Origin of the sequence: Bifidobacterium merycicum DSM 6492 (genome assembly GCF_900129045.1) — a bacterium.
In the GTDB taxonomy this organism is placed as follows: Bacteria; Actinomycetota; Actinomycetes; order Actinomycetales; family Bifidobacteriaceae; genus Bifidobacterium; species Bifidobacterium merycicum.
The window spans coordinates 460,637-518,307 of the sequence record NZ_FQTX01000001.1; the positions used below are offsets into that span (position 1 = coordinate 460,637).

The 57,671-nt window shown below is 61.8% G+C and carries 51 protein-coding genes and 1 pseudogene (1 of these 52 cut by a window edge); 36 read left to right on the top strand and 16 right to left on the bottom strand.

Annotation, left to right across the window (positions count from 1 at the left end; genetic code table 11):
* Window positions 1–325, bottom strand: the 5' end (the start) of a protein-coding gene (locus BUB29_RS01780; protein WP_051915040.1) for a DUF3800 domain-containing protein. 473 nt of this gene lie to the left of the window's left edge; the window shows 325 of its 798 coding nt (coding positions 1–325); it begins with the start codon at window positions 323–325; the stop codon falls past the left edge of the window.
* A gap of 223 nt (window positions 326–548) precedes the next feature.
* On the opposite strand from BUB29_RS01780, the gene BUB29_RS01785 reads away from it, so the two are divergent.
* Window positions 549–863, top strand: coding sequence for a hypothetical protein (locus tag BUB29_RS01785; protein WP_033522923.1), 315 nt, complete (start codon window positions 549–551; stop codon window positions 861–863).
* 73 nt (window positions 864–936) lie between these two features.
* On the top strand, window positions 937–1,134 hold the full coding sequence (locus tag BUB29_RS01790; protein ID WP_033522922.1) for a hypothetical protein: 198 nt from the start codon (window positions 937–939) through the stop codon (window positions 1,132–1,134).
* Window positions 1,135–1,396: 262 nt separating this feature from the next.
* On the opposite strand, the gene BUB29_RS01795 is transcribed toward BUB29_RS01790, so the two are convergent.
* The 7 genes from BUB29_RS01795 to BUB29_RS01825 all read right to left on the bottom strand — a co-directional run bounded on the left by BUB29_RS01795 (window position 1,397) and on the right by BUB29_RS01825 (window position 9,316).
* Entirely contained in the window at window positions 1,397–1,684 is a 288-nt protein-coding gene (locus BUB29_RS01795) for a VOC family protein (RefSeq protein WP_033522921.1), read from the bottom strand.
* Window positions 1,685–2,033: 349 nt separating this feature from the next.
* Window positions 2,034–2,501, bottom strand: coding sequence for a macro domain-containing protein (locus BUB29_RS01800; RefSeq protein ID WP_033522920.1), 468 nt, complete (start codon window positions 2,499–2,501; stop codon window positions 2,034–2,036).
* A 129-nt stretch (window positions 2,502–2,630) separates the two neighbouring features.
* The gene (locus BUB29_RS10000) at window positions 2,631–4,478 is read right to left on the bottom strand and encodes a sigma factor-like helix-turn-helix DNA-binding protein (protein ID WP_143155120.1); all 1,848 of its coding nucleotides are present in this window, start codon (window positions 4,476–4,478) and stop codon (window positions 2,631–2,633) included.
* Between the two features lie 94 nt (window positions 4,479–4,572).
* Window positions 4,573–6,621, bottom strand: coding sequence for a UvrD-helicase domain-containing protein (locus BUB29_RS01810; protein ID WP_234945673.1), 2,049 nt, complete (start codon window positions 6,619–6,621; stop codon window positions 4,573–4,575).
* 330 nt (window positions 6,622–6,951) lie between these two features.
* Window positions 6,952–7,431, bottom strand: coding sequence for a D-aminoacyl-tRNA deacylase (locus BUB29_RS01815; RefSeq protein ID WP_033522917.1), 480 nt, complete (start codon window positions 7,429–7,431; stop codon window positions 6,952–6,954).
* A gap of 4 nt (window positions 7,432–7,435) precedes the next feature.
* Window positions 7,436–8,194: a potassium channel family protein gene (locus tag BUB29_RS01820; protein ID WP_051915043.1), complete on the bottom strand. Its 759-nt coding sequence runs from the start codon at window positions 8,192–8,194 to the stop codon at window positions 7,436–7,438.
* 189 nt (window positions 8,195–8,383) lie between these two features.
* The gene (locus BUB29_RS01825; protein ID WP_407640899.1) at window positions 8,384–9,316 is read right to left on the bottom strand and encodes a GmrSD restriction endonuclease domain-containing protein; all 933 of its coding nucleotides are present in this window, start codon (window positions 9,314–9,316) and stop codon (window positions 8,384–8,386) included.
* 204 nt (window positions 9,317–9,520) lie between these two features.
* On the opposite strand from BUB29_RS01825, the gene BUB29_RS01830 reads away from it, so the two are divergent.
* The 7 genes from BUB29_RS01830 (at window position 9,521) to BUB29_RS01855 (ending at window position 18,180) form a co-directional block, all read left to right on the top strand.
* A complete protein-coding gene (locus BUB29_RS01830) occupies window positions 9,521–10,282 on the top strand; it encodes a nucleoside triphosphate pyrophosphohydrolase (protein ID WP_033522916.1) in 762 nt (253 codons plus the stop codon).
* The gene (locus BUB29_RS01835) at window positions 10,275–11,717 is read left to right on the top strand and encodes a C1 family peptidase (protein ID WP_033522915.1); all 1,443 of its coding nucleotides are present in this window, start codon (window positions 10,275–10,277) and stop codon (window positions 11,715–11,717) included. The genes BUB29_RS01830 and BUB29_RS01835 overlap by 8 nt, the downstream gene beginning before the upstream one ends.
* Before the next feature lie 11 nt (window positions 11,718–11,728).
* Window positions 11,729–12,277 carry an HD domain-containing protein gene (locus BUB29_RS01840; protein ID WP_051915049.1) on the top strand — a complete coding sequence of 183 codons (549 nt, stop codon included), beginning with the start codon at window positions 11,729–11,731 and terminating at the stop codon, window positions 12,275–12,277.
* A 218-nt stretch (window positions 12,278–12,495) separates the two neighbouring features.
* Entirely contained in the window at window positions 12,496–14,175 is a 1,680-nt protein-coding gene (locus tag BUB29_RS01845) for a peptide ABC transporter substrate-binding protein (protein WP_143155121.1), read from the top strand.
* 193 nt (window positions 14,176–14,368) lie between these two features.
* The gene (locus BUB29_RS10005; RefSeq protein WP_234356149.1) at window positions 14,369–14,704 is read left to right on the top strand and encodes a hypothetical protein; all 336 of its coding nucleotides are present in this window, start codon (window positions 14,369–14,371) and stop codon (window positions 14,702–14,704) included.
* Window positions 14,662–16,641: an alpha-galactosidase gene (locus BUB29_RS01850; protein ID WP_234356150.1), complete on the top strand. Its 1,980-nt coding sequence runs from the start codon at window positions 14,662–14,664 to the stop codon at window positions 16,639–16,641. The genes BUB29_RS10005 and BUB29_RS01850 overlap by 43 nt, the downstream gene beginning before the upstream one ends.
* A gap of 216 nt (window positions 16,642–16,857) precedes the next feature.
* Entirely contained in the window at window positions 16,858–18,180 is a 1,323-nt protein-coding gene (locus BUB29_RS01855) for a chloride channel protein (RefSeq protein WP_033522914.1), read from the top strand.
* A gap of 86 nt (window positions 18,181–18,266) precedes the next feature.
* Here BUB29_RS01855 and BUB29_RS01860 read toward each other — a convergent pair whose 3' ends face one another.
* Entirely contained in the window at window positions 18,267–19,310 is a 1,044-nt protein-coding gene (locus BUB29_RS01860; RefSeq protein ID WP_033522912.1) for a hypothetical protein, read from the bottom strand.
* Window positions 19,311–19,586: 276 nt separating this feature from the next.
* On the opposite strand from BUB29_RS01860, the gene BUB29_RS01865 reads away from it, so the two are divergent.
* Window positions 19,587–19,991: a pyridoxamine 5'-phosphate oxidase family protein gene (locus tag BUB29_RS01865; protein WP_033522911.1), complete on the top strand. Its 405-nt coding sequence runs from the start codon at window positions 19,587–19,589 to the stop codon at window positions 19,989–19,991.
* Between the two features lie 95 nt (window positions 19,992–20,086).
* On the opposite strand, the gene BUB29_RS01870 is transcribed toward BUB29_RS01865, so the two are convergent.
* Window positions 20,087–21,289 carry a THUMP-like domain-containing protein gene (locus BUB29_RS01870; protein ID WP_033522910.1) on the bottom strand — a complete coding sequence of 401 codons (1,203 nt, stop codon included), beginning with the start codon at window positions 21,287–21,289 and terminating at the stop codon, window positions 20,087–20,089.
* Window positions 21,290–21,361: 72 nt separating this feature from the next.
* Here BUB29_RS01870 and BUB29_RS01875 point away from each other — a divergent pair, with 72 nt between their 5' ends.
* From BUB29_RS01875 to pyrE, 15 genes are all read left to right on the top strand, one after another.
* Window positions 21,362–22,588, top strand: a complete 1,227-nt coding sequence (locus BUB29_RS01875; RefSeq protein WP_073117553.1) for an Mbeg1-like protein — start codon at window positions 21,362–21,364, stop codon at window positions 22,586–22,588.
* A gap of 120 nt (window positions 22,589–22,708) precedes the next feature.
* Window positions 22,709–23,659 carry a magnesium transporter CorA family protein gene (locus BUB29_RS01880; protein ID WP_033522909.1) on the top strand — a complete coding sequence of 317 codons (951 nt, stop codon included), beginning with the start codon at window positions 22,709–22,711 and terminating at the stop codon, window positions 23,657–23,659.
* A gap of 27 nt (window positions 23,660–23,686) precedes the next feature.
* A complete protein-coding gene (locus BUB29_RS01885; RefSeq protein WP_159046720.1) occupies window positions 23,687–24,595 on the top strand; it encodes a transporter substrate-binding domain-containing protein in 909 nt (302 codons plus the stop codon).
* 3 nt (window positions 24,596–24,598) lie between these two features.
* Complete coding sequence (locus BUB29_RS01890; RefSeq protein ID WP_033522908.1) at window positions 24,599–25,633, top strand: tRNA (adenine-N1)-methyltransferase; 1,035 nt, start codon at window positions 24,599–24,601, stop codon at window positions 25,631–25,633.
* Between the two features lie 67 nt (window positions 25,634–25,700).
* Window positions 25,701–26,258 (top strand): SixA phosphatase family protein, encoded by a 558-nt coding sequence (locus BUB29_RS01895; protein WP_033522907.1) that lies wholly within the window; start codon window positions 25,701–25,703, stop codon window positions 26,256–26,258.
* A 460-nt stretch (window positions 26,259–26,718) separates the two neighbouring features.
* Window positions 26,719–29,025, top strand: coding sequence for a 5-methyltetrahydropteroyltriglutamate--homocysteine S-methyltransferase (gene metE / locus BUB29_RS01900; RefSeq protein WP_033522906.1), 2,307 nt, complete (start codon window positions 26,719–26,721; stop codon window positions 29,023–29,025).
* A 227-nt stretch (window positions 29,026–29,252) separates the two neighbouring features.
* Window positions 29,253–30,098: a methylenetetrahydrofolate reductase [NAD(P)H] gene (metF, locus tag BUB29_RS01905; protein WP_033522905.1), complete on the top strand. Its 846-nt coding sequence runs from the start codon at window positions 29,253–29,255 to the stop codon at window positions 30,096–30,098.
* A gap of 108 nt (window positions 30,099–30,206) precedes the next feature.
* Window positions 30,207–33,311, top strand: a complete 3,105-nt coding sequence (locus BUB29_RS01910) for a bifunctional [glutamine synthetase] adenylyltransferase/[glutamine synthetase]-adenylyl-L-tyrosine phosphorylase (protein ID WP_033522904.1) — start codon at window positions 30,207–30,209, stop codon at window positions 33,309–33,311.
* A gap of 253 nt (window positions 33,312–33,564) precedes the next feature.
* A complete protein-coding gene (gene pyrB / locus BUB29_RS01915; RefSeq protein WP_173552571.1) occupies window positions 33,565–34,527 on the top strand; it encodes an aspartate carbamoyltransferase in 963 nt (320 codons plus the stop codon).
* A complete protein-coding gene (locus BUB29_RS01920; protein WP_033522902.1) occupies window positions 34,527–34,946 on the top strand; it encodes an aspartate carbamoyltransferase regulatory subunit in 420 nt (139 codons plus the stop codon). Before pyrB ends, BUB29_RS01920 begins: the two co-directional genes overlap by 1 nt.
* Window positions 34,947–34,950: 4 nt before the next feature.
* Entirely contained in the window at window positions 34,951–36,375 is a 1,425-nt protein-coding gene (locus BUB29_RS01925; RefSeq protein WP_033522901.1) for a dihydroorotase, read from the top strand.
* 33 nt (window positions 36,376–36,408) lie between these two features.
* Window positions 36,409–37,356, top strand: coding sequence for an orotidine-5'-phosphate decarboxylase (gene pyrF / locus BUB29_RS01930; RefSeq protein WP_033522900.1), 948 nt, complete (start codon window positions 36,409–36,411; stop codon window positions 37,354–37,356).
* 18 nt (window positions 37,357–37,374) lie between these two features.
* Complete coding sequence (locus BUB29_RS01935; RefSeq protein WP_033522899.1) at window positions 37,375–38,199, top strand: dihydroorotate dehydrogenase electron transfer subunit; 825 nt, start codon at window positions 37,375–37,377, stop codon at window positions 38,197–38,199.
* Between the two features lies 1 nt (window position 38,200).
* A complete protein-coding gene (locus tag BUB29_RS01940) occupies window positions 38,201–39,160 on the top strand; it encodes a dihydroorotate dehydrogenase (protein ID WP_033522898.1) in 960 nt (319 codons plus the stop codon).
* 106 nt (window positions 39,161–39,266) lie between these two features.
* The gene (gene pyrE, locus BUB29_RS01945) at window positions 39,267–39,962 is read left to right on the top strand and encodes an orotate phosphoribosyltransferase (RefSeq protein ID WP_033522897.1); all 696 of its coding nucleotides are present in this window, start codon (window positions 39,267–39,269) and stop codon (window positions 39,960–39,962) included.
* A 134-nt stretch (window positions 39,963–40,096) separates the two neighbouring features.
* Here pyrE and BUB29_RS01950 read toward each other — a convergent pair whose 3' ends face one another.
* Entirely contained in the window at window positions 40,097–41,020 is a 924-nt protein-coding gene (locus BUB29_RS01950) for a LysR family transcriptional regulator (protein ID WP_033522896.1), read from the bottom strand.
* Between the two features lie 338 nt (window positions 41,021–41,358).
* Here BUB29_RS01950 and BUB29_RS01955 point away from each other — a divergent pair, with 338 nt between their 5' ends.
* Complete coding sequence (locus tag BUB29_RS01955) at window positions 41,359–41,667, top strand: hypothetical protein (RefSeq protein ID WP_033522895.1); 309 nt, start codon at window positions 41,359–41,361, stop codon at window positions 41,665–41,667.
* A gap of 42 nt (window positions 41,668–41,709) precedes the next feature.
* Window positions 41,710–41,970: a hypothetical protein gene (locus BUB29_RS09625; RefSeq protein WP_143155123.1), complete on the top strand. Its 261-nt coding sequence runs from the start codon at window positions 41,710–41,712 to the stop codon at window positions 41,968–41,970.
* On the opposite strand, the gene BUB29_RS10275 is transcribed toward BUB29_RS09625, so the two are convergent.
* Window positions 41,886–42,140: a hypothetical protein gene (locus tag BUB29_RS10275; RefSeq protein ID WP_033522894.1), complete on the bottom strand. Its 255-nt coding sequence runs from the start codon at window positions 42,138–42,140 to the stop codon at window positions 41,886–41,888. The genes BUB29_RS09625 and BUB29_RS10275 overlap by 85 nt on opposite strands.
* Window positions 42,141–42,290: 150 nt before the next feature.
* Here BUB29_RS10275 and BUB29_RS10240 point away from each other — a divergent pair, with 150 nt between their 5' ends.
* The 4 genes from BUB29_RS10240 (at window position 42,291) to BUB29_RS01980 (ending at window position 47,383) form a co-directional block, all read left to right on the top strand.
* Window positions 42,291–42,698 (top strand): autorepressor SdpR family transcription factor, encoded by a 408-nt coding sequence (locus tag BUB29_RS10240; RefSeq protein ID WP_081888412.1) that lies wholly within the window; start codon window positions 42,291–42,293, stop codon window positions 42,696–42,698.
* Window positions 42,682–43,452, top strand: coding sequence for an SdpI family protein (locus BUB29_RS01970; RefSeq protein ID WP_051915053.1), 771 nt, complete (start codon window positions 42,682–42,684; stop codon window positions 43,450–43,452). The genes BUB29_RS10240 and BUB29_RS01970 overlap by 17 nt, the downstream gene beginning before the upstream one ends.
* 143 nt (window positions 43,453–43,595) lie before the next feature.
* A complete protein-coding gene (locus BUB29_RS01975) occupies window positions 43,596–45,482 on the top strand; it encodes an ABC transporter ATP-binding protein (protein ID WP_033522893.1) in 1,887 nt (628 codons plus the stop codon).
* Window positions 45,482–47,383 (top strand): ABC transporter ATP-binding protein, encoded by a 1,902-nt coding sequence (locus tag BUB29_RS01980; RefSeq protein WP_033522892.1) that lies wholly within the window; start codon window positions 45,482–45,484, stop codon window positions 47,381–47,383. The genes BUB29_RS01975 and BUB29_RS01980 overlap by 1 nt, the downstream gene beginning before the upstream one ends.
* Window positions 47,384–47,501: 118 nt before the next feature.
* Here the strand turns inward: BUB29_RS01980 and BUB29_RS01985 are convergent, their stop codons facing one another.
* Window positions 47,502–48,137, bottom strand: coding sequence for an HAD family hydrolase (locus BUB29_RS01985; RefSeq protein ID WP_033522891.1), 636 nt, complete (start codon window positions 48,135–48,137; stop codon window positions 47,502–47,504).
* Between the two features lie 190 nt (window positions 48,138–48,327).
* Here BUB29_RS01985 and BUB29_RS01990 point away from each other — a divergent pair, with 190 nt between their 5' ends.
* Window positions 48,328–49,407 (top strand): MFS transporter, encoded by a 1,080-nt coding sequence (locus BUB29_RS01990; RefSeq protein WP_033522890.1) that lies wholly within the window; start codon window positions 48,328–48,330, stop codon window positions 49,405–49,407.
* 90 nt (window positions 49,408–49,497) lie between these two features.
* On the opposite strand, the gene BUB29_RS01995 is transcribed toward BUB29_RS01990, so the two are convergent.
* The 3 genes and pseudogenes from BUB29_RS01995 to BUB29_RS10245 all read right to left on the bottom strand — a co-directional run bounded on the left by BUB29_RS01995 (window position 49,498) and on the right by BUB29_RS10245 (window position 53,797).
* Window positions 49,498–50,562 (bottom strand): nuclease-related domain-containing protein, encoded by a 1,065-nt coding sequence (locus BUB29_RS01995; protein ID WP_033522889.1) that lies wholly within the window; start codon window positions 50,560–50,562, stop codon window positions 49,498–49,500.
* Window positions 50,563–50,724: 162 nt separating this feature from the next.
* Window positions 50,725–52,545, bottom strand: coding sequence for a bifunctional ADP-dependent NAD(P)H-hydrate dehydratase/NAD(P)H-hydrate epimerase (locus BUB29_RS02000; protein WP_033522888.1), 1,821 nt, complete (start codon window positions 52,543–52,545; stop codon window positions 50,725–50,727).
* A 129-nt stretch (window positions 52,546–52,674) separates the two neighbouring features.
* Window positions 52,675–53,797, bottom strand: a pseudogene (locus tag BUB29_RS10245) (5-methyltetrahydropteroyltriglutamate--homocysteine S-methyltransferase).
* A gap of 173 nt (window positions 53,798–53,970) precedes the next feature.
* Between BUB29_RS10245 and BUB29_RS02010 the strand changes: the two are divergent.
* The 4 genes from BUB29_RS02010 (at window position 53,971) to BUB29_RS02025 (ending at window position 57,084) form a co-directional block, all read left to right on the top strand.
* Window positions 53,971–54,405 (top strand): GtrA family protein, encoded by a 435-nt coding sequence (locus BUB29_RS02010; RefSeq protein WP_033522887.1) that lies wholly within the window; start codon window positions 53,971–53,973, stop codon window positions 54,403–54,405.
* Window positions 54,406–54,505: 100 nt separating this feature from the next.
* Complete coding sequence (locus tag BUB29_RS02015) at window positions 54,506–54,976, top strand: MerR family transcriptional regulator (RefSeq protein ID WP_073117557.1); 471 nt, start codon at window positions 54,506–54,508, stop codon at window positions 54,974–54,976.
* A 128-nt stretch (window positions 54,977–55,104) separates the two neighbouring features.
* Window positions 55,105–56,154, top strand: coding sequence for a zinc-dependent alcohol dehydrogenase family protein (locus tag BUB29_RS02020; RefSeq protein WP_033522885.1), 1,050 nt, complete (start codon window positions 55,105–55,107; stop codon window positions 56,152–56,154).
* Between the two features lie 171 nt (window positions 56,155–56,325).
* Window positions 56,326–57,084: a carboxymuconolactone decarboxylase family protein gene (locus tag BUB29_RS02025; RefSeq protein ID WP_033522884.1), complete on the top strand. Its 759-nt coding sequence runs from the start codon at window positions 56,326–56,328 to the stop codon at window positions 57,082–57,084.
* Window positions 57,085–57,671 lie beyond the last annotated feature (587 nt).

The window sequence follows — 57,671 nt, forward strand, 5'->3', positions numbered from 1 at the left end:
GTGAAGACACTACTGTGTATTCGGATTCGACCATGATTTGATTGAGTCTGTCGAAGAATTCGCTGCGGATGTCATCACGCATAAGAATATTGAAGTCACCTTCACGCTTGCGAATCTCGCGTTCGTGGAGGATGGGAATGTCGGAGCCAAAGAAATCGAACTTGAAACGTAGAATCTCCGGTACTACATGCGTGTAATAATGCGTTTTCTCGAAGATGCAGAATGATAATACGAATACAGGGTAATTGGCGTTGACTGATTTCAGACTTTGGTCGCCACTTTCGTCAACGAAGACAATGTAATCTCCGAAATTATGCTCGCCCATTCCCTGTTCTTTCAAGTTTGTACTTCGCATTTACGTAATGAGGTTATTCTACTCGTCGAGCCATCTATTTGATTACATACACCTTGGACGAACTGCGGTAAATCGGCAGTAATATCTCGCCGCGGCGCAGCTTCTGGAATGGGTTGTACGAATATGCCGCAACACGGGCTGATTTTGTCGACGTGTATGGCGATCCATCCGGCCGCAAGACAAACAGCGACACATGGACAAGTTTCGGCGTGGGTTCGGAAATCTGCCACCCAGATGGGACGCTGAATATCCGTGGCGGCTATATTACGTCGACCTGTACTTCACCGACACGTTCCAGTATGCGAAGCTCTACACCATGAGGGATTCCGTTGAACGGATACTGGCAAATCTGGGCGAGGTGATTTGGGACGAGCCGGAAGCTGACAAGAAAAACCGACACCTTTGGGTACGGCATGACGTGGATTTTGCCAGTGACATGACGGAAGCCTACCAATGGATGACGGACGGGCTGCTCGCCATGCGCAATGTGTATGAGCTGCTCGGCTGATGTTTTGGCCGTTTCGACTGCTGTGCGTTCAATGCTTCATACAATGAACGTAGTCATCCGAAAAGAGGCTGTCATGAAATACGGAATGAGGAAACCCAGCTGGAAGAAGAGCCTGTCCGCGCGTACGAAGGGCCGCGCCACCCGCGCAATCAAGCGGGCGTTGATTCCCGGCTATGGCAAGAAGGGCATGGGCTGGCTGCATCCCAAGCGCAAGCTGTACAACACCATCTATAAGAAGACCACGTTCAGCCTGTTCGACCTGTTCAAGTAACCAGGGCTAGGGGGGGGGAATCACATGTGTTCCAATCCAGACACGTACGAGTTCCGACTTTCATTAGACCTTCCTCAACAGAGCGCCGTTCCTACTGATACGTTTTCTGCCTTGCGGGAAGTCCATGAATATTCAGCGGAGAACGGCCCGCGTTTCCATACGGCTGCTGAGATGTTTGATTCTCTGGGAATATGACAGGTCCCGCCATGAGAACATTACGTATGGCGGGATCTGGTTTTGTCGCTGTTGAGCTGTCGGACACTCAGGCGAGCATAGCCTCGATGTTGTTGCCTTCCGGATCGTGTACGAAAGCGGCGTAATAGGTCGGGCCGTAGTTCGGGCGCGGGCCGGGTTCGCCGTTACCGGTGCCGCCATTGGCAAGGCCAGCATCATAGAATGCCTTCGCTGTGTCATTGTCGGCGGCCTGGAACGCCACATGAATCGGCGCGACGGCATCGCCTTCGGCTGCAGTGCTCACCCACACGGCGGAACCATCCTCGGCCACGAACGCCTGAACACCCGGGAAAGCCTGGCCCTTGCCGTAGCCCATTAAGGCTAATAGCCGCGGAAAGCAGTGAAAGCCGGGGTGAAGCGGTTCCCGAGCACGGTTCAACTGTGCGCAGCGTTGTCAATGATGGGCTTTCCTGCCGGTATGCGTGACCGACATCCGCGCAGAAAGGGAGAATATGCATGCAAACCATCACATCCAACGCGGACAGCTTCGGCAATGTGCTGATCAGCGTGGGGTTGCAGAACCGACGCCCGTTGCCTTGGTGGCGCGGCAAGCGGAGTATCCCAGGCTGCAGGCGGGTCGGTGCAGGCAGCCCCTGGCCGTCTGACAGAGAATGGCGCCGCTGGAAACATCGGTACGGCGGTGCATGCCGCGGCAGGCGCCATGCTTACGGCCATAATGCAAGCTTCACGTCCATGGTCGAATCGTTTTCCTTGAGCCAGTAGCGGATCTCATCCTCCGCCACATCAAGCGCCTCGGCTCGCGGGTAACCGTAGATGCCCGCCGAAATCAAAGGGAACGCCATGCTGGTGCAGCCGTGCACGGACGCAATCGCCAGACAGCTGCGATAGCAGGAACGCAGCAGCGCCTCCTCATTATGGTCTCCGCCACGCCAGAGCGGCCCCGCGGTATGGATCACATACCGTGCCGGCAGATCAAACCCCGGTGTGATCACAGCCTCGCCGGTTCGGATGGGGGAGAGCCTGTCGCACGCCTCCTGCATCCGGCTGGCCCCGGCCGCCCTGAAAATGGCGCCGCACACGCCACCTCCCATCAGCAGATCGGTATTCGCGGCGTTGACAATCGCATCCACCTGCATATCGGTGATATCGTGATGCACTACGGAAAACGGCATGGCCTTCTCCTTACCTCGTTGTCTTTTCGTGCGATTCATATGGCCCGTGTCCATACGGCTCGTGTTCTTGCGGTCCGCGCATAACCGGTCCATCGTATAGCGCACGCCGCTCATACGGCTCCGATTATGTTATGCCAGGCGCCGCAGCAATGCCGCGATATCGGCGTTGCCACGGTCGGCAAGCCGCGCGGCGAGCTCGGCGAACGTGACGCAATCATGTGCATCGATCGCATCCTGCAAGTAGCCCAATGCCCTCCGCGCGTCAGCGGTCTGAGGGCAGGCGGCCAATGCCAGCGCATCATGCAGCGCGTTGCCGTTCAACGGGCGAACCAGCTCCACGGTGAACGAGCCATCATCCATGAACTCCAGCAACGCCTCATCGCCAACCTGGATCATGCCATCGAGCACAAACCGGCGAATCGTTCCCAGACCTACACTCGTGCCCGTCCAATACACGCTTTGCACGCCGAGCGGCGAATCCAATTCCACGGTATCGCCGAACCGCATATGCAGAATATTGGCGATGGCAAGAGGGAGAATGCTGCCGCTGCCACGCGCATGCTCGGCATTCACCGTAATACGCAACGCCCAGCCGCCAGGAATGCGGAACATGCGCGCCACATCATACGGATTTGCATCCGGCACGTCATAACGCTCCTCGTCAGCGAGCGTGACCACGCCATGAGAGGAGAGGAACGGCAGCGTGGAAGCATACGTCACCACACTGTTCGGCGAAATCGAAAACTGCGAACTCAGCTCTTCCACCAACGCGTCCAACCGCACCGAACCGCCATTGCGCTCGATGCGCTCGCGGATCTCCTGACGAATCCCCGAATACTCCTCCAAGTCCCATTCACGCAGCGCCCATGTGCCGATGTCCACACGCATGATGCGCTCATCGATGGCAAGCCTGTTGGCCAATGATCTTGCGTTGCCCGCATTGATACGTTCCGCGATCTCCTCCGTGGTAAGCGGATGCTGCTCAACGCTCAGCACCGCGGCGGCACGATCGCCCTGAGTGCGCCCTAGAATCGCGTGATTCTTATACAGCATGACATCCGAATAGGCGAGCCAATCGGTGAAGTTCCGGGTCTCCCGCTCACGCTGTTCCGCATTCGCATGACTTGCGCTGGGGGCAAGATCGACCACGCCGTACTCGTCGGCAGCCTGCGGCAGATCCGTCTTCACCAGTTTGACCGCATCATCGATGGACGGTGTGGCCAGCCAGCCGTCCGAAACGCTGAACGTGGGCGAGCACAGGTTGCCGATAAGCGGCAGAATAGCCAAACCTTCGGGTTCGACGGTGCTTTCAAGCTCGGGAATGATCCGTGCCGCCGTGGCATAGCGCAGAATCGGTCCCTCGGCTTCGAACATGGCGGCAAGACGCTCGGATAGGTGGAATTCGCCGTCCAACAGCGTGGTGATCTCGTTGCGCAATGCTTTTTCGATCTGCCGAACGCGCTCGCGGGTGATGTTGAATTCCTTACCGATTTCATCGAGTGTGGAGGGCTGTTCGGCCATTAGGCGCTGGGTGGCTATTGCGTATTCGCGTTCGTCGAACGAGAACAGCAGCATGGTCAGCGATTCGGCGAGCGAAGGCGGCGCGGATTCGATGGGTGTAAATTCGTTGGCGGTATTGGCGGCGGCTGTGTCGCCTGCCGTGCCTGTCGTGCCGTCTGCACAGTTGAGCACGTCGTGGAATGTCAGCGTATTCAGTTGCGACATGGCTTGCACGATGCTGGGTGGGCGGTGCTCCGGGGCATGCAACTGAAACGGGTGCGTATCGCCGCTATTGTGCTCGGCCATCCATTGCGAGACGGCCAGTAGATCGTCGCAGAACGTGCGCGCCTGCTTGCGTTCGCCATGCTGTGGTGATGCGTGGCGCGGCGAATGTGCGTTGCCAGTCTGCGTGATGTCGTCGCTGGCATCGGTCGGCATCGGGTTGGGCTGTGTGCCGTGATTCGTTGTGCTTTCCAAGCGTCCCCCTTTTCCTCTGTGGCTCCACAGTACAAGCTATAGCGAACGTTTGCATCGGGGTGGCTGCGCAATGAACGATGCCGAGGGCGCAACGCTAGCGGATGTGCTTCACATAGGTGCAGAATGGGTACCCGGTGCACCCATAGAACGTGCTGTTCGGGTTGTTGCGCGTGTGACGTTCCGTCAACGCGCTGCCGCACATCGGGCATTGCGGGGGCAGCGAGACGCCACGGAAGATATTCGGGCAGATCTTGTCGTGCAACTCGTAGATGAACCTCGATGGCCTTGTCTGATCGACTACGAAGAACATCTTTTTCTTGCAGCGGGTCATGGCCACGTAGAACAGGCGGCGCTCCTCCGCGTGCGGATAGCGTTCCACCTCGGGCAGCAGCAGCCCCAGCAACGGCTCCTCGGGGATGGTGCTGGGGAAGCCCTTCAGCCCGCCGGAGCAGCATAGCAGGAACGCGAAGTCGCGTTGCAGCCCCTTGGACTTATGCGCGGTCATGAATTCGATGGCCATTTCCGGTTTCTCCAGGAAGGTGATGCTATTGCCGTCGCAGCGGAACAGCCCCTCCTGATCCTGCCCGGTGATGAGATTGAGATCGCTGCGGTATCGCCCCAACAGCAGCACGGACGCCTTTTTCGGCAGCTTGCGTAGCTGCTCCACGATCACGGTGAACCGTTCCTCCGGTGTTTTGCCGCCCAGAGCCTTGAGCGAATAGTCCTTCTTCTCGTTGGTGCTGTGCAGATGCTTGGCATACAGGCTGGGATCGGCCATCACGAAATCGCCGCTGGCTTCGATCAGACTGGTGCGGAAACGCCTGGTGGTGGTGATCTGGAACATGCGGGTCTCGCCCCATTGCTCCCACAGCTTGTCGAAATCAAGGATCAGCCCGATGTCGCTTCCCGCGAACCGGTAGATCGACTGCCAATCGTCGCCCACGCAGAACAGCGAGAAGTCCCGCTGTTCGCGTAACGCTCGGATTAGCGCATACCGCGGCCGCGACATGTCCTGGTATTCGTCGATCAGCACATAACGGTACTCGTGACGGTACTTGCCGGTTTTCACGCATTGGATGGCGTCGACGATCATCCCCGGGAAGTCGATGCCGTTATTGGCTCGGAAGCATTCGGCGTAGGCGCGGTACAGCGGTTCGATCAGATCGAGCATCTCCGCGTTGCGCCCTGTATGCTTGCCGCCGTAGCGCCGGTTCAGCGCACGCATGCCGTCGACGTTGATGTTGTTCGAACGCATCTGCTGGATGATGGTTTTGGCCGTGTCAACCAGATGCTGTGCATACTGGTTGAAGTCGTAGTCCTTGACCGGCAGACGGAAGTTCTCAAGTCGTGCGGCGGCCGCGTACTTCTCGCCGAGATGTTTCGGCATCAGCTTGAATGCGAGCAGACGGTAGGGGATGTTCGTGGCGAGCAGCTGGTCGAAGGCGGCTTTGATCGCCTTATTCGCCACATTCTCGTCGATGATCGGCCGGTTTGCGATGGTGGAGCTCCGGCAGATCTCAAGGCCGAGACTGTGGAAGGTGCAGGCGCGTATGGCCGCGCCGGTCTGCGCCTGAATGCGGGCGGACATCTCGTCAGCGGATTTGCGGGTGAACGAGAGCACGAGAATCTCATTGGGCTGCGCCTTGCCGGTGTGCAGCAGCCATGCGATATACCCTACGATGGTGGTGGTTTTGCCGGTTCCGGCACCGGCCAGAATCAGAGTGTTGTGTGCCGCGCCCACGATGGCGCTGATCTGTTCGTCGCTCAGCTCGTTCTTTTCGACGTTGCCGATCGTGCTTCTGGCGTTCGCGATGGTGGCGGCGTCCAAGAGCGGCTGAGGTTCAAGTCTTCGGGAGTTGCTTCGTTTGGTGGTTCCGTAATGGCGGCCGATAAGATCGAGCGAAGGCAATGGCGTATCGCCGCCATGCGACTGCCGTGCCGTGGCCTGGGTTTGCCTGCCGGCTGGCTTGCCGGGTTGTGCGGAGCGCTGTGGCTGCGGCTTGGTGGAGTTCTGGGAGCGCTGGCCTGGGGCCGTTGGACGGGCTTTGCCGGCTTGAACTGCTGGGGCGGGGGATTGTGCGGCGACTGGTCGTTCTGCGGCTTTGCCAAGCAGGGTCTGTTGTATCAGCTGCCAAATTCCCATGAGTGCGCCTTCCGTTTTGCGTGCGCAGGCAATTATACTTCGCGGGTTTGCGCGTATCTGCACCGGCGGCATAGCGTGCGGCATGGTGCTGGGTGCCCCTTGATTCCGGTACGATCTTGCGTGCCTCGTTGCATGTGGTCGCCGTCCCTCATCCCGGCGACTGCCATATGGTGTCGCGGAAGGATGCCGCAGCTAGAGCGTATTGAGACGTTATGTTCAACTGTGTCGAATTAGGGGGTATTGGGATTCGTACCTCAGGGGAGCGTCACGCGTCGCCATGAGCGGTGGCTCACGCCGTGGTTTGTGCCGTGACTTGCGCCGTGATTCGCCTCACTGAGCGCGTCGGTCGCTGGCAAGCGTCAGATGCATCGGCCCGTCGGCCACCATGCCGATCTGCATATGCGCCCCATAGCGGCCCTCATATACCGGAATGCCGCCCGAGCGTAGCGCCTCGTTCAGCCTGATCCACATGATGAGCGCATGGTCCGCGTCCGCGTCACGGCTCGTCAGCCGCGGTCGTCCGGTTGCCGGACGCTCAACACCGGTCAGGGGTTGGGGAATCGACATGATCTCGCCGTCTATATCCTGGATCGAAGCGGACAGCCGGCCGTTCGGTCCGTCGAAGCAGCGCATCGTAAGGATGCGGTGCGCCATACGGCCCGCCTCCCGTTCGTCGTCGCCCGGCTCGGCTTCGACGGTCAGCACAAGGCCCGGGCCCATGTATCGCTGTTCGAAGGTGGGGTCGATGCCGTTCAGTTCGTTGAGTACCGAGACCGCCGCCTCTCGAACCCGTTGCATGAGAACACGCATGCCGTCACCTCGTCGGGGCCGTTGTGCCGTCGGCATTCGTCTGCAGGCGTGCCGCATGGAGTTCGTCGCGCAGCTGCGAAACGGTTTCGGACAGTCGCATGACACTGTCCTGCAGCTGCTTGATCTCGTTGTCGCTTTCCTTGGCGCGCTTGGTCGTCTCGCTGTCAACACGGTCGACGATCCACGAGGCCAGCGTGGCCGTGACGACGCCGATCAGCGCGATGCCGGTGATCATCAGGCCGACCGCAATGCATTTGCCTTGCCAGGTCACGGGGGAGAGGTCGCCGTAGCCGACGGTGGTGACGGTGACGAACGACCACCACAGCGCCTTGCCGAAATCAGTGATCGTGGCGTTTGGTGCGAGCCGCTCCGCATCGAGTATCGCCAGCGAGCCGATATAGATGAGCAGTACCGCGCTGCCGCACGCGTACATGGTGATGCGCCCGCGTACCGCCATGCCGCTGGTCCGGTTGAGCACGTTGAGCACGGCGACCAGACGCAGCAGACGCAAGGGGCGGAACATCGGCAGCACGATTGACATGAGCATGATGAGATTGTTCTTGAGCCAGGCTTTCTTGTTGCGTGCCAGCGAGATGGAGACCACATAGTCGATGATGAACAGCACCCAGATGCCGTTGATGGTTTTCTCGCACAAGGGTATGTGCGTTCGCGCGATCACCTCCCACGAGTAGGCGAAGACGAAAACCAGCGCCAATGCCGTCATCGGCCATTCGGTGACGCGCTCCCATTTGCTCAGTGTCATAGATGCTTCTTTCTGTGCTGTAATCCGCAGCATACGGTACGTGCCCATGCCGTTACGGGTCCATGCGGCGTGCGGATGGCCTCGTACGGAAAGACCCCGCCGATATATAACGAGCCATACGGAAGCATTCGACGGGAGCATTCCATATGGCTCGAAGGCGCGGGGCCGGCAAGACGCCGGTTATGCCCGCTACTCGCAGGCGACGCCGTCCTTGTCTCGGTCAAGTGCCGCACGATAGCCCGGCTGGCCCTGGTAGATCGGCGCTGCGCCGGCTTCACGCGCCGCCGTGCAGTTCTGGTAATAGACATCGGAACCGGAGCTTTGCTGTTGTGCCTGTTGTTGTGCCTGTTGTTGTGCCTGCTGTTGCGCTTGGGCCGCTGCGGCTGCGGCATCCTCGGCGGCCTGCTGCTGTTGCGCCTGCTCCTCGCTGGTCTGCGTATCGTTCTGCTGCGACTGCTGCGCGCTGGTGGCCCTCACGCCCGCATAATCAGGAACGGTCTGTGCGGGGCAGGAAGCCAGCACGCGCTCCATCGCGGACTTCTCCGCCGCGGTGACCCACAGCGAATACTTGTGCTTCACGCCGATCTGCCTGGCCACATACTCGCAGCGGAACGCCTTGTTCGACGGCAGCCACGTCGCCGCATCGCCATCGGACTTCTGCTGATTGGCCCGCCCCTGCACGGCCAGCAGATTATACGGGTCGTTCGCCAGTTCGGTGCGCGTCGTCTTGCTGAGCTTCTGCGCGCCCTTCTGCCAAGCGTCGCTCAGGGCGACCACATGGTCGATCTGCACGGCGGTGGAGGTCTTCTGCCCCCTCTTGAACGTGATGGTCTTACCGGTATACGGGTCCTGCAGCGTGCCCGACTTGACCACGCAATCATGCGTGCCGAGCTTGTGCTTCACGCCGGACAGGTCACGGTTGAGAATGTCGTTGCGCGTATCGCAGCCGTTATGATCCACATCGGCCCACGCCTTGCCGAACTGCGTGCGCTTATACCCCGTCTTCGGCGCACGGCCCTTCACCTGCAGCGTATCCAGCACGACGGTGGCAGACTGGCCGGCGCCGGTGTTATCCGCGGGCTGCGCGGCCAAGGCCGGGTCGGCCGCCATGCCAGCGGCCATGCAGGCGGACAGCAATACGGCGCACATTGCGGCGAACGGGCGGACACGTGACGGTTCGTGATGCATTGATTCCTCGTTTCTCCTCACCATGGAATGAATCAACACGTCATCATAGGAGTACGGGCGGGCGTTTCGTCGGGCGGGCGGCTCCACGCCGGCCCATGCCCGCGGGCGCGTCTGCCCATGCGACCACAATCGGCAGGTATGACCCAAGCAGCACATGACGATTACACATTGCCGGAAGGCTTCGAACACTGCGCGAAGCTCGCCCCGGTGGTGCAGGCGACCAGCGCACTCGACCGCGTCAAGGCCATCGTGCGCATCCTCAACGAGCCGGGCGGATGCCCCTGGGACGGCGAGCAGACGAACGAATCCCTGCTCAAACCCCTGTTGGAGGAAACCTACGAATACATCGACGCCGTCGAAACCGGCGACCGCGACAACATGCGCGAGGAACTCGGCGACACGCTGCTGCAATCCGTATTCCAGGCGCAGGTATGCGCACACGACCTGCACGACCCGTTCGACATCGACGAAGTATGCGACCGGCTCGTGGACAAGCTCATCACCCGCCATCCGCACGTCTTCACCTCGGGCGACGATGCCGACTCGAACAAGCCGGCCAGCGCCGAGGAGACGCTCGCGTTGTGGGAGAGGATGAAACAGAAGGAGAAACGGCGCAGCTCCGTGCTCGAAGGCATCTCGCACGCCCAAGGCGCGTTGCCCCGAGCCGCCAAAATCGTCTCACGGGTAAGCAAATCGCCGGACCACGAACGCCTGGAACACGCATTCGAACCGGGCGCGACGCCCGATGGCGCGCACGACCACCGGTACGCCGACGAGATCATCGACGTCATCCGCCGCGCACGCCGCGACGGCGTGGACATCGAAACCGACCTGCGATGCCGTCTGCGCGACATCGAAACGGCCATCACCACCATGGAGAAGGAGCAAAGACATGACTGACACCATCGACGCCAACGAGCACAAGGCATTGGACCCGCAGCTGATCAGACACTACGCCGAGGATTTCAACGCCGACAGGGCGAACCTCGTCGCCGCGAACGCCGCCGTCTCATCCGGCGTACTGGCCGCCGCCACCGACTACAAGGGCGCGCGCTCGCTGCCCCGGGACTTCTCGATCGAACTCAAGCAGGGATCGATCACGAACCAGCGCCGCTCCGGGCGCTGCTGGATGTTCGCCGCGCTCAACACCCTGCGCTACGAGGTGATGCACCAGTGGAACCTCGACGATTTCGAATTCTCCGAAACCTACCTGTTCTTCTGGGATGCGATGGAGAAGTCGAACACATACCTGGAGAATGTGCTGGCCACGCTCGACGAGCCAACCGACAGCCGTATCTTCCAGGAGATCAACTATGGTCCGGCCGATGACGGCGGCTGGTGGCAGATGTTCGCCGCGCTGGTGAACAAGTACGGCCTGGTGCCGAAATCCGCATACCCGGAGTCCGCGAACTCCAAGGATTCCGACGCGTTCAAGCAGTACCTGAACTCCAAGCTGCGTGAATTCGCCGCCGACCTGCGCGACCGTCATGCCAAGGGCACGCCGATGGAACAGCTGCGTGCGGTCAAGAACGACGACATGGCGACCGTGTACCGCATCTGCGCGATCTCGCTCGGCGAGCCGCCGGAACGTTTCGATTTCCTCGCCCGCGTGGACGACGACGCGAAGAAGGACGATAAGAAGGGCGACGCGAAGGAAGCGAAGGAAGCCGATAACGCCCCGAAGAGCGGCAAGGACGAGCGCAAGCAGATCCGCGACTTCGGCATCACGCCGGTGGAGTTCTACCGCAAATACGTGCCGGTCGACGTGAACGATCTGGTCACGCTGTGCAACGTGCCGATGGCGAGCCGACCGTACGGCAAACGCTACCGCATCAGGTTCACCGCAAATGTGGCCGAGGCCGGCGATATGGAATTCGTGAACGTGCCGCTCAACGTGTTCAAGAAGGCGGCCGTCGACCAGATCGCGGCAGGGCACCCGATCTGGTTCGCCTGCGACTGCACGCAGTTCTCCCTGCGCGGCGCCGGGTACTTCGATTGTGATACCGTGCGCGTCGACCAGCTGTTCGGCACCGAGTTCACCTTCGACAAGGGCCAGGGGCTCGAATACGGCGACAGCCCGAGCAACCACGCCATGACCCTGACCGGCGTGAACCTGGGTGAGGACGGCAAGCCCAACCGTTGGAAGGTCGAGAACAGCTGGGGCAAGGACAACGGCGAGGACGGTTACTACGTCGCATCCGACGCATGGTTCGACCGTTACGTGACCGAGATCATCATCCGCAAGGAATACCTTGACGAGGCCACGCGCTCGCTGCTTGCCACCGAGCCGATCGAACTCGAACCCTGGGAACCGCTGACCAAGCGTTCGCGTTAGGCGTGCTGACGATGGCTGCTGACGGTGGCGGAGCGGCGGACTCCGAATCGCGCACGATGCTGGAACGGGCCGAGCGATTGGCCCGCTCCCGCCATGCCGGCCAAGTGGACAAGGGCGGCATGCCATACTGGCGGCATCCGGCCAGGGTATCCGCAGGATGCGCTTCGGCCGAGGCGAAAATCGCCGGGTGGCTGCATGACCTGATCGAAGACACCGAAACCACGGCGGACGAATTGCTGGAACTCGGCTTTCCACCGGCAGTGGTGCAAGCCGTCGAACTGGATACACGGCTCGACGGCGAAGACTACATGGCGTACATCCACCGCATCCTTGCGGCATGCGATGCCGACGACCGGCAGACCAGACAGGCCGGGCGTACCGCACGCGAGGTCAAGATGGCCGACCTGCGCGACAATATGGATCTTGGCCGCCTGCGCGTCATACGCGAGGCCGACCGCCGACGTGTGACGAAATACCGCAGGGCCTATGCGCTTCTTGCGGCATGGACGGGAGAAACCGTTGCTGTGGGGGTCGAGGGCCGCGTTAGCTGTGCATCATGATGGAATTGATGGCGTCGTCAAACTTTCGCGTATAGCGATATCCGCGTGTTTCAGGCAAAAGCCGTTACTCTGTACAAACAACGATACTCCTGCATGCCCATCACGAACGCCCGCGCCAATGGCGATGGGCATACGCCATGGGATCGAATAGTCATAATCACCATCCATAATCACTACCAGGAACAGCCGGGTCGTCCGGAAACGAAAGGCGGCAAGTCATGGCGCACACGCCTCACATCGATATCGCCCACAATGCCATCACGCATCGTGCCCGTCGCATCGCGGCATCGGTCGCGGCGGTATGCTGCACATTGGCCATGGTGGCCGGATGCGGCACTGCCGACGATGCCGCGGATTCATCCGGTTCCCGCAACTCGATCGTCACCGTGAACAGCACCGAACCGACCAAAGGGCTGATCCCCAGCAATACGAACGACATGGCGGGCTGGCGCATCGCCTCGCTGATCTACGACGGACTGGTCACCTTCAGCACGTCCGGCGAATTGCAATACGTGGAGGCGAAAAGCATCGCCGCCAACGCCGACGCCACCGAATACACCATCACACTCAAACCGAACCTGAAATTCAGCAACGGCGAGAAGATCACCGCATCCACCTACGCCAAGTCGTGGTCGTTCGCAGCGAACGCCGCCAACGGGCAGGTCGGGGCCTCGACGCTTGCCACCATCAAGGGATACGACAAGCTGCAGGACGCGAACGGCGACAAGAACGCCCAGCTGTCCGGATTGCATGTGGTCGACGACAGCACGTTGAAGGTCGAACTCAACCAGCCGGATTCGTCATTCCCCTACAAGGTGGGCGACATTGCGTTCCTGCCGATCAGCTCCAAGGCGGTCAAGGACCCGGAAACCTACGGCAAGAAGCCGATCGGCAACGGGCCATACAAGGTGAAGTCGTGGACGGTGAACGAAGATCTTGAGCTTGAGAAGGACCCTTCGTACAACGGGCCGCGCAAACCGAAGAACGACGGCATCGACTTCCGCGTCTACCAGAGCCTGAACGCCGCCTACTCCGACCTGCTCGCAGGCAACCTGGACGTGCTCGACAGCATCCCCACGGTGGCGTTGGGCAGCTATCGCAAGGAGCGCCGCGCCAAGGCGGTGAACAGGCAGGGGCCGTCGTTCGTGTCGTTCACCATCCCGCAAAGCCTGGAGCATTTCCAGGGTGAGGAGGGGCGTCTGCGTCGGGCCGCCATCAGCCAGGCCATCGACCGCAACGCCATCGCCAAAGCCATATTCCGTAACACCGTCACGCCGGCCACCGATTTTCTTGCGCCCGTAATCAAGGGGCACAGTACAACGCTCGACACGAGCGGCGTGCTGTCCTACGACGCGGCCAAGGCGCGCGATCTATGGAAACGGGCCGATGCCATCTCGCCGTGGAGCGGTAGCTTCCGCATCGCCTACGGTGCCGATTCAACCGACAAGGAATGGGTCGACGCCACGGTGAACTCCATCAGGAACGTGCTGGGCATCGACGCGCAGTCATACCCGTTCTCCACGTCCAAGGAGCTGAGCAGCGCCATCAACGAGCGTAAGGTGGGGGCCGCATTCAAATCAGGCCTGCAATCCGACTACCCGCATCCGGAGGGCTACCTGGTGCAAGGGTATGACTCCTCGCAGGCCGACGGCAAAGGCCTGAACAACGGCGACTACAAAAGCGCCGAATTCGACGCCCTGATCGACAAGGCCTCTGCGCAGCCCGATCTGGACAAGGCCGTGGCCACATACCAGGAGGCGCAGAAGGTACTGCTCAAGGACCTGCCGGTGATTCCGCTGTGGTACAAGAACGTCACGGCGGCCGCCGGCAGGCACGTGAACGCGGACTTCAACTACATGGGCGTGCCCGATTATGTGAACATCACCAAATCGCACTAGTCTGCGGGTCGTCGGATCAATCCATACGGCGTATCGCTTTCCCATCTGAATATCGGACGGGGAGGCGGTACGCCGTATGTGCAATAGGACGTTTGGTAAAAAAGAGTAAAACGTTTAGAAAAAAGACGGTGGCATGTTTACCATATGATTGACGGCTGTCACAGCAGATGCCGCATCATTCAAAGGAGAAGACATGCAAGCCACGCAGACCGCTCACGGGGCGGCGATCATCGTCAACGAACAGAACCGACAATTCCATCTGACCAACGGTCGCATCAGTTACATCATCAAGGCGGACGAACAGGGGACGCTGCTCAGCCTGTACTTCGGCAAAGCCGTGCCCGACCGCGAGGACTTCGGCTACCTGATCGAACTCGCCCACAGACCCACATCGACCTGCCGTATCGACGGCGACCTGCATTACTCGCTTGAGCATCTTCGCCAGGATACCCCGAATATGGCACCGGCGACTACCGCACGCCGGCCATCGCCGTACGCCAACCCAACGGATCCGACATGGTCGACCTGACCTACGACGGCTACCATGTGAGCCAAGGCAAGCCGAAGCTCGAAGGATTGCCGGCCACCTACGTGGACAACGAAGACGATGCGGCGACATTAAGCATCGATCTTGTCGACAGGCTCATCGGCCTGAGCGTCACACTGAACTACACGGTGTTCGCCGACAAGCCCGCAGTGGCGCGCAGCGTCGTCATCGGCAACAACGGCGCCGACGCGTTGAGTGTGGAACGAGCCATGAGCCTGAGCCTCGACCTGCCTGACAGCGACTACGACATGACCGAATTCACCGGAGCCTGGTCCAGGGAACGACACCCGCACACCCAGCATCTGCATTACGGCACGCAGCAGATCGAATCATTGCGCAACGCCAGCGGGCATTTCGCCAATCCCGTCGCGGCATTCGCCAGGCCAGGAGCCAGCGAAGACCAGGGCGAGGTCATTGGCCTGGCATTCGAATACTCCGGCAACTTCGACCTGCATGCCGAAGTGGACACCTACGACGTCACACGCCTGCAGCTCGGCATCAACGAACGCGGTTTCGCATGGCATCTTGAACCGGGGGAGACCTTCCAGACCCCTGAGGCGCTTATCGCCTATTCGGATGAGGGCTACGACGGCATGAGCCGCGCATTCCACCGCCTGGTGCTGGACAATATCGTGCGGGGAGCATGGAAGCGGCGCGAACGTCCGATCCTGATCAACAACTGGGAGGCCACCTACTTCGATTTCGACGAAGACAAGCTCGTCGACATCGCACGCACGGCCAAACAGGCCGGCGTGGAACTGTTCGTGCTCGACGACGGCTGGTTCGGGGCGCGCAACAACGACACCGCGGGTCTTGGCGATTGGACGCCGAACCCGGCAAGGCTGCCGCAGGGGCTTGCCGGACTGTCGAAGAGAATCAACGATCTTGGCCTGAAATTCGGCTTATGGTTCGAACCGGAGATGGTGAACAAGGATTCCGACCTGTACCGTGCGCACCCGGACTGGGCGGTCCACACACCCGGCCGTCATATGAACCACGGCCGCAACGAGTTCCTTCTGAACTTCGCGAACAAGGACGTGGTCGACAACATCTACGGGCAGATGAGCCGACTGCTCGACGAGGCGAACATCGCATACATCAAATGGGATATGAACCGGTTCGTCTCCGAAGGCTACGATGTGACGCGCGGCGCCGAACACCAGGGCGAGGCATACCATCGTTATATTCTGGGCGTCTACGATCTGCTCGAACGGCTGCTGCAGCGCTTCCCGGATCTCATCATCGAAGGATGCGCCTCGGGCGGCGGCCGCTTCGACATGGGCATGCTGTACTACACGCCGCAGATCTGGTGCTCGGACGACACCGACGCCATCGAACGCCTCAAGATCCAGTATGGCACCAGCTACTTCTACCCACTGTCCGCCATGGGCGCGCACGTATCCGTCGTGCCCAACCATCAGGCGAACCGCATCACACCGATCGAGACCCGTGCGAACGTAGCCATGTTCGGCACCTTCGGCTATGAGCTCGACCTCAACACCCTCAGCGAGGAGGAGTTCGGCAAGGTACGCAGCCAGATCGAATTCTTCAAACGCTACCGCGAGATCATCCATACAGGCGACTTCCACCGTCTCGTCTCGCCGGACGGCAACGAGCAGGCCGCATGGATGGTGGTCTCCCGCGACCGCAAAACCGCCATCGTGGGGGACTACCGCATCCTGCTCACCCCGAACAGCAGGTATATGAGGCTGCATCTGCGCGGCCTTGACGAGAATGCGCAATACCGGGTCTCCTGCACCGGGGCATCCTCCATCGACGGCGCAGCATTCACCGGAGCCGAGCTGATGCGCATCGGCATGGTCAGTTCCGACGGCTCGTACGGCGAAATGGGCGATAGCGAACCGCTCGGCAAGGCCAGCGACTTCTCGTCCAGATTGTTCGTACTCACCGCCGAATAATCGTTCTCGCGCCCAGCGTCTCCACAAAGTCCCTGCCATGCGCCTCCCCATGGATCATGGCGGGGATTTTGCATGCCCGCTTCTGCCGTACGCTTTCATACCCCGCGGTTCGCTGCGGGCGGATGAGCCGAGCGATGAAGACAGCTGACGCGTCCCCGTGAAGTGGAACGATGGGAATCCGGTGCAAGACGGCGACGACATGCGGATGGGAGAGACATGGCAGGTATGCAGACGGAACCATGTGGCGCGAACGCCGCGGACGATGCCAAACGGCAGGAGCCCAGATTCGGCAGGCTGCCGTCGCTTATCATCGCGGTAACGGTGATCGGAATGCTCATCGGCGTGGCCGCGGGATTGCTCACCCTGATGCTGTACGTGGTGGAGCATGCGTTCCTGGGGTATGTCGAAGGCGATGGGCAGCCCGGTCCGTTCGATGTTCCCGCATGGAGACGTGCGATATCCGTGTTCGTCGGTCTGTCCATTGCCGCATTCGCCTGGTGGCTGCTGCGCACGCGAACAGCCCGCGTGCCATCCGTGAAGAAGGCCGTGAACGGCGAGCGCATGCCGTTATGGCAGACGGTCGTACACGTGCTGTTGCAGATCTTCATCGTCGGCACCGGTGCTTCGATCGGTCGTGAGGTCGCCCCTCGTGAGCTGGGTGCGTTGTTCGGCCAGCGATTCGCACATTGGATTCATCTCGGCCCGCGTGACACCCGCACGCTGGTGGCCATTACCGCAGCTGCGGGACTTGCCGGCGTATACAACGCGCCGTTGGCGGGCACGTTCTTCGCCACGGAGATTCTGCTGGCCGATATCAGCGTGGAGGCCGTGTCGCTTGCCTTCGGCTGTTCGGCGTTGGCTTCGTGGATGGCGTCGCTGGTCAAAGGCACGCATGTGTTTTATGCCATCGGGCATGTGGACGGTCTGTTCACCTCGGATCTGATCGGGTTCGCGGTGGTGGCTGGTCTGGTGTGCGGTCTGTTCGGTTCGCTGTTTCGGAGAGGATCGTCATGGGCCGAAAGTCATCGGTCCTCGGGCAGGGCGATTCTGTGGACGCTGCCGTTGGCCGGCGTGCTGACCGGTGTGGTGGCGATTTGGGTACCGCAGGTCATGGGCAATGGGCGCGCCACGGCCCAATTGGCTTTTTCCAGCGTGTCCGAATGGTCGGCGGTCGCGGTGCTGCTGCTTTCGTTCGCGGCCAAGGCGGTGGTGACGTTGCTTACCATTCGTGCCGGTGCGTCGGGTGGCGTATTGCAGCCGGGCATCGCATTGGGTGCGTCGATGGGTGCGTCGATGGGCGTGTGCTGGATGATGGTGTTTCATACCAATTCGATGGGTGTGTATGCGTTGATCGGCGCGTGCGCGCTGCTCGCCGCATCGCAGAAGGCGCCGTTGATGGCCATGTGCCTGGTGATGGAGCTGGCCGATGCGCCGTTGAACCTGTTCGTTCCCGTAGGGTGCGCCGTGGCCGTGGCAGGCTTGGTAAGCTCCGTGCTGTCGCCTAGATTGGCGGCGTGGCATCCGTGCGGCAAGCATTAGACTCTTTGCCGCGATGAAACGGCGCATGCCCATATATGGAAAAGGCCGTCACGCTCATTGGTGAACGTGACGGCCTTGATTGACGGTCAGTTGGAACTGGTGGAACCCGATGAGTCGGTTCCTGTGCCGCTGCTGGTGCTGGAATCGGTGCCGGAGCTGTTCGGCCCCGTGCCGCCGGTTCCTGTACCGCCGGAATTCGTGGAGTTGCCGGAGCCGTTCGAACCGTTGGAACTGCCTGAATCGTTGGAATTGCCTGAACCCGAGTTGCCGGAGTTGCCCGACCCGGAATTGCCGTTCTGATTGGTGGAGTTGCCGGAGCTGTTGGAGTTGCCGGAGTTGGAGTTTGTGCCCTTGTTCGAGCTGGTTCCGGAATTCGAATTCGTGCCGGAGCCGTTTTGCTCCGTGGGATTCTTGGAATCATACGGGGAGTCGGTTCCGTAACCGTTGCGCGGCTTGTGGTCGTCGGTGCCGTACTGGTTGGAATCAGGGGTGGTGGTGTCCTGAGTGTTCTGGTCCGCGCCATCGTTCGGCGTCTCCACGACGGAGGATTTGCCGGTCATGTCACGTACCACGGTATCGGTGCCCTTGCCCTGCGTGAACAGCAGCACCACGCCGGCGGTGAGCGCCACGCCGACCAGACCGCTGATCAGCGAAACGACGATGGCCATGCGTTTGACATTGCGATGACGAACCTGTGCGAAGGTCTGCACCTTGCCGTCGCTGCCGGCAGGGGAGAGCGCACCGTTGGAGACAACGGTACGGGGCTGTTCCAGCGAGCTCATGTCCGCGGTGTCTTCAGTGCTTGTGGCCTTTTCGGCATCCGCGGCGGCGGTGGTCTGGTCGCCGGCAGCGGATTCGGCCTGTTCGGCCTGCTTGGACTGATCGGACGCAGCGCCTTCCGACTCGCTGGAGGAGCCGCCCAACGGGCTTGCCGCCTGCAGCTTCTCGCCCGAGGCCTTCAGTACGTTCTGGTAGACCTTGCCGGCCACCGTCGAGATGATGTAACTGGCCGCGGCGCCGATGGTGGAACCGGCGACGCCGATCTTGCCGGCCAGGAAAAACGATGTGATCGCCGCGAGCGAGCCCGCGATGATCTGGGATATGGATATGCCTTCGAAAAACTTCTTCACGGTACCCGACCATAGCCATAGACACTGGAACGACACTGGGCTAATGGTGAAGGATTTGCAATCTTTGCAACCCCCTGAGACTGTGGAATGAGAACGCGCGGATGATCTCATTCCACAGCACGAGGAGAGCCTGTCGTTCTCCTACCGAAGGCTGAGCATGGTGCCGACGAACGATTTGAGGCAACGTGAACATTGTCACATCGACGAGCCGTGCGTCGAACGTCCAAGCACGATACGCTTGACACAGTTGCGGATTCAACGACGAAAGGAAGCACCATGGCAACCATCACTCCGGAAATGAGGGAATTCATCGAGCACAACCTCGGCTGGGTCGCCACCGTCTCGCCGCAAGGCCAGGTGGATTTGGGGCCGAAAATGTCCACGTTCGTCATAGACGACAACCACATCGGGTATCACGAACGCACCGCCGGGCAGATCATGAGCGACCTGCGCAACGGTTCGCCGCTGGTCATCGCCTTCGCGAATCTGGAGGAACGCAAGGGGTACCGTTTCCGTGGCATCGTCACCCTGCACGATGACGACGCGCTTTACGAGGAGCAGGTGCGTGTGGCTGAAGCCAGGGGAACGAAGAAGCCGGCCGTCATTCCGGTGCTTGAAGTCACCGAGATCCAGGATCTGACTCCGGGTGCCGCCGCAGGCACGACCATCAGCAAAGACTGAAAGCCCTGACGTGCGGCCATGCCCGCATACGAACCGTATACGAGCATGGCCGCACGTTGCTATCCGTACTGTGCATGTCGAGCGAGTGCAACGGCCTAGGCCGTTTTGCTGGTGCGGAACAGCAGATGGGTGCCGGAAGAGGACGTGGTGGCGAACAGGTAGACGTTGCCGCCGTCCTTCAATTTGAGTTTGTTGCGCAACGCTGCGACGGACATCGGAAAATTACGGGTGGCGATATTCGCCCTGCCTACGCCTTCAAGCGCATGCCGCAGTTCGCGTTTGTTCATTGTGCATACCGCGTCGATGGCGAATGACCGGCCCGGGAAACCCGCCACGGGCTTGATGCTGGTGAACAGGTGACTGTTCGGCGCAATCTGGTGCACGCCGAATCTGTGTTCGATCAGGGCGAAGCACCCCGCCTTCATGATCGAGGCGTTCGGCTCATACAGGAACCGTGCATCCGCTGGATCATATGCGTCATTTGCCGTGCCGGTCCTCTCGTCTGAACCGATCTTGTAATCGATCACGCGATCGTCATCCACGCAATACATGTGCGGGGAGGTGCAACGGTCCCTGCCGATGACCAGCAGCAGTTCCTTGCATTCGTCACCAGCGCAGACGATATGCACCTCGTGGACCAGGCCGGCGAAATCCTCCACGGTCTTATGCCAGTCCAGCATGGGGGAGAGCTTGACCATGACATGCGGCGCCTTTGCCAGCAGCGCATCCGCCAACGCCAATACGTCGGGCGTGCAATCGGCGATGGCATAGGTGCGGGCGCCATGCGCATCACGCCGTGCCGGGTCGAGAAAGACCAGTGTGGCCTGATCCATTCCCTGAAGGAAATGCTCCGCCTCGTCATTCACGATCCGCGCGTGCGCCACACCCAATGCGGCCATATTATGCTCTGCGAGCTCACACAGAACAGGTTGGCGCTCCACATACGTCGCATGACCGAACACGCGTGCCATATAGGAGAAATCCACGCCGAACCCGCCGGTCAGATCGACCAACAAGCCGTTCGCGGCAGCATCGGAACCGACGATTCGCTTGGCGACGCCGGCCTTGTACCGCGCCGTGGACTGCGAGGAGCATTGCTCCATCGACAGGTGCGGAGGGTAGACCACGCCATCACATGCCGCCCAGTCGGGAAGCTTCGTACGGGCCGTCTGCCATCCGGCGATCTGATTGAGCGCCAGAGGCAGATTAACGGCGTCACCACGCTTCGCATGCAACGCCAGATCGCGAACATTCTCCATACGGTGCGCCGCAACGAACGCACGGGTCTCATCATTCATCACCCCATCATTGTAGGACCCGCCGCCCTATCGGGTGCGGCCGGCACGAAGGCGCGGGACTAGAGTATGGGTATGGGAAACATGGTTGATTACGTACGAACGGAAATGCGCACATTCGCCCACAAGCCGTTCGGAGCGGTGGATTCGCTGGTGCTGTCCGAACTGGCCTATATCAGAATGCCGGCAGCGGTGCCATTGTTCGGCTCGGCCCGCAGCATAGCCACCGTGCCCATATGGGAACTGCTTCAGGCCGAACACTACCCGGAAATGTTCTGCACGGGATCCCAATATGATGCCGGCCGGCACGATCTGCTGGTCGCCGTAGCCGAAAGCCCCAGATTCCGCGGACTGCGGGTGGGAGAATACGCGGAACGATTCGACGAGCACACTGAAACGCAGTTCGCGGCAGTCACCTTCGACCTTACGGACTGCGACGGCATCCAGCCGGACGCCGACAGCGTGAGAACAATGCTGTATGTGGCGTTCCGCGGCACCGACAACTCACTGGTGGGCTGGAAAGAGGACTTCAATATGAGTGTACGATGCCCGGTCCCATCGCAAAGCCAGGCCGTGGAATACTACCGATCCGTCGACGAACGCGCATCGAACCCCTTCGCCGCGCATCCCGCGCGCATCGCAGTCGGAGGCCATTCCAAAGGCGGCAACCTCGCCGTATACACAGCCATGAAAACCCAATCCGACCATATCTCGCGCATATTCTCCCACGACGGCCCCGGATTCATGCGCGAGGTCACACGCAGCCACGCCTTCCACGCCATCGAGCCACGCGTGGAGAAAACCGTTCCGGAATCCTCCGTCATCGGCATGCTCATGAGCACCGTGAGCCGATACACCATCGTCGAAACAAACGTCTCCGGCATCATGCAGCACATGGGGTTGAACTGGCGCATCGAAAACGGCGAATTCGTCACCAAACCCGAACTCACCCCCGCCTCACGCCTGCTCGACCGCACCCTGGACGCATGGATGGAACAATTCACCGATCAGGAACGCGCCTGCGCGGTCGACCAATGCTACGACATCATCGCCTCCGCAGGGTACCCGTCATTCGCCGAACTCACCGACCATATGGGCGAGGCCCTGCCGACCATTGCGCAAGCGGCCAGAAAAACCGACGAGGCGACGAAAACACTGATCCTCAACATCCTCAAAGCATTCCCCATCACGGCGGCAAAATCACTATTCGAAGAATGGCCGACGGCAGACGGGAAAGGAAACGAGACGGTACGAACGGCAACGATGAACGAAAAGCAACAGAAAAGTGAACAAGTACCATGACCGCCCGTCCAAAGTCGTGCCCATAGGGCTAGACTTGGCACGGTTCGATTACAGGAAGGGCGGCCACAGGAAGTAGGACAGGCACGGCCGCAGAGGATTCGGAGAGGCGGGTGAGAAACGATGTTGAGGATGTTCAGCACCATTAACGGCCAAGTGGAGCGTGTAGAGAAACCGGAAAGCGGCTCATGGCTATGCCTGAGCGAACCCACGGACGCTGAGCTGGCATCCGTCGCCTCCGAAACTGGCATCGACCTCGCCGACCTGCGCGCCCCCCTGGATGACGAGGAACGCTCGCGCGTGGACGTCGAAGACGACTACACGATGATCATCGTCGACATCCCCACCGTCGAAGAACGCGGCGGACGAGACTGGTATGAAACTATTCCGTTGTCGATCATCGTCACCGAAACCCTCATCGTCACCGTCTGCATGCAGGACACCCCGGTGCTGCACCCCTTCATGGAAGGCACGATCCGCGGATTCAACACCTTCATGCGCTCGCGGTTCATTCTGCAGATCCTGTACCGCAATGCCACCATGTATCTGCGCTATCTGCGCATCATCGACCGCGAGAGCGACAAGCTCGAACTCAAGCTGCGCCATTCGATGCACAACCGCGAGATCATGATGCTGATGGAACTGAGCAAGACCTTGGTGTACTTCACCACATCGCTCAAATCGAACGAAATCGTGATGGAAAAGCTCACCACCCTGCAGCGCATCAAACAGTATCAGGACGACGAGGATCTGCTTGACGACGTCATTACGGAAAACAAGCAGGCCATCGAGATGGCCAACATCTACAGCGGCGTTCTTGCGAACATGACCGACGCCTTCGCGTCGATCGTGTCGAACAACATGAACAATGTGATGCGCATCTTCACCATTATCTCGATCACGCTTTCCGTGCCGACGCTGATCTTCTCCATGTACGGCATGAACTTCCAGGAGGGCATGCTCGGCATGCCGTTCACCGACAAGCCCTGGGGTTTCACCGCCGTCGTTCTACTGTCCGTCATACTGTCCGCGTTGGTCACTTGGTTCCTGACGCGCTCGCGGAATTTTAGATAAGGCCCATCGAAGGTGATGGGCGTTCCGATGAGCAAGGCAGGCATGATGAGGCGCGGTCGCATGGCCCGCGCGGCCGGAGCATGCCTGGCGGCGGCGTTGATGCTGCCGGGTGCGGCCGCGTGCGGTGCCGGGCAGGTCGATTCCTCGATCATCCAGCCGAACGGGCCGATTCTCACCATCGGCATCTCATCGGACGTGCCCGGGTTGGGATTCTGGCATGAGGGCGCGTACGAAGGCTTCGAGGTGAATGTCGCCCGATATGTCGCGGGGAAGCTGGGGTACGCGAGGAAGCAGATCGTGTTCAAGCAGGTGATGCCCGCCGATCGTGCGGCGCGGCTCGCCGACGGCGGTGTGGACATGGTCGTCGAGGCCATGCCCACACCGGACGAGTCGACGGATTCCGGTCAATCCGGCGAAACCGACGGGACCGGCAAGACTGACGGGCCCGGCAAGGCGATCGTCGCCGCGGACGATGCGGCGCAGTACGCCGGTCCGTACCTGTCCACGTCGCAAAGCGTGCTGGTCCGCCCGGAGGATAAGGTGGCGATGACCGGCACCGGCGCGTTGCGTGGGCAGACGGTGTGCACGGTGAAAGGCAGCGGCGCTAGCGAACGTTTGTTAGCCACGCAGCCCAAGGCGGATATCGAGGAGCGCGGCTCCTACCCGCAGTGCGTCACCGATCTGATGACGGGCAAGGCGAAGGCCGTGGCCGGCGATGCCGTGATTCTCGCCGGCCTGGCCCACGCCCAGGCACGTGACGTGGGCGTGGTCGCGCGGAGCATCTCCTATGGGAAGGGCTCCTACGGCATCGCGGTGCCGAAAACCTCGAAAACGTTGGCCAAGAACGTTGCGGACGCGCTGTCCGACATGCGCTCCGACGGCACATTGAAGGAATACCAACAGCAGTTGCAGGCCGAAACCGGCTGGAAGGAATGACGGATGAGACGTGGAGTGTTGCAGGCTGGGGAGAAGGTGCAGTTCTCGGACCGCAAAGGCAAGAAGATCACCGAGCAGCTGACGCCGGGCGGGGTCACCCAGACCGAACATGGCCTGATCCTGCACGATGACGTGATCGGCCGGACCGAAGGCGTGGTCGTCACCACCGTCACCGCGAAACGTGAAGGAACCGACAGCGCCAAGCCGTGGAAGGCGGCACGCGCCATCGGCGGTTGGCAGTACGCGGTCATGCGTCCGAGGTTGGCGGATTACGTGCTGTCCATGCCGCGCGGCGCACAGATCATGTACCCGAAGGACATCGCCCAGGTCATTCAGCTCGGCGACATCCGACGCGGGCTGCGCGTGCTCGAATCCGGCGCGGGATCCGGCGCGATGAGCGTGAACCTGCTTGACGCCGTGGGGGAGAACGGGTCGCTGACCACCATCGAGCTGCGCGCCGATTTCGCGCGGGTAGCCAAAGCGAACGCCACGCTCTACTACGGCAAGCGCCCCGAATGGTGGAATCTGAAGGTCGGTGACTTCGACAGCGTGGCCGCCACGCTGCCCGAACACTCCTACGACCGCATCATGCTGGACATGCTCGACCCATGGAACCGGCTGGAACAGGCATACCGCGTGATCGCTCCGGGAGGCGTGCTCGTCTGCTACGTCACCACCACCACGCAGATGAGCCGATTGGCCGAAGCCTTGCGCGAATCCGGAGTGTGGACCGAGCCTGACATCCAGGAAACCTTGGAACGCAGTTGGAAGGCGCAGGGGCTTGCCGTCCGACCGGATCATCAGATGATCGGCCACACCGGTTTCCTGGTCGTCTCCCGCGCCATGGCCGAAGGTTTCCAGGCGTTGAAGAAGCGCGACCGCGCCACCAAGGACACGGTCACCGACATCGACGACCTGACCCCGGAGGAGCGCGAGGCGCAGCTGGAGGATCTTCAGCTGCGCGACATCTCCGACCGCAAACTGCGTAAGGTGCTGCGCGATCTCGACCGGCAGCTCGGCGAGATCGGCGAGGAGTAACCGATAAGATGGAAGCGGCGGGGCACGCCGAAGGCGCCCGACCGATGACGTTCGATAGGGGGCTACAATGGCAAGCCGAATGAGCAAGACCGCGAAGAAAGCCAAGCAATACGATCACGTGCTGATCCTGATGCGTCATGCGAAGGCCGAAGTCACGGGTAAGAACGGCGATTACGACCGTCCGCTGGCGGAGAAGGGGCTTAAGCAAGCCAAGAAGGTCGCCAAGGGATTGCGCGAGATGAAGCTCGTGCCGGAGGTCATCGACTGTTCGGCGGCGCTTCGTGCCCGCCAGACCTGCGGCAGGCTGCTCAAGGTATTCGGTGACAAGACGCAGGTCGACTACCATCAGAGCCTGTACGACGGCGGCTTGCAGGCCGTGTTCGATGAGCTCGCCCACGCCAAGGACAAGACGCGTGTGATGATGGTGCTCGGCCATGAGCCGACGATATCGATTTGTGGGCAGTGGCTCGCCTCCGACGAATCCAAAGCGGACCGCATCGACATGCTCAATCTCGGCGTGCAGACCGCGGGCGTTCTGGTGCTCGCCTCGAACAAGCCGTTCAACCAGTGGCAGCTGCATGACGGTGTGCTGCTGGCGGTCATGTCGCCAATGGACTTCGAATAGTACGCCGTCCTAAGGCGAAACCGTCCGCACGGTGTCTGTTCGGCGCCTACTTGGCTTATATATGGCGGATTCGGGGGAGCGCTTTCCTCTAGGTGGCTTATAAATGGCACTCAAAGCGCGATACCGCGAGTAGGAACCGCACAATCGCAACGTCTATACTTGCGATATCCACGTATGGGTGCCATCTGTAAGCCACTTGGTTTTCCGCGGACCCTTGGATCCGCCACATATAAGCGAGTTACCCGTTCCGCGGCTTCCCGGCAAGCCGCGGAACCCGATGAACCCGCCTCAGCGGGTCCGTGAACGGGCCGGGATTTCCCTCGCGCGCAGAGGCGCCCACACAGCTATAACCTTCGTCTATAACGACACCCCAGCGGTCTTGATAGCCTGATTTTGGAACGATTTTGATAGGGTGGACGGGTTCAATGACGTATCCGTAGTAGGCATTTTGGGAGGATTCATGTCCGCACTTACGTCCGTGTCCGGGTTCCCGCGCATCGGTCAGAACCGAGAGCTCAAGAAGATCATCGAAGCGTATTGGAAGGGCAACGCCAGCCTGGGCGAGGTGCGTGCCACCGCCAAGGAACTTCGCGCCAAGCACTGGAAGCTCGAGCAGGAAGCGGGCATCGACCTGATTCCGAGCAACGACTTCAGCTACTACGATCAGATGCTCGATACCGCGATCCTGCTGAACGTGATCCCGCAGCGCTACCAGCGTCTCGCCTTCGAGAACCCGGAGGAGACCCTGTTCGCGATGGGCCGCGGCTACCAGGGCGACAAGGGTGACGTGACCGCACTGCCGATGAAGAAGTGGTTCACCACCAACTACCACTATCTGGTCCCCGAAATCGACGAGGCCACCGAAATCAAGCTCAACAGCACCAAGCCGTTCGACGAGTTCAACGAGGCCAAGGAGCTGGGCATCGTCACCAAGCCGGTGCTCATCGGCCCGTACACCTTCCTCAAGCTCGCCCGCAACCCGCAGGCCGAGGAGGTCGAATACGACCGCGGCCTGATCGATGCCGTCGCCGCTGTGTACGCCGAAGTCATCACCAAGTTCGCCGGTCTGGGCGCCGAATGGATCCAGATCGACGAGCCGTATCTGGTGCTCGACAAGGAGGACGGCGACCTTTCGCTGTTCAAGTCCCTGTACTCCAAGATCCTGTCGGCCCGCAAGGGCGCCGTCAAGGTGCTGCTCAACACCTACTTCGGCCATATCGCCGACGCCTACGAGACCGTCAACCTGCTCGGCTTCGACGGTATCGGCCTCGACCTCAACGAGGGCCGCGAGGAGAACCTCGCCGCCGTCGAACAGTACGGCGTCGCCGAGAACACCACCATCTTCGCCGGTGTGATCAACGGCCGTAACATCTGGCGCAACAACTACGCGGTCAGCCTCGGCTTGGTGGATGCCCTGAAGAAGGTCACCCCGAACGTCGCCGTCTCCACCGCCAGCTCCTTGCTGCACGTGCCGTTCAGCACCGAAGGTGAAACCGGTCTGGCCGACGAGGTGCGCAGGCACTTCGCGTTCGCCGTCGAGAAGTTGGGCGAACTGCACGAGGTCGCCGTGCTGGCCGATGCCGACGAGGAAGCCAAGAAGGCCTCCGCCGAGCTCAAGGCCAATCAGGCGCTGTTCGACGGTACCCGCGTCGCCTCCGACCCGGCCGTCGCCGCCCGTCTCGCCGCGCTGACCGACGATGATTTCGTCCGCCAGCCCGCCCGCGCCGAACGTCAGAAGGAACAGCGCGAGGCCCTTGGCCTGCCGCTGCTGCCCACCACCACCATCGGCTCCTTCCCGCAGACCAGGGAGATCCGCGCCGAACGCGCCAAGCTGCGCAAGGGCGAGATCGACAAGGCCGAATACGACGAGTTCATGAAGAGCCAGATCGACGCCTGCATCAAGCATCAGGAGGAGATCGGTCTCGACGTGCTGGTCCACGGCGAATTCGAGCGCAACGACATGGTCGAATACTTCGGCCAGAACCTCAACGGCTTCCTGTTCACCAAGAACGCGTGGGTCCAGTCCTACGGCACCCGCTGCGTGAAGCCTCCGATCGTCTGGGGCGACGTGTCCCGCGCCAACCCGATCACCGTCGAATGGAGCGCCTACGCCCAGTCCCGCACCGACCATGTGATGAAGGGCATGCTCACCGGCCCGGTGACCATCCTCAACTGGTCCTGGCCGCGTGAGGACATCACCCACGAGCAGCAGACCCAGCAGCTCGCCCTCGCCATCCGCGACGAGGTGCTCGATCTGGAGGCCGCCGGCATCAAGGTCATCCAGATCGATGAGGCCGCACTGCGCGAGAAGCTGCCGCTGAGGAAGACCGACTGGCATAAGAAGTACCTGGATTGGGCCATCCCGGCGTTCCGTCTGGTGCACTCCGCCGTCAAGCCGACCACCCAGATCCACACCCACATGTGCTACTCGGAGTTCAACGACATCATCAAAGACATTGACGCCATGGACGCGGATGTGATCTCCTTCGAGGCTTCCCGCGGTGATCTGGTGGTGCTCGACGCCATCCACGACGCCAAGTTCGAAACCGAGGCCGGCCCGGGCGTCTACGACATCCATTCCCCGCGCATCCCCTCCGAGCAGGAGATCGAGGATCGCATCTACGAGATCCTCAAGAAGATGGACGTGGAGAAGGTCTGGATCAACCCGGACTGCGGTCTGAAGACCCGTGGCAACGCCGAAACCTGGCCGAGCCTGGAGAACCTGGTCGCCGCCGCCAAGGCCGTGCGCGCCAAGATCGCCAAGTAACTCAAGTAACCCAGCAACTCAGGCAATCGCGGTAGCCGAACGGTGCCTACGGGCATCCGCATGCCGCATATCAGGCGAGGGCCGTTCCCGTCCGCTCCTTCCGATGGGGACGGCCCTCGCCATACGCGCACGCCGACGGTGACGCCCGGCGTGCGGGCGACGCACACGAATGCGCCGCGACCATCATGGGCCATATCGGTCCGATCACGAGGTGAACAGGAGAAGAAATGACCTCGCCGCTGTTTTCTCTGGAAGTGTTCCCGCCGCGCAGGAACGCGCCGGTCGGCACCATCTACGACACCCTCGACGGATTGCAGGGTCTTGCCCCGGCGTTCATCTCCGTCACCTACGGCACCGGCAAATCCAAGGACCGCACCGCCACGGCGCGTATCGCGAACACGATCCGTGGCGAATACGGTATTCCCGCAGTGGCCCATCTGACCGCCCAGTATTTGGACAAGGAAGCCGCCGATGTGGCGCTTGACCTGTTCGAAGTGGCCAAGGTGGGAGGCATCCTCGCTCTGCGCGGCGACCGCGTGGAGGGCGAAACCCCCGCCGGCGTGTTCGAATACGCCAGCGACCTGGTTACCTACATCCGCAAAACCAGGCCGCAGCTCAAGGTGTACGGCGCCTGCTACCCGGAGAAGCATCCGCAGGCCAAAACCTTGGATGAGGACATCGACAATCTCAAGCGCAAGGTCGATGCGGGCGTCACGCACCTGATCTCCCAGCTGTTCTACGACAACGTCGACTTCTACCGGTTCCTTGACAAGGCTCGCGCCGCCGGCATCGACGTGCCCATCGAGGCGGGCATCATGCCCGTCACCAACGCCAAATCCGTGCGTCGCATGAGCTCCACCTGCGAAGCCCGCGTGCCCGAATCGGTGGAGGTGATGTTGCAGCGTTGGGGCGAGAACCCCGCGACGCTGCGCGAGGCCGGCATCGCGTATGCCTCCCAACAGGTCGCCGATCTGGTGGCCCACGGCGTGGACGGCGTCCACCTGTACACGATGAACCACCCGGCCGTCGTCCGCCGCATCTGGAACAACGTTTCCGGACTGTTCACGGACTGACTTTCGGACCGGCTTTCGGACCGGCCGTGGGCTATCCGCGGCCGCATCATCGGCGCGTCGAACCGGACATGCCGGGCGTCGGTTCGACGCGCGGAGTAGATTGGTGGCATGACTGTGAACGAGCGCTTCCAACCTTCCGCCATGGACCTGATCCGCGCGGGTCTGCAGGATCTTGACACCGCGCGTGACCTGTTCGGCAAACTCAAATCGAACGGCATAGACGACGACCGGTTGGGCGTGGTACTCGCCTCACTGTCGAAGGCATGCGACCCCGATGTCGCGCTCACCAACCTCGTCTCCATCGTCAACGTCGCGGTCAGCCGCGGCGACGACATCGACGGCATCATGCCCGACCGGCAATCCTTCGAACGGCTCGTCACCGTGCTCGGCGTCTCCGACGCGATGGGCAAGCTCATGCGCTTCCATCCCGATCTCGTCCAGGCGGCGTCGACCGACGCGGACAACACCTACCTGTACAACCATGCGCAACGCCGCGCATCCATGCTCACGGCGATCGGCGCCGATCCCGACGAAGCGGATGCTCCCGTGTCCACCATGGAACTCGCCGATTCGGCCACGGCATTGCGTGGCACGTACTACCGTCATCTCGCGGCGATCATGGCGCAGGACGCCACGGCCACCGATCCGTGCATCATCCAGCCCACCATCAGCCGCGAACTGTCCGATCTGGCGGACAGCGCGTTGGAGGGCGCGTTGGCCATCGCCCGCCATGAGGTCGAAGGCAGCGAACATGTGCGTTTCGCCATCATCGGCATGGGTAAGCTCGGAGCGCAGGAACTCAATTACGTGTCCGACGTCGACCTCATCTACGCGGTGGAACCCGCCGACGAGGAGACCGGCAGCCAGGAACTGTTCCGTATCGGCACCAAAATGGCCACCACCCTACAACGCGTATGCCAGTCCGTGATCATGGGCGTCGCCGCCCCAGCCCTGTGGCAGATCGACGGCGGATTGCGCCCGGAAGGCAAGGACGGCCCGCTGGTGCGCACCGTCGAATCGCATAAGGGCTATTACGAGCAGTGGGCGGAGAACTGGGAGTTCCAAGCGCTGCTCAAAGCCAGGCCCGTGGCCGGCGACCGCGCTCTCGGCAAGGAATACTTGGATATGACCAGACCGTTCGTATGGTCGGCGTCCAAGCGTGACAATTTCGTCTACGACTGCCAGCAGATGCGCAAACGTGTCGAGAATCTCATCGCCGCGCCGCTCAAGGACCGGGAGATCAAGCTCGGCAGGGGAGGCCTACGCGACGTGGAGTTCACCGTGCAGATGCTGCAGCTCGTGCATGGCCGATCCGACGAGAGCCTGCGCACGCGTTCCACCCTCGAATCGTTGCGTCGGCTGTCCGACGGCGGCTACGTGTCACGCAAGCAGGCGGCGAGACTCGCCGCGGACTACCGGTTCGAACGCGTGCTGGAACATCGCCAGCAGATGTGGGCGTTGAAACGCACGCACCTGTTCCCGGATCTTGGTTCCGCGAATCTCGGCGGGCTTGAACGCAAACGTGACATCAACGTGGACGAGCTCAGCCGCAATCAGGAGCTGCGCCGTGTGGCACGCGCCTTCCGCCTGCACCCCGAGGAGCTCGTGGAACGTTATGACGAGACGCGCCGCGAGGTACGTCACCTGCATCTCGACATCTACTACCGCCCGATGCTGCCCATCAGCGCCCAACTCGACGAGGATCAGGTGCAGCTGACCACCCAGGCCGCCGAGGAACGCTTCTCGTCCATCGGTTTCGGTGATCCGCAGTCCGCCATGCGCCATGTGGCGGCGCTCACCGCTGGCATCAGCAGGGCGGCGAAGATCAACCGCATCATCCTGCCGGCCGTGCTCGAATGGCTGGGCGAAGGCCAGAACCCCGACATGGGTTTGCTGAACTGGCGCAAACTGGAGGAGCATTTCGGTTCGGACAGCGACTATCTCGGCTTCCTGCGCGACTCCACGTCGGCGGCGCAACGACTGTGCCATGTGTTGTCGAATTCGCGGTTCCTGGGCGATGCGCTCAACAAGTCGGTCGAATCCGTCACCTGGATGGGCGAGGATAACGAGCTGGAATGCCGCACGAGGGCGAGCCTCGACGTGCAATGCAATTCCTCGCTCGAACGCAACGCTTGGGATATCAACGATTTCGCCACATCCATGCGTGCCATGCGCCGCCATGAGATCGAGCGCATCGGTTTGGGATGGATGAGCGGCGTCATCGGTGACGAGGTCAGTCTGCACGGCATGACCGACGTGTACGACGCGATCATCGACACGGCGTTGCGCTGGTCGATCCGCCATCAGATGTCGGATTCCGGTCTTGACGAGCCGCCCGCCGTGATAAGCGTGATCGGCATGGGCCGGTACGGCGGCGGCGAGGTGAACTTCAGTTCGGATGCGGACGTGATCATCATCTACCGTCCGGCCGATGGCGTGGACGATGATGCGGCGTTCGCTTTCGCGCGCAAGGTGCAGGAGGGCCTGCGGGCCATCCTGCAAGGGCCGACCACCATCGAGCCGAAGATCGAACTGGATATGGATCTGCGCCCCGAAGGTAAGAACGGTCCGCTGGTGCGCTCCTACGCATCCTGCGAGGAGTACTACCGATCCTGGGCCAGCACGTGGGAGCATCAGGCGCTGCTGAGGGCGCGGTACGCGGCGGGGGACGAACGTCTCGCCGAGGATTTCCTGCGCAATATCGCCGACCCGCTGCGCTACCCGAACGCCGACCTGACCGAAACGCAGCTCGGCGAGATCCGCAAGCTCAAGGCGCGTATGGAAGCCGAACGTCTGCCGCGCGGCGTGCGTAGGGAGCGTCATCTCAAGCTCGGCAAGGGCGGCCTGTCCGATATCGAATGGACCGTGCAGCTCATGCAGCTGAGGCATGCCGGTGACCATGAGAGCCTGCGCGTCAATTCCACGCTTCCCGCTTTGGATGAACTCGAACGGCTCGGCATCGTGGATTCGGCCGATGCCGCCGTGCTGCGCAAGGCCTGGCGCATGTGCACCGCCGCCCGCAACGGCAACTATCTGTGGTCCGGGCGCGTGGCCCAGGCGGACATTCTGCCCGACGACATCTATTCACTGGGCGGCATCGCCGTGTATCTCGGCTATGACGCGAACCGCGGGCAGCATTTCGAGAACGACCTGCTCGCCATGATGCGCAGAAGCCGTGATGTGACGGAACGTCTGTTCTACGGACGCGAATAGGGGATACGCCGGGGAGTGCGCGATGCGCGTCTTCCGGGCTTGCGGGGTGGCCTGCGGGGGTATGGGTGCCCGCGCCCGGAGACGCGCGTCGCGGCGGCATGGCGATGATTCCGGTGCGAACACGCGGGCGCCGCCGTGGGTCAGTGGCTCGCCCTATAGTTGGCTAGGTCACTTCGAGTGGCCACCTTCAACCACAAGTTGCATGAAAGGTGAGCCGTTGTCTTCAGAACTCGAACCGGCGATCGAAACGCCGATGGTCGGTAAAAGCGTTATCACTCTTGATGATCTTTCGATCCGACAGATCCGGGAGCTTCTTCATAAAGCGCAATACATTGATTCTCATCGTAAGGAAGTGGCGCACACCTGCGAAGGCAGGGTGCTCGCCACTTTGTTTTATGAGCCGAGCACACGCACCCGCCTGAGCTTCGAAACCGCCATGCTGCGTCTGGGCGGCAAGGTCATCGGCTTCGCCGGGGCCCAGCTCGCATCCGTGACCAAGGGCGAAACCATCGCCGACACCCTGAAGACCGTCTCCAACTATGTGGATGTCGTCGCCATCCGTCATCCGAAGGAGGGAGCCGCGCTCGTGGCTTCCCGCGCCGCCTCCGTGCCGGTCATCAACGCCGGCGACGGCGGCCATATGCACCCGACGCAGACGCTGGCCGATCTGGCCACCCTGCAGTCCCGTTTCGGCCGTGTGACCAATCTGACCGTCGGCCTGTGCGGCGATCTGACCTTCGGGCGCACCGTGCACTCCCTGATCGAGACGCTATGCCGCTTCGGCAACGTGAACTTCGTGCTGATCAGCCCCGACGAGCTCAAGACCCCGCGCTACGTGCTCGACCGTATCGACGCGACGCCGTCCTGTTCCTACACCGAGGTCAAGGACCTCGTCTCCGTCATCGGCGATCTTGATGTGCTGTACATGACCCGTGTGCAGAAGGAACGTTTCTTCAACGAGGATGATTATCTGCGCCTGCGCGACACCTACATTCTCGACGAGGCCAAGATGGCGAAGGCCAAGCCCGATATGGCCGTGCTGCACCCGCTGCCGCGCGTGAACGAAATCGCCGTCGAAGTCGACGACGACCCGCGAGCAGCCTATTTCGAGCAGGTCAAGAACGGCATGCTCATGCGCATGGCGTTGGAAAGCTCGGTGGTCGGCGACGAACTGCCGGGATACGAACCGTTGGAAGCCAAGGAGGTACAGGCCTGATGGAAGTCACCAGCATTCAGAACGGCATCATCATCGATCACGTGCCGGCCGGCACCGCGCTCAAGGTGCTCGACTATTTGAAAATCGACCCGTCGAAGACCAAGCTCGCGTTGATCATGAACACCGACAGCCACCTGTACGGCACCAAGGACATCATCAAGATCGAGGACGAAACCGAATCCATCGACCTTGACGTGCTGGGCTTGGTGGCCCGCACCGCCACCGTCGGCATTGTGCGCGGCGGCAGGATCGTCGAGAAGAAGAAACCGACGCTGCCCGAGCATGTGGTGAACATCATCAAGTGCGTGAACCCGCGTTGCGTGACCACCACCGAACCCGCCGTGCAGATGTTCCACCTGGTGCATTCCGACCGTCAGGAATACCGTTGCGATTACTGCGACGAGGAAGCGAAGTTCTGACAGCATGGCCATCACCCTCCACGACATCACGGTCTGGGACACCGGTGAGACGATCGATCTCATCGTCGACGATTCCGCCGATGCGCTGACCGAGCAGCCGCTCGCCGAGAACATCGACGCCACCGGGCTCACCCTCGCTCCCGGCTTCGCCGACCCCCACGTGCATTTCCGCGATCCGGGCCAAACCTACAAGGAATCCATGGTCTCCGGCTGTGCGGCATCCGCGTCCGGCGGATACACGAACGTGCTCATCATGCCCAACACCGTACCCGCCATGGACGGCGAGACGCTTGCCGATCCCGAAGCCCCCGGCGCGAAGGAAGTGCTGGATGCGGGCTATGACAACGTCATCGACTACCTGCAGCACTACGAGGCCGTGCACGGCGTCAAGCTGCCGGTGAACTACGACCTGTGCGTGTGCGCGTCCAAGGGCCGTGTGGGCCGTGAAGCCACCGAAGTGGCCAAATGGCGCAGGTACATGCCGGGCGAGGATACGGCGAATAAGGACGCATACCAGCTTGCGCATCCTGTCACCGCCATCAGCGACGACGGTTCGGCCACCACGCCCGAGATCCTCGATCAGGTGCTGGCCAACGCCAAGGAGTCGGGCCTGTACCTCATCGAACACTGCGAACACCATGACACGGGCGCGGTCAACGAAGGGCCCGTGTCGCGTGAACTTGGCGTGCCCGGCATTCCCGAGGACACCGAGCTCAACATCGTCGCGCGTGATATCGAGAAGGTGCGTGAAACCGGCGTCCACGTGCATTTCCAGCATGTGAGCACCGCGATCTCTTTCGAGGCGATCCGCGCCGCCAAGGCCAAAGGGTTGCCGGTCACCTGCGAGACCGCGCCGCATTACATCGCACTGAATGACGAGGCGCTGCTCAAGTACGGCACGCTCGCCAAGATGAATCCGCCGCTGCGCAGCGAAGCCGACCGCAAGGCCACCATCGAGGCCATTGCGGACGGCACCGTCGACATGCTGGCCACCGATCACGCGCCGCACACCCTCGACGAGAAGCGGCTCGGCTTCCTCGAAGCGCCCAACGGCATCATCGGGCTCGAATGCGCGTACGGCGTGTGCCACAAGGTGCTGGTGGATGGCGGCTATATTTCCGACAAGCGCCTGATCGAACTGATGGCCGGCGAGCCGATGAAGCTCATGGGACGCACGCCCACCGACATCACCGCACTGCTCGACGAGCAGCAGGGTGCGGTCGGCGGGACCAAGCGCGTGCTGGACCTGCGTAAGTGCGACGACGCCGCGCGGATCGGCCTGGCCGTGCTTAACACGGCCGAACAGTGGACCGTCGACCCGGAACGTTTCCACTCCAAGGCCCGCAACACCCCGTTCGGCGGATGGCAGGTTTCCGGCCGCCCGCTCGCGACCATCATCGGCACGTCCCTGGCGTTCAGCCGACTGTAACCACCACCGAAAGCACCAGCGAAAGGAAAGAATATGGATCGCCTCATCGAAGCGATTAACACGACGCAGAACCCCAGCGTCGTCGGCCTCGACCCGACGGAAGCGCTCGTGCCGGCCCAAGTGGTGGCATCCTTCGCCGACGAGGTCCGGGAATCCGTCGAAAGCGAGGAGGAACTGCAGGCCGCCCAGCTTGCCGTCGCCTACTACGAGTTCAACCGCACCATCATCGACGCCGTCGCGGGCATCGTCCCCGCGGTCAAACCTCAGATCGCCATGTATGAGGCGCTCGGCCCCGCGGGCGTGGACGTGTACGCCATGACCTGCGAGTACGCGCGCGAACGCGGCCTGTACGTGCTGGCCGATGTCAAGCGTGGCGACATCGGTTCGACCGCCGCCGCCTACGCCCGCATGCTCACCGGCGTGGGGGAGCATGACCCGTGGAGCATCGACGCGGTCACCGTCAACCCGTATCTCGGTACCGATGGCATCACGCCGTTCGTCGACGCCGCCACCGAAGCCGACAAGGATCTGTTCGTGCTGGTGCGCACCTCCAACCCGTCCTCCAGCGAGCTGCAGATGCTCGACTTGGCCGACGGCAAGAAGGTTTACGAGCATGTCGCCGATCTGGTCGAAGGCTGGGGAGCCGAAACAATCGGCAAGTACGGTTATTCGCGTGTTGGCGCGGTCGTCGGCGCCACCCACTCCGAGGAAGGCAAGGCGTTGCGCAAGCGCATGCCGCACACGTTCTTCCTCGTGCCGGGGTACGGTGCGCAGGGCGGCACCGCGGCCGACGTTCGCGGCATGTTCGATGCCGACGGTTCCGGCGCGATCGTCAACTCGTCGCGTGGCATCATCGGCGCATGGCGCAAGAGCGGCCAGTACAGCGAAGGCATGAGCGCCGATGAGGCGCTCGAACTGGTCGGTGAGAGCGCCCGTGCGGCGACCATCGACATGCGCGATAATCTGAGAGCAGTGCTGTAAGAGCAAGAGGAGATGAACATGACTTTCACCCGCACCTATGACGTGGTGGACGAGGCGGTCGCCGCAGGCTATTTCCCGCCGCGTCACCCTGTTGTCATCACCGCGATTGATGAGCTCGCCCCCGGAGTCGTCCGCATGGCGTTCCGCGATCCGTACATCGCCGAACATGCGCGTCCGGCCCAGTTCGTGAACCTGTTCACCGATGACGAGATGATGCTCATGCCGCGTCCGTTCGGCGTGAGCGAAGTGAACGGCGATGAGGTGAGCATCATCTTCGCCGTGGTCGGCAAGGGTACGGCGAACCTCGCCGCCAAGCAGGTCGGCGACAGCGTCGACGTGCTCGGCCCGTTGGGCATGCACCCCTTCAAGGTCAAGGATAAGGCGCATTACGTGCTGGTCGCCGGTGGCCTGGGCGTGCCGCCGCTGATCTGCGCCGCGCAGAAGCTGTATGATGCCGGCGAATCGAAGGTCACCGCCGTGTTCGGCTACCGTGACGTGAAGTTCGCGGACGACATCGTCGCGCCGTACGCGGACAACGTGCTGAGCATCGACAACGAGCATGGCAACGTCGTGACGCTGCTTGACCAGCTCGAATCCGAGAACGGCCTGATCGTGGACGGACTGGATACCGTGCTGCTCGTGTGCGGACCGCTGCCGATGATGAAGGCGGTGGCCGCCTGGGCCGCCAAGCGCGACCTGGCATGCCAGTTGAGCATGGAACAGCGCATGGGTTGCGGTTACGGCACCTGCGTGCTGTGCACCATCGACACCGTGGACGGCAGGCTCAAGGTCTGCTCCGACGGTCCGGTCTTCTCTCGCGAACAGTTGGGATGGGGTGAATGATATGACGGCGAACACGAACAGCAACGAGCACGTCAACCTGTACGAACCGCACGAGTGGAAGCATTCCACCAAGGTGGCCGGTGTGACTTGGAAGAACCCGGTGGGCACCGCCTCCGGCACGTTCCAGTACGCCGCCGTGCGCTGGTTCTACGATGTGAGCCAGCTTGGCGCCGTGTGCACCAAGGGCGTCTCCCCGGTGCCGTGGGAAGGTAATCCCAGCCCGCGTACCACCGAAGGCCCCGCCAGCAACCTCAATGCCGTCGGCCTGCAGAACCCGGGCGTCGACCATTATCTGGTCGACGATCTGCCCAAGCTCAAGAAGATCGGCGCGACCGTCATCGCCAACGTGGCCGGCCATTGCGACGAGGATTACTGCGAGGTTGTGGCCAAGCTCGCCGACTGCGACGCGGACATGCTGGAGATCAACGTCAGCTGCCCGAACGTGACGCACGGCGGCATGAGCGTGGGCACCGATCCGGTCGCCCTTTCCAAGCTCATGGACAAGCTGCGCCCGATGACCGACAAGCCGATGATCGTCAAGCTCACGCCGAACGTCACCGATATCACCGCTCCGGCCCGCTCGGCCGTCGAGCATGGCGCCGACGCGCTGAGCATGATCAACACGTTGCTGGGCATGAGGCTGAACATCAAGACCGGCGAGCCGATCATCGCCAATCGTACCGGCGGCGTGTCCGGCCCGGCTGTGCTGCCTGTGGGCATCGCTGCCGTTTATCGCGTGCGCACCGTGCTGCCTGAGGTGCCGATTATCGGCATCGGCGGCATCGACACCGGCGAGAAGGCGTTGGAATACCTGTACGCCGGTGCCAATGCGGTCGAGGTCGGCGCTGCGGCCCTGTTCGACCCGGTCGCTCCGCTGCGTGTGGCGCGCGAGCTTGACGATCTGCTTGACGATCGTCCGGAGCTTGCGGCCAAGCTCGCCGCCGGGCAGACCTGGCGCTAAGAGTCCGATGGGCATCTGGCGGGAGACGGGTACATATGGCATGCCGACTCCCGCCGGATGCCGAGGCATATTTGAGTTTTCGATACAGAAACGGGAAAGGAAAGCAATGGCTGAATCCCTCGATATTCGTTTTACACAGTTCCTGTTGGAATCCAAGGCGTTGAAGTTCGGCGAGTTCACGCTGAAGTCCGGCCGCAAGTCCCCGTATTTCATCAACGCCGGCGCGTTCAACGACGGCAGGAAGATCGCGACGCTCGGCGCGTTCTACGCGGAGAAGATCGCCAGCGAGATCGAAGCGGGCAACCTGCCGAAGGACATCGACACCGTGTTCGGTCCGGCCTACAAGGGCATTCCGTTGGGCGTCTCCACCGCTATCAGCCTCACGTCGGGCCATGGCATGGAGATCGGCTACACCTTCGACCGCAAAGAGAAGAAGGATCACGGCGACGGCGGCATGATGGTCGGCACCCAGCTGACCGACGGCATGAAGGTGCTGCTCGTCGACGATGTGATGACCGCCGGCACCGCGGTGCGTGAGGTCATCCCGAAGCTCAAGGCCGAGGCCGATGTCGAGGTCGTGGGTCTGGTGTTGAGCGTGGACCGTATGGAGAAGACCAAGGATTCCGACACTTCCGCGGTCAAGGCCGTCGAAGCCGAGTTCGGTTTCCCGGTGTTCGCCATCGCGAACGTGAAGGAGATCTTCGAAGCCGGCCAGCATATCGAAACCGCCGATGGCACCGCGTATGTGACGCCGGAGATCGCCGCTGCCGCCGACGAGTATCTCGCCCGCTACGGCGCCTGATTCCCTTCCCGCGTTTTCGCGGGGCGGGGGAGCGGGCGTAACGTTATGCCCCAAACGATGAAGGGGGATTCCCATTCGGGAATCCCCTTGTACTATCCGCTGCCATCCGCACGGATGTGCGGGAACGATGACGTTCAGTCGATCAGGTTGTAGCCGTGATCGGTGACCACCGACTTGAGTTTCTCCAGATAGCTTTCCGCCGCGGTCGACAGTTTCGCACGCTCGTTGGTGATCCAGCCGACCAGCATGGTCTCGTCGGAATCCAACGGCACGGTGACGATCTTCTCGTTGTTGAGGTCGCCGTTGTCGATGCCGGTGCACACCGTGTAGCCGTTCAGGCCGATGATGAAGTTCAGGATCGTGGCGCGGTCGGTCACGTTGATCTGCTTGGGGGAGTAGTCGGGCCATACGGCCTCCTCCGCGAAGTAGAAGCTGCCGTCCTCGCCCTGCTCGTATTGGATGAATGGGAACGGTTTGAGATCCTTCATCGTGATGAGTTTCTTCATGGCGAGCGGATTGTCGCGGGAGATGAACACGTGCAGCGGGGCGCGGAACAGCGGATGGAATTCCAGGTGCTTCTCGCGCAGCAGCTTGCCGATGACGTCCTTGTTGAAGTCGGACAGGTAGATGATGCCCAGATCGGAGCGCATGTTGGCGACGGAGTCGATGATGTCGCGCGTGCGGGTCTCGCGGATCGTGAACTCGTATTCGTCGGAACGGATCGAATTGATCATCTCCACGAACGCTTCCACGGCGAACATGTAATGCTGCGTCGAGACGGTGCACAGCTGCTTGCGCGGCTTGGCGTTCTTGTACCGTTCCTCGAGCAGGGACGCCTGATCGAGGACCTGGCGCGCGTAGGTGAGGAATTCCGCGCCGTCCACGGTCAGCGCGATGCCTTGGGAGGAGCGGGTGAAGATCTCGATGCCGAGCTCCTTCTCCAGTTCCTTGACGGATGAGCTCAGCGCGGGCTGTGATACGTACAGTTCGTGGGAGGCCTCGTTCATCGAACCGCATTCGACGATTTTGACGATGTATTTCAACTGCAGGAGAGTCATAAGCTCAGGTTAGAACCAAGTCATGACGCTGTCCGTCGCCTTATAACCGTGTGTCTACATAGTGGAATCGACAGATGTTGACGGCTCTGCAGCTGGGCGAAACGGGTTGATCGGTGCGGATGACTTGAACGTGCCGAGGCTCCTCTCATTGGAACAACGCTTCGTTGCGCAGAACCGGCGCATCAGCCACCTGAGAACGCATGATCGGCGCACCCCTCGGTTGTTGGATTGATCGGTTTCCTTACTCAATATAGACGTTACGGGGCTTTTCGCCATGTATCCAGATACGGGTATAAGGCTGTGCGTTGGCATTATGGTGGGAGAAAAGGAGACGTGCCGTGGAAACAACTATCGAGTTGAGTCGCTGGACGGGGATGGAACCAGAGATCCGTGAGTTTCTCAGCAAGCCCCAACCCAGGCAGATGAGCTTCTATTTCAACACGACGGACAAGTTGGCTCGTGTCATCAAGGATGAGATGGGCTACCAGGGGCTTAACGAATCGGAACTTGCCAATAAGGCCGGCGTCGAGGGCGGCGTGATCGAATCCCTGATCACCGAGGGGAAAGCGGATGTCGCCAATACATTCAAGGTGCTTAACACGTTGGGCATCAAGGTGTTGGCGCTGCCGGCGGGGTACGTCAGGTGAAGGAGCTCCACGCATGGCTTGCGTGTTAAAGGGCGGCTGTAGATGACGAATCTTGATGATCTTACGATTCTTGAACGGACGGAACGGTACGTCGGCTACGCGCTTGATTGCGCACGCACCCCAACCGGCATGACCGGCGCCGCCGGAGCCGGGCGGGCCCTCCGCATTGCGGGTCGGCTGTACGTGCCCGCCGAACTGCTCACCATCCCCGATGCAGGTCACGGTTTCTCGGGAACTGACTTCACCACCTCCTGCAACGCCGCCGCCACTTTCGTGCTCAACGCCACGGCGCTCGCCGCATAACGTCGTTTCGAGAGCTCGGCGATGGGCGGTTCGGCCACATCCTGCACCACCTGCAGTCTGCGATTCGACAGCGGGCACATGGTCAGTGCCACCTGCTCGTCGGCAAGACGTTTCACCAGCGCAGCATCGTCGATTGCACGCACGCCATGGTCGATATGCTCGGCATGCACCGCGCCGCACGGAATCGGCCCGACGTTGATGCCATAATCCTCACATGGGGATTCCCGTCGTATGACGTGATACCATGTCGGATAGTTAGATAGCTGTCTAACTAATAAAATATTCGATTCGCATGGCAGACAAGCAGACAAGGAGGAATTTTGGCAGGGGAGGGATTCAAGGCGCTCGCCGACCCCACGCGCCGCCGCATACTGGAACTGTTACGCGATGGCGACATGACGGCGGGGGAGCTGGCCGAACACTTCAACATGAGCAAGCCGTCGATCAGCCACCATCTGGCCACGCTCAAAGCGGCCGGACTGGTATTGGACGAACGGCACGGGCAGAACATCATCTACAGTCTCAACACCACCGTCATGCAGGATCTCATCGGATGGTTCATGGGATTCCTGGGCGGCGATGATACCGGCACCGGCACGAACACGAACACTGGTGCCGACATCGACAGCGGCACCAAAGACAACAACAACACGAACGGCAACAAGCACGGCACCGCTCCAGTGGAACAGCGGGACGACAAGGAGAATGGTCATGAACAGCGCCAATAACACGAATGGGAACGCTTCCGGTCGGGGCACGGCACCGATCAGCCGCCGAATCTGGATAATACTGGCAGTGCTCTGCGTGGCCAACATCATCGCCCACCTCGCCCTGTTCGGCAGGCTCCCCGAACAGGTGCCGACGCATTGGGGCGCCGACGGGTCGGTCAACGGATACGGGCCACGCGCCATGACACTGATCCTCGACATACTGCCACTCGTCCTTCTGGGCCTCTTCCGCATCATCCCGGGCATGGACCCCAAAGGCGAAAGCTACGGGAAAGCAGGCGGCCTCTACCGTGGATTCGTCATTGCGTTCACGCTCATCATGTGCGGCATGACCTGGCTCACCGAGATCACGGTATTCGGCCTGATCCCCACCAAAGGCGGCCCGGTCGGCCTCATCGTCTCCGTGGCGCTGGGCGCACTGTTCATCGGGCTGGGCAACTATCTGCCCCGCATGAGGCAGAACTACACCTTCGGCATCCGCACCCCCTGGGCGCTCGCGGACGAGAACAACTGGAACCGTACGCAACGTTTCGGCGGAGCCGTATTCATGGTGATGGGCGCGCTGATTGCCATAGCTGGCATCATCGGCTTCCTCCTTCCCATAAACGATGGGGTGATGGTCGGCCTCATCGTCGCCATCGCCTTGCTGGGAACGCTCGCCATGTGCGGATACAGCTACCTGCTGTTCGCCCGCAGCCGGGGCGGCAAACAAGGCGGCAACGCCCGCGCCGCGGATGGCGGCAACGCCCGCTGAAACCGATTCAAAAGGCGCTGTTCCGGCCCGCACCATGCTCGATCATGGCGCGGGCCGCCCGCGATTCATGACCTCTTATTGGCTCGCGCCGTTGGTAGTCTGAGGTGGTTTGACCATTGAATCAGGGAGACGATTTGAGAACGGTGAAGGAGCTGTTGCGCCACGTCGGCGAGTTCAGGAGGGCATCCATCGTGACCCCTCTGTGGATGATCGCCGAAGTATGCTGCGAAATGATCATTCCGTTGCTGATGGCGACGTTGATCGACGACGGTGTTGAACGGGGCGATATGGGTGTGATCGAACGCACGGCGGCCATCATGGTCGGCGTGGCCTTGATCGGCCTGCTCGCAGGATGCATGGGATCGGTGTTCGGCTCGCGCGCGGCGACCGGATTCGCCCGCAACCTGCGTCAGGACCAATACGACGCCATCCAGACGTTCTCCTTCTCGAATATCGACAAGTTCTCCACGCCCAGCCTCATGACCCGACTGACCACGGACGTGATGAACATCCAGAACGCCTACATGATGATCCTGCGCATGGTGCCGCGTGCCTTCTCCAGTCTCATCATCGCCATGTGCATGGCGTTCCTCGTTTCCGGTGCCATGGCGTCGATCTTTCTGGGCGCCGTGGTGGTGCTCGGCGTCGTGCTCGGCTTCCTGATGAGCCGCGCCTCCGTCCACTTCCGTCAGGCGTTCCCGCAATACGATGCGATGAACGAATCCGTGGAGGAGAACGTCACCGCCATGCGCGCCGTCAAGGCCTTCAATCGTGAGACCATGCAAACCAAGGTGTTCAAGGGCACGTCGAAACGCATCTACAGCATCTTCATCAAAGCCGAGCTCATCCTGTCCGCCGTCGACCCGGTGATCGAAGCGACCATCTGGACATGCATGCTGCTCATCAGCTGGATCGGCGCGCATCTGATCGTGCAGGACCAGCTCACCACGGGCGATCTGGCATCGCTGCTCATGTATTGCATGAACATCCTTATGAGCCTGGTCATGCTGTCCATGACGATCGTGATGATCACCATGTCGACGGCCAGCGCCAAACGCATCGGCGAAGTGCTCACCGAAAAGGACGACATGACCGCCGCGGCCGATCCCGTCAAGCAGGTCAAGGACGGTTCCATCGAATTCAGTCACGTGGACTTCGCCTACCCGGAGGCAGGCTTCTCGGCCAACGATCCCACGGCGAAGAAACGCATGGAGGCCGCCGCGGCCCTGAACGGCAAAGTGCGCAAAAACGTGCTGTCCGATATCAATCTCAGCATTCCCGCAGGCGCCGTGGTGGGTGTCATCGGCGGTACCGGTTCCGCCAAGAGCACGCTCGTCAACCTCATTCCGAGACTGTACGACGTGACCGCCGGCAGCCTGAAGGTTGGCGGCGTGGACGTGCGCGACTATGATCGCACCGTGCTGCGCGACAAGGTCTCCGTCGTACTGCAGAACAACGTGCTGTTCAGCGGCACCATCCTGAGCAACATGCGTTGGGGTAATCCCAACGCCACCATCGACGACTGCAAACGCGCCTGCGACATCGCCTGCGCCAGCGACTTCGTGGAAAGCCTGCCGCAAGGCTATGAGGCTCCCGTCGAACAGGGCGGGCAGAACTTCTCCGGCGGCCAGAAGCAGCGCCTGTGCATCGCCCGCGCACTGCTCAAGGATCCGAAGGTGCTGATCCTGGACGATTCCACATCCGCGGTCGACACAGCCACCGACGCACGCATCCGCAGCTCCTTCGCCGCATATCTGCCGGACGTCACGAAGATCATCATCGCGCAGCGCATCTCCAGCGTACGTGACGCCGACATGATCGTGGTGCTTGATGACGGCCGCATCTCCGGCGTGGGCACGCATGACGAGCTGGTCGCGTCGAATGACATCTACCGGGGCATCTACGAACTGCAGTCGCAGGGCGGCGGCGACTTCGACGAGGCCGCCATGGCTGCCGATACGGTCAAGACGCCAGCCGCGACCGACGCTGCCACCGATGCAACCGCAACCGACGGAAAGGAGGATCGCTGATGCCGGGACCACATCCGAAGATGAAGGGCGCCAAGCCTGAACTGGAACATCCGATGCGCATCTTCCTGCGTCTGATGAAATTCGTGTTCAAGGAGTACGGCGTGCAATACACGTTCGTCATCCTGTTCACCCTGATGACGATCTTCGCGCAGGTCAAATGCAACCTGTTCTTCCAGACGTTGATCGACGACTACATCACGCCGATGCTCACTTCCGGTGTCCATGATTTCGGTCCGCTGCTGACCGCGGTGCTGCATATGGCGCTGTTGTTCGGCTTCGGCGGCGTCACCGCATTCGCCGGCAGCTCGATCCTCAAGGCGTTCGTCACGCAAGGGTTCATGCGGCGCCTGCGCGACCGCATGTTCGCCCACATGCAGAAGCTGCCGCTCGGCTACTTCGACCGCAATACGCGCGGCGACGTGATGAGCCTGTACACCAACGACATCGATACGTTGCGCCAGCTGGTCTCCCAGTCGGTGCCGCAGATCATCAACTCCATATTCACCATCGTGATGGTGTTCTGCAGCATGGTGTACCTGAGTGTGCCGCTGACCCTGGTCGTGCTGGCGGTGAGCGCGGTGATGGTTTGGATCACGAAGATCCTCACCGGCAAATCCGGCACCTATTTCACTAGGCAGCAGAAGTCCGTCGGCAAGCTCAATGGGTACGTGGAGGAGATGGTGAGCGGTCAGAAGGTCGTCAAGGTCTTCACTCACGAGCAGGCCGCGAAGGATGATTTCCGCAAGCTCAACGGCGAACTGTTCGACGCCTCCGACAAGGCGAACCGGTTCTCCGGCTTCCTCGGCCCGATCAACAACCAACTCGGTTACGTGGCGTACGTGCTGTGTGCGCTTGTGGGCGGCTGGCTCGCGATCACCGGGCGCACCGGCCTGACATTGGGCGCGCTGGTCAGCTTCCTGACCTTCGTGAAGAGCTTCACCATGCCGATCAGCGAAGTGAGCCAGCAGCTCAACTCCATCGTCATGGGTCTGGCGGGTGCCGACCGTATCTTCAGGATGATGGACGAGCCCGAGGAGATCGACGAGGGTGCCGTCACCTTGGTCAACGTGCGCCGCGACGCGGACGGCACGCTATGCGAATCCGGACGACGCACCGACCTGTGGGGTTGGAAGGATACGCGAACCGGTGACATCCGGCCCATGCGCGGCGACATCCGTCTCGACGACGTGACCTTCAGCTACGTGCCGGGCAAGGTGATCCTGCATGACATGTCGATGTTCGCCAAGCCCGGTCAGAAGATCGCGCTGGTCGGCTCCACAGGCGCGGGCAAAACCACCATCACCAACCTGATCACCCGCTTCTACGACATCGATTCCGGCCGGATCACCTATGACGGCATCAACGTGACGCATATCCGCAAGGGCGATCTGCGCCGTTCGCTCGGCATGGTGTTGCAGGATACGCACCTGTTCTCCGGTTCGATCATGGAGAACATCCGTTTCGGCCGTCTCGACGCGACCGATGAAGAGGTCATCGCCGCGGCCAAACTCGCCAACGCCGACTCGTTCATCGAGAAACTGCCGAATGGCTACGATACGCAGCTTTCCGCGGATGGCGAGTCCCTGAGCCAGGGGCAGCGCCAGATGCTGGCCATCGCGCGTGCGGCCGTGGCCGATCCGCCGGCGCTGATCCTCGACGAGGCCACCTCGTCGATCGACACCCGCACCGAGGCGCTCGTGCAGGAAGGCATGGACCAGTTGATGAAGGATCGCACCACGTTCGTGATCGCGCACCGACTGTCCACCATCCGCAACGCGAACTGCATCATGGTGATCGAGGCCGGCCGCATCATCGAACGCGGCACGCATGAGGAGCTCATTGCCCAGCAGGGCCGCTACTACACGCTCTACACCGGTCTGAAAGGCAAGGAGAACCGGTAACCGGGCGCGGCGGCAGGCGCGGCGAGAAACGAGAAAGGCGGGCGGCCATGCACATCGGATGCATGGCCGCCCGCCTTCGTATATATTCCGTGTATGTATATGGCGAACGCGCGGAGGGTCAGAACTTCAATCCCAAAGACTCCAGATCACGTCGCGCCTGATCGGCGTCGGTGAACCGGAACGCGCGGATGCCCACATTCTCGGCGCCCGTCACGTTCTTCGCCGTATCGTCGAAGAAGACGCATCGCCCGGCATCCAAGCCGAACCGCTGCAACGCCAGCTCGTAGAAGTCCGCGTTCGGCTTGAACTTCTTCTCCACGCCGGACACCACCGTGCCGTTCAGCAGCCGTTCGAGCTGCGGGAATTTCTCGAAGGCGAAATGGAACGTTTCGGACGACCAGTTCGTCAACCCCCATACGCCGTACCCGGCCTTGCGCAGATCGCCCAACAGTTCCTCCATGCCGGGGATCATGCGGGGCAGCGCGTCATCATAGCGGGCGATGTAATCCGCGAAGATGTCCGCAAGCTCCTTGCCCTGTTCGCACTCCACGTCCGGCAGCACTTGGGCGAGCAGTTCGCCGTGGTCCATGCGATCCTCATAGTCGAAGAAGCCGCACGGATCATCATCCGCGCAGATGCGGTCGACCAGTTCGGCGGGGTAGCGCCCCTCCAACGCGGCACGGCACTGCCAATCCAGCACGACGCCGCAGAAATCGAAGATTACATCGGTGATGGCGCAAGACGTGGAAGTCATCGGAACACCCTTCTGAACAACGGATATCAGCACCGTCAGTGTAACGTACCCGCCCGTCGGAGGAACCGTTCCGTCTCGCATATGCGGCATGCTGTGAAGGCCGGAAACGACAAGCGGAAGCGCAAGCGGGACCGCCGCCATGGCGTTGCGCACATGACGGCTGAATGACGGCACCGAGTGGAGGAAAGAGATGAAGCAACTGTTGAACGTTTCAAACCGAAGATCGACGGGAATCTGGGCGGCGTTGATCTTCCTGGTCGCCTTGAACCTGCGACCGGCCATCGCGGCGGGCGACATCATCCGTTCGTTTGCCGGCGAAACAGGGGTGTGGGCCGGTACCGTGATTTTCGCCTCGGCCATCGCGGTAGGCAACGTGCTGGTGCCGGTCGTCGCCAAACGCGACTATCCGAATCATGTCGCCATGGCGACGGGAGCCTATTCGGCATGCATCACCTGCGGTTCGGCGCTCGCGGGCCTTACGGCGTCGGCTATGGCCGAGGTGTGGGGAGGATGGCGGCATGCGCTGGCGTTCTGGGCGGTGCCGCCATTGCTGGTCGCACTGCTATGGAGTTGCAGAATCGTGCATTCGTGGCGTGCCATGGCGTTTGGGCGAACGCCTGAGGAGCCATTCGCCGTTCCGAGCGCTTCGAGCGTTTCGGACGCTTCGAGCGAAAAGCATGATATTGCGCACGCCGGAGAATCGATGGCCTCGTTGCTGCGCCGCCCGATGACGTGGTGGGTCACCCTGTTCATGGGCACCCAATCCTCGGCGTTCTACACCATGTCGAATTGGATGCCGAGCGTTTCCGAACATGCGGGGTTCAGCGCGACCGTCGCAGGTGTGCACCTGTTCGTATTCCAATCCATCGGTATCTTCTCCGGCCTGTTGATCCCCAAGCTCATGCATGTCCGAGGCAATCAGGTTTGCGCCGCTTTGACGTCGAGCGTTCCCATGGTCATTGCAGGCATCGGTATGATGGTTGCTCCCGTAGCCATGCCGGTATGGGCGTTCATCGGGGGAGCGGGGCAGGGCGCCTCGCTTGTGGTGGCGTTGGCGTTGATCGCCATGCGCGGACGTTCCGCCTCGGATACGGTTCGACTGTCCGGTTTGGCGCAGTCCGCAGGCTATCTGATCGCTTCGATGGGACCGCTGCTGTTCGGTGTGCTGTGCCAGCTGACCGGCAGCTATACGGTATCCCTTGCGGTCATGACCGCCATAGCCGTGGCGCAATGCGCCGTCGCGATGCTGGTCGGGCGGTCCGACGAATAGCGAACGTCTTATAGGAAAGGCGCCCGTCCAATCGAATCAAATCGAATCGGATGGGCGCCTTTCCTATGCTCCGCGTATGACTCGTATGCTTCAGAGGGCTTGACCGTTCATGGGTTTGGCGATGCTCAGCGAGCCGATGGTCGCGGTTTTCGCCTGCACGGAGAAGGCGTCGAGCAACGGTTTGCGGTAATCGGCGAGGACGCTGGGCAGTTCGGCGCTCGTGATGATGCGGGTCGGGTAGGGCATGCCCTTGGTGCTGGAGAGCAGGCGTTTGCGTCCGGTCAGTGCGCTCAGGTCGAAGCCTTCGCCGCAGAACACGATGATCGAGATGAACCGGTCGAGCGGTATGCCGGTGATGTGCGAGAGCGCTTGGAGATTTCTGACGTTCTCCGGCACGGGGTTGACCATGTCGCTGACGGGGCCGTTGATGCGTCCGTCCTTGCCCCATCCGGCACGCCAATGCATGTCCTGCGTATCGCCTTCGATGCGGTCGGCCATGGGTTCCTTCTCGTCGATGACGAACACGCCGTACGGTGAGACGATGACATGATCGAGCGTCGTAGTGATGGCGTGATCGCCTGAGGTTCCCGTGCCATTGGCGATCATCACCTCGTCGATGACATGGTAGTCGGCGGGCAGATTGCGCAGCATGGCCGTGATGCTTGCGGCGGCGCCTATGCGCGCGGCGTCGAAGGCGGTTCCGGCGGGTGATGGTGCGGTTGGAGCCATGGTCGCCGCAGCTGCGGCCGCAGGGGATGCGGCCACCGGGGATACGGATGCGGGGGAGTCGAGGCGCACGAAGCCGGGAGGCAGCGGCGTTGGGTTGCGGAGCGTGTTTTCGGGCAACGGTTCGGATTCCCTGTTGATCGGTGTGACGCCTTGGGTGTATCCGTTGAGCAGCGCGGAGGTGGTGTACGGGTCCGGACCGTTTGGGTCAGCGCCGAACCCGTGCGCGGCTTCATTGCCGTTCGCGCTTCCGGTCGCTCCGGAAAGCTTCCTGATGAGTCCTCTTCTGACGGATGGGTCGCGTTTGGAACGGCGCACGGCGGTGATGATCACGGTGACGATGGCATAGATGAACAGCAGATAGGGCACCTGATCCAACAGCAGGATCAAGCCCTTCAACAGGTAGAGGATGGTCTGCGAAATATCCATGTACGGTTTCTTCCCTCGAAATGATGTCAACGTTGACTACGTTTGCAATCATTGATTACGTTTGCACAACCGAGGCCAGTATATCGAAGAAACCCCTTGACGGCCACTTGCCGTCAAGGGGTGGGGAAGCTGGATGATGCCACGCCCGATAAGGCGGATGCGTCAGGAAATCAGTTCGTCGAACGCCTGCGGAATGGCGTCGATGACATCGGTGGCGATGATCGGATGCCCGATTGATGAGAAGCGCTGCTTCTCCGCATGGCCGTACAGTTCGGGCCTATGCCAGCCGCGCTGCTCCGAACCGGATGCCACCGCCGCGGCGAGACCATGCATGTACGCGGCCGCGGCGGCGATCTCGGGCACGAACGACGGGTTGGCGGACAGTGTGCCGTCCTGTTGGGCGAGCAATGCGCCGAGCATGCCGGCGAGCACGTCGCCGGCGCCGGCGGTGCCCAGCCAAGCCGGTGCCCGTCCGGAAAGGATAACGCGGGTGCCGTCCTCGCCGTCCTCGCCGACCACGATGGTGACGGCTCCCTTGAGCAGTACGGTCGCGCCGGTCAGCTTGTGGGCCATCGTCGCATAACGCAGCGGTTCGGCCTGCACGTCGCCCGCATCGATCGTCCCGCCGTGGGCGTCATCGTCATCCGCGTCGCCGCCGTTCAGACGGTTCAGCAGACGTGCCAGCTCGCCGGCATGCGGGGTGATGACCACCTGCGGCGGCACATGGTCGGGCAGCAGATCCAACGCACCCGCGTCCACCGCGATGGGCGGCATGGCCAGGGCGTCGGACGCATCACGCTCGGTGTCGTCCGTGCCATCCGTGCTGTTCGCGTCGCCGGGCAGCGCGTAATGACGCAGCAACGCTTCGATGGTTTCACGTTGGATGTCCTTGCCGTCCGCGTCGTCGCCGGAAGGCACGCCGGATCCCACGACCCAGGACTGCACATGCCCCTTGCCGATCACCGCCTCGGGCAGTGCGGACAACACCATGTCCTGCGCGCGCTGCGGGCCCATGTATCGCACCATGCCCGTGTCGGTCCGGGCTGCGGCCTTCGCGGTCAGGACGGCGGCTCCGGGGTAGCGGGTGGAACCGGTCACCAATCCGACCACGCCACGAGAATACTTGCCGTCCGAAAGGTGCGGCAGACGAATCGCATCCGCCACGAAATCACCATCCGTCATCTCGACGGCGGGGACGGTCCCGTCGATGTCGAAACCGAAATCGACCAGAACCAGCTTGCCGCAGGCGTACGAGGCGGGCGGCACCATCGCGCACGGTTTCATCGCGCCGAACATGACCGTCACGTCGGCGGGAATGTACGCGCCGGGCAGTGAACCATCGTTCACGCCCACGCCGGAAGGCGTATCGACCGCGACCACCAGCGGCAGGTCGGCGGAAGGCTCGTTGTTGGGCAACGCCGGGCGGTCCGGCAGTCGTGACGTCAAACCGAGGGAGGCCGCGATGGTACCGGGGATGCCGCGCAGCGCCCCGGCCACGCCGATGCCGGTCATCGCGTCGAGGATCACATGCGAACCTTGCGCGTATTCGACCGCGGCCTGCAGACGTTCGCCGGCCTCACCGGCGGAGAACCCGGTGGCGCACCCGAGGATGTCGGCGTTCGGGTCGAGCACCAGCACACGACCACCGGCATGCACGAACGCGGCGAACGCCGCATCATGCAGGGAACGTCCCGTCGCGATCGCGGTGACCTGCGCGCCTTCCCTGGCCAGTATGGCTCCGGCGTACAATCCGTCGCCGCCATTGTCGCCAGCTCCCACGAGCACGGCGATGCGGGCGTCCTCCACGGCGAGATCCTCATCATCGAGCAGCGTCATCGTCACCTGCGCCGCAGCCGAAGCGGCCATGCGCATCAGCGGCGTGCCATCGTCGAGCAACGGACGTTCCATATCGCGCACGGTGTCGGAATCGTAGGCGCTATACAGCAGCATTTGCAGGCGGTCAGCATCATTGGCGGTGTCCATGGAATCCTCCCCTTCCGAGACGTATTTAGAACACACTGTAGTACATGCGCCGATACGGGAACGCCCGATGCGGCCATGGCGCGGGGCCGGCCGTATCGGGCGTTGCTCGTATGGGTGTATCGGTTCGGGTTATTCGCCCCAAACCTCTTCGGCGATGGAACGCACGAGGGCGATCTTGGCCCACTGTTGCTCCTCGGTGAGCTTGTTGCCCTCCTCGGTGGAGGCGAAACCGCACTGGGTGGACAGGCATAGGCGCTCCAGCGGCACATACTGCGCGGCTTCGGCGATACGGGCCTTGATGGCCTCCGGATCCTCAAGTTCGGGCCTCTTGGAGGTGACGAGGCCGAGCACGACCTGCTTGTCGCCGGACACTTCGGCCAACGGCGCGAAATCACCGGAACGATCATCATCGAACTCCAGATAGTAGGCGTTCACGTTCTCCTCGCCGAACAGCTTGGCGGCGACCGGGGCGTACCCGCCGGACGACAGCCAGGCGGAATGGAAGTTGCCACGGCAGATATGGGTGTTGATCGCCAGATCGTCGGGCTGGTCCGCGATCACCGCGTTGATCACGTCGAGATTCTCCTGCTGCAGGCGGGCCGCGTCCTCGTCGCTCCAGCCGAGACGTTCGCGCACGCTCCTGTCGCACAGGCGAGTCCACGTGCAGTCGTCGAACTGCACGTTACGGCAGCCGGCGGCATACAGGTCGGCGATGACCTGACGGTACGCGGCCACGATATCCGCGGTCAGCTCGTCATCATCCTTGTAATACTCGTCGTACGGGTAGGCGGTCTTGTTGCCGGTGAGCACGAAACGGGTCTGCGCGGGGGGAGGGCATGGTCTGGCGGGCCACGGTGTTCCCGTCCTCGAACTGCTTGACGAACTTGAAATGCTCGACGAACGGATGGTCATGACCGTCCAGTTTGCCGGTCACGGTGGCGGTGTCTGCGGGGGTGACCTCGTCATGGAAGGCGACGCGATGCGCGGCGGCGACATGATCCACACCGTTGAAGCCCCACATGAAATCGAAATGCCACCAACCGCGGCGGAACTCGCCGTCGGTGATGACATGCAGGCCGGCGGCCTTCTGCTTGGCGACGAGCTCGGTGATGAGCCTATCCTCGACGGCCTTCAGGCCGGCGGCGTCGATGATGCCCGCGGCGAAATCGGCGCGGGCCTGCTTAAGCTCGGCCGGACGCAGATAGGAGCCGACCACATCGGCACGGAACGGCGCGTTCTTGGAATATGCCATGATTCTCCTTTGGCTGTTGACTTGCGATTGGCAATCGGATTGACGAAACCTACAGTATGGTACCCCGAGATTCGCGAATGCGACGCGAGCATACCGAAAGGTACGGGACGCGCCTATACTGGGCCGCGATCCACAGGAACGCACAGGCGGGAACGAAACGAGGGTCGCATGCGATGTCGGACGAACAGTATGAGGCGCAAGGCGGGAAGGCACGGAACACACAGAAGAACACCGACGCCAAACCACACAGAACACTCCTGCCGTACCTGATGGTCTCCGCCACGCAGACCCTCGTCGAATTCGGCTCCTTCACCATCCTGTATCTCCTCGCCGTGCCCTCGACGGCGGCCAACGCCGTCGCCATCGTGCTGTCCGCGTCCTACAACTTCCTCCTGAACCGCAACGTGACGTTCAAATCATCCAGCAACTTCACGCGCAGCGTCGCACTGTTCATCCTCCTATGGATATGGAACTACCTCTTCGGCTCCACCATGCTCACCTGGCTGCCGGCAACCCTCGGCTGGAACGCGATCGTGGTGAAGTTCCTCACCATGGGATGCCAGTTCGCATGGGGCTACCCGCTGTGCAAGCACGTCATCTTCCGTTGAACGCGGCGTAACACGGCCGGCGGCGAACCCGAACCCGCTCCCGCAGCGCAACACACCCGGCACTGGACTTCAAGTACTCGAAGTTCTTAGAGTGCAAACCATGGGCAACACAGCAAGCACCTGGCACACGATCCGACAAGCCTCGATGATCTCCGGCCTGCCGGAAACCACACTGCGCTACTACGAACAGATCGGCATCATCAAACCGATCACCCGCGACCCCAGCTCAGGGCACCGCATGTACTCGGACGACGACCTGCAATCGCTGATCACCATCTCCTGCCTATCCGCGACCGGCATGCCATTGAACGCCATGCGCGAATACCTCGCCAACGTCGTCGACGGGCCGGAAGGCGCTCGCAGGCAGGTGGAACTGCTGGACGAGCAGGCGTTGCGTTTGGCGGCCAAAGCCGAAAGCATCCGCATGCAGCAAGCCTATGTGTCGTTCAAAACCCTGTATTGGAGGGCTATTGCGGAGGGGCGCAGCGACGAGGCGGAACGGCTGCTGGCCGAGAACCGCGACATCGTCGACGCGGTCAAACGCCAGCAACACGAGCCGTCGGGCGTCTGACCGGCGGTCATGCAGTCATACGGTCATACGGCCGTCCGGTCATATAGCCGTCCGGCCGCATGATTCAATCGATCCCATACATCATCACCGATTCACCGATTCCATATCCACCAATGAAGGAGTGACCCATGAAGTCAGCAATCTACAAGGACATCAAAACCATGGCCTGTGAAGAGAGGCCCGAACCAGTCCTCATCGAAACCGACGACGCGATCATCCGCGTGGTGCGCGCCTGCGTGTGCGGATCCGACCTGTGGTTCTTCCGCGACGGCCGTGAAGCCGACACCCAGACCGGTCACGAGGCCATCGGCGTGGTCGAATCCGTCGGCGCCGACGTCACCATCGCCAAGTCCGGCGATTTCGTGATCGTGCCGTTCCCGTACTCCTGCGGCGAATGCCCGGTATGCAAGGCCGGATTCGAATCGTCCTGCCCGCACGGCGGCTACTTCGGCGATGAGGGTCTGGGTTGCCAGGCCGAATACCTGCGCGTGCCCCACGCCAACGGTACGCTCGTCGTGGTGCCCGGCGACGTGAAGACCTTCTCCGACGAGAAGCTCGCCGACCTGCTCGCCCTGTCCGATGTGATGCCGACCGGCTACCATGCGGCCGCATCCGCCGAGGTCAAGCCCGGCGACACCGCCGTGGTGTTCGGCGACGGCGCGGTGGGCCTGTGCGGAGTGCTGTCCGCCAAGATCCGCGGAGCCAAGCGCATCATCGCCATGAGCCGTCACGCCGACCGTCAGGCGTTGGCCCGTGAATTCGGCGCCACCGACATCGTCGAGGAGCGTGGCGACGAGGCCGTGGCCCGCATCATGGAAATGACCGACGGTTACGGTGCGGACGCCGTGCTCGAATGCGTGGGCTCCGCGCTGTCCAACGACACCGCCATGAAGGTCGCCCGCTGCGGCGCCATCGTCGGCCGCGTCGGCCTGCCCCACGGCGTCGAAGCGGACGTCCCCGGCCTGTTCTACCGCAACGTCGGCCTGCGCGGCGGTCCTGCACCGGTGCGCCACTACGACACCGAAGTCGACCACCTGCTCGAACTCGTGCTCAAGGGCGATATCCACCCCGGCCGCGTGTTCACCGCCGAATTCACCCTCGACGACATCCAGGCCGCATACGATGCGATGGATCGTCGCGAAACCATCAAGTCCCTGCTGCGCGTCAGCGAGGTCTGAGCCGCGGACTGACCGCGATCCGCGGAAACGACGGGAATACGCCCGAACCCGTTTCACCATGCATGTGATGAGACGCAAGCCCGGGCATAACGTTATACAACACATTCGTCGGCAGGCCATGACGCCATCCGACGATCGCACGACAATCGGGCATAAGAAAGGCCGGAACACATGTTTGGCAAGAAAAACGGATTCTTCTCCGACGGTAAGATCACCCTCGAACAGGCTGATCCCGAATTCATCACCCTGTTCTCCAACTTCGCCTACGACGAAGTGGTGAACGAACCGGGCGCACAGCACCCCGACCTCGACGACGCCACCCGCTCCATGGCCATCCTCGCTACGCTGATCGGATGCCAGGGCGTCGACGCCTACGAGATGATGCTGCCGGTGGCCTTGGAAACGGGCCTCACGCCGGTGCAGGTGAAGGAAGTGGTCTACCAGGCCGTCGCCTACCTCGGATTCGGCCGCGTACTGCCGTTCCTCAAAGCGACCAACGAGATCTTCGTCGACAAGGGCATCAACCTGCCGCTGGAAGGCCAGTCCACCACCACGCCGGAAACCCGCGCGGCAGCCGGCGAACAAACCCAAATCGACATCTTCGGCGAACGGATGCGCGGCTTCGCACAATCCGGCCCCGAGGAGACCCGCCACATCAACAAGTGGCTGGCCGGCAACTGCTTCGGCGACTACTACACCCGCAAGGGCCTGACCGCCCGCGAGCGCGAAATGATCACCCTGTGCTTCCTCGCCGCCCAAGGCGGATGCGAACCGCAGCTCACCTCCCACGCGAAGGCGAACATGGGAGTCGGCAACGAGAAGGCGTTCCTCATCGCGGTGGTCTCCCAGTGCATGCCGTACATCGGCTACCCGCGCACCCTCAACGCGCTGCGCTGCATCAACGAGGCCGCGCAGGCAATGCAGGCCTGAGCCGCGCGACACGACACGGCGTATCGGGGCGCAACGTATCCGAACACGTTCAGGGCGGGAAGCACAACGGCTGTTTCCCGCCCCTTCACATATGTAGCCATTACGGGAACACGGCAGGATCACGCGCCAATCGAAGACCGTGTTATCCACAAACGTGCCCCAAGACCGAATATTACCCACCGCGAACCGAAGCGGATTATCCACATATCCCCAAAGCGGGGACGACCGGTTGCATACGGCATCGCCCTCCCATAAGCTGTCCCGCACACATGGGGAAAGCCCCTATGGGAAAGGACGAGGATGTCAACCACACGAAGCATGGAACACATGAGACCTGACACGCTCGCGGACGGGTATCGCCGCATCGGATTCGACGGTCTGCCCGTCGGAGGCGAGGGTCGCTCATGAGCGCGGCGCGGACGATCATCCTCCCGTACGGTGAGGGGAGTGGGAGGGGGAGCGCGTCATGCCGGCGTGTCGGCCCACGTGCGGCGAAACGACGGGGACGGGCGGTGCCGACCCGGCCGCATGCGCGTCCGGAAAGCATGAATCGGCGCACGGTGACGGGGTAGTCGGTGATTGCTATA

Excerpts from the sequence above, each read along its gene's own strand:
- BUB29_RS01830 (WP_033522916.1), top strand. The coding sequence starts at position 9,521 with ATGACCCAAGCAGCACATGACGATTACACATTGCCGGAAGGCTTCGAA.
- BUB29_RS01800 (WP_033522920.1), bottom strand. The coding sequence starts at position 2,501 with ATGCCGTTTTCCGTAGTGCATCACGATATCACCGATATGCAGGTGGAT.
- BUB29_RS01910 (WP_033522904.1), top strand. The coding sequence starts at position 30,207 with ATGACTGTGAACGAGCGCTTCCAACCTTCCGCCATGGACCTGATCCGC.
- BUB29_RS01980 (WP_033522892.1), top strand. The coding sequence starts at position 45,482 with ATGCCGGGACCACATCCGAAGATGAAGGGCGCCAAGCCTGAACTGGAA.
- BUB29_RS01950 (WP_033522896.1), bottom strand. The coding sequence starts at position 41,020 with ATGACTCTCCTGCAGTTGAAATACATCGTCAAAATCGTCGAATGCGGT.
- BUB29_RS02000 (WP_033522888.1), bottom strand. The coding sequence starts at position 52,545 with ATGGACACCGCCAATGATGCTGACCGCCTGCAAATGCTGCTGTATAGC.
- BUB29_RS01870 (WP_033522910.1), bottom strand. The coding sequence starts at position 21,289 with ATGAATGATGAGACCCGTGCGTTCGTTGCGGCGCACCGTATGGAGAAT.
- BUB29_RS01810 (WP_234945673.1), bottom strand. The coding sequence starts at position 6,621 with ATGGGAATTTGGCAGCTGATACAACAGACCCTGCTTGGCAAAGCCGCA.
- metF (WP_033522905.1), top strand. The coding sequence starts at position 29,253 with ATGACCTCGCCGCTGTTTTCTCTGGAAGTGTTCCCGCCGCGCAGGAAC.
- BUB29_RS02020 (WP_033522885.1), top strand. The coding sequence starts at position 55,105 with ATGAAGTCAGCAATCTACAAGGACATCAAAACCATGGCCTGTGAAGAG.
- BUB29_RS01885 (WP_159046720.1), top strand. The coding sequence starts at position 23,687 with ATGAGCAAGGCAGGCATGATGAGGCGCGGTCGCATGGCCCGCGCGGCC.
- pyrB (WP_173552571.1), top strand. The coding sequence starts at position 33,565 with ATGGTCGGTAAAAGCGTTATCACTCTTGATGATCTTTCGATCCGACAG.
- BUB29_RS01835 (WP_033522915.1), top strand. The coding sequence starts at position 10,275 with ATGACTGACACCATCGACGCCAACGAGCACAAGGCATTGGACCCGCAG.
- BUB29_RS01925 (WP_033522901.1), top strand. The coding sequence starts at position 34,951 with ATGGCCATCACCCTCCACGACATCACGGTCTGGGACACCGGTGAGACG.
- BUB29_RS01825 (WP_407640899.1), bottom strand. The coding sequence starts at position 9,316 with ATGGCCGCTGGCATGGCGGCCGACCCGGCCTTGGCCGCGCAGCCCGCG.
- BUB29_RS01995 (WP_033522889.1), bottom strand. The coding sequence starts at position 50,562 with ATGGATATTTCGCAGACCATCCTCTACCTGTTGAAGGGCTTGATCCTG.
- BUB29_RS01815 (WP_033522917.1), bottom strand. The coding sequence starts at position 7,431 with ATGCGTGTTCTCATGCAACGGGTTCGAGAGGCGGCGGTCTCGGTACTC.
- BUB29_RS01785 (WP_033522923.1), top strand. The coding sequence starts at position 549 with ATGGACAAGTTTCGGCGTGGGTTCGGAAATCTGCCACCCAGATGGGAC.
- BUB29_RS10005 (WP_234356149.1), top strand. The coding sequence starts at position 14,369 with ATGCAAGCCACGCAGACCGCTCACGGGGCGGCGATCATCGTCAACGAA.
- BUB29_RS01895 (WP_033522907.1), top strand. The coding sequence starts at position 25,701 with ATGGCAAGCCGAATGAGCAAGACCGCGAAGAAAGCCAAGCAATACGAT.
- BUB29_RS01795 (WP_033522921.1), bottom strand. The coding sequence starts at position 1,684 with ATGGGCTACGGCAAGGGCCAGGCTTTCCCGGGTGTTCAGGCGTTCGTG.
- BUB29_RS01890 (WP_033522908.1), top strand. The coding sequence starts at position 24,599 with ATGAGACGTGGAGTGTTGCAGGCTGGGGAGAAGGTGCAGTTCTCGGAC.
- BUB29_RS01855 (WP_033522914.1), top strand. The coding sequence starts at position 16,858 with ATGGCAGGTATGCAGACGGAACCATGTGGCGCGAACGCCGCGGACGAT.
- BUB29_RS09625 (WP_143155123.1), top strand. The coding sequence starts at position 41,710 with ATGACGAATCTTGATGATCTTACGATTCTTGAACGGACGGAACGGTAC.
- BUB29_RS01840 (WP_051915049.1), top strand. The coding sequence starts at position 11,729 with ATGGCTGCTGACGGTGGCGGAGCGGCGGACTCCGAATCGCGCACGATG.
- BUB29_RS01820 (WP_051915043.1), bottom strand. The coding sequence starts at position 8,194 with ATGACACTGAGCAAATGGGAGCGCGTCACCGAATGGCCGATGACGGCA.
- BUB29_RS02010 (WP_033522887.1), top strand. The coding sequence starts at position 53,971 with ATGTCGGACGAACAGTATGAGGCGCAAGGCGGGAAGGCACGGAACACA.
- metE (WP_033522906.1), top strand. The coding sequence starts at position 26,719 with ATGTCCGCACTTACGTCCGTGTCCGGGTTCCCGCGCATCGGTCAGAAC.
- BUB29_RS01920 (WP_033522902.1), top strand. The coding sequence starts at position 34,527 with ATGGAAGTCACCAGCATTCAGAACGGCATCATCATCGATCACGTGCCG.
- BUB29_RS01970 (WP_051915053.1), top strand. The coding sequence starts at position 42,682 with ATGAACAGCGCCAATAACACGAATGGGAACGCTTCCGGTCGGGGCACG.
- BUB29_RS01940 (WP_033522898.1), top strand. The coding sequence starts at position 38,201 with ATGACGGCGAACACGAACAGCAACGAGCACGTCAACCTGTACGAACCG.
- BUB29_RS01845 (WP_143155121.1), top strand. The coding sequence starts at position 12,496 with ATGGCGCACACGCCTCACATCGATATCGCCCACAATGCCATCACGCAT.
- pyrF (WP_033522900.1), top strand. The coding sequence starts at position 36,409 with ATGGATCGCCTCATCGAAGCGATTAACACGACGCAGAACCCCAGCGTC.
- BUB29_RS01880 (WP_033522909.1), top strand. The coding sequence starts at position 22,709 with ATGTTGAGGATGTTCAGCACCATTAACGGCCAAGTGGAGCGTGTAGAG.
- BUB29_RS01865 (WP_033522911.1), top strand. The coding sequence starts at position 19,587 with ATGGCAACCATCACTCCGGAAATGAGGGAATTCATCGAGCACAACCTC.
- BUB29_RS01935 (WP_033522899.1), top strand. The coding sequence starts at position 37,375 with ATGACTTTCACCCGCACCTATGACGTGGTGGACGAGGCGGTCGCCGCA.
- BUB29_RS01790 (WP_033522922.1), top strand. The coding sequence starts at position 937 with ATGAAATACGGAATGAGGAAACCCAGCTGGAAGAAGAGCCTGTCCGCG.
- BUB29_RS02025 (WP_033522884.1), top strand. The coding sequence starts at position 56,326 with ATGTTTGGCAAGAAAAACGGATTCTTCTCCGACGGTAAGATCACCCTC.
- pyrE (WP_033522897.1), top strand. The coding sequence starts at position 39,267 with ATGGCTGAATCCCTCGATATTCGTTTTACACAGTTCCTGTTGGAATCC.
- BUB29_RS02015 (WP_073117557.1), top strand. The coding sequence starts at position 54,506 with ATGGGCAACACAGCAAGCACCTGGCACACGATCCGACAAGCCTCGATG.
- BUB29_RS01990 (WP_033522890.1), top strand. The coding sequence starts at position 48,328 with ATGAAGCAACTGTTGAACGTTTCAAACCGAAGATCGACGGGAATCTGG.
- BUB29_RS01875 (WP_073117553.1), top strand. The coding sequence starts at position 21,362 with ATGGGAAACATGGTTGATTACGTACGAACGGAAATGCGCACATTCGCC.
- BUB29_RS01985 (WP_033522891.1), bottom strand. The coding sequence starts at position 48,137 with ATGACTTCCACGTCTTGCGCCATCACCGATGTAATCTTCGATTTCTGC.